At 73.5% G+C, this 57,671-nt stretch carries 40 protein-coding genes and 1 pseudogene (1 of these 41 cut by a window edge); 27 read left to right on the top strand and 14 right to left on the bottom strand.

Going from position 1 to position 57,671, the window contains the following annotated elements:
• Positions 1-245, bottom strand: the 5' end (the start) of a protein-coding gene (locus tag CRP49_RS28835; protein WP_097255977.1) for a GntR family transcriptional regulator. It extends 517 nt beyond the left edge of the window; the window shows 245 of its 762 coding nt (coding positions 1-245); its start codon is at positions 243-245; the stop codon falls past the left edge of the window.
• A 260-nt stretch (positions 246-505) separates the two neighbouring features.
• Positions 506-1,390 (bottom strand): RNA polymerase sigma-70 factor, encoded by an 885-nt coding sequence (locus CRP49_RS28830; protein ID WP_097255976.1) that lies wholly within the window; start codon positions 1,388-1,390, stop codon positions 506-508.
• A 121-nt stretch (positions 1,391-1,511) separates the two neighbouring features.
• On the opposite strand from CRP49_RS28830, the gene CRP49_RS28825 reads away from it, so the two are divergent.
• Both CRP49_RS28825 and CRP49_RS28820 read left to right on the top strand, forming a co-directional pair.
• Positions 1,512-2,165, top strand: coding sequence for an NADPH-dependent F420 reductase (locus CRP49_RS28825; protein ID WP_097255975.1), 654 nt, complete (start codon positions 1,512-1,514; stop codon positions 2,163-2,165).
• A gap of 105 nt (positions 2,166-2,270) precedes the next feature.
• The gene (locus CRP49_RS28820) at positions 2,271-3,101 is read left to right on the top strand and encodes an alpha/beta fold hydrolase (protein WP_097255974.1); all 831 of its coding nucleotides are present in this window, start codon (positions 2,271-2,273) and stop codon (positions 3,099-3,101) included.
• 144 nt (positions 3,102-3,245) lie between these two features.
• Here the strand turns inward: CRP49_RS28820 and CRP49_RS28815 are convergent.
• Positions 3,246-4,031: pseudogene (locus CRP49_RS28815) on the bottom strand (EamA family transporter); the annotation flags it as partial.
• Positions 4,032-4,078: 47 nt separating this feature from the next.
• On the opposite strand from CRP49_RS28815, the gene CRP49_RS28810 reads away from it, so the two are divergent.
• The 6 genes from CRP49_RS28810 (at position 4,079) to CRP49_RS28790 (ending at position 13,031) form a co-directional block, all read left to right on the top strand.
• On the top strand, positions 4,079-5,509 hold the full coding sequence (locus CRP49_RS28810; RefSeq protein WP_097255973.1) for a PLP-dependent aminotransferase family protein: 1,431 nt from the start codon (positions 4,079-4,081) through the stop codon (positions 5,507-5,509).
• Positions 5,510-5,617: 108 nt separating this feature from the next.
• Positions 5,618-7,204: an alkaline phosphatase gene (locus CRP49_RS28805; protein WP_097255972.1), complete on the top strand. Its 1,587-nt coding sequence runs from the start codon at positions 5,618-5,620 to the stop codon at positions 7,202-7,204.
• A 186-nt stretch (positions 7,205-7,390) separates the two neighbouring features.
• Positions 7,391-8,797: an SWIM zinc finger family protein gene (locus tag CRP49_RS28800; protein WP_097255971.1), complete on the top strand. Its 1,407-nt coding sequence runs from the start codon at positions 7,391-7,393 to the stop codon at positions 8,795-8,797.
• Complete coding sequence (locus CRP49_RS48870) at positions 8,794-9,165, top strand: hypothetical protein (protein WP_306459752.1); 372 nt, start codon at positions 8,794-8,796, stop codon at positions 9,163-9,165. The genes CRP49_RS28800 and CRP49_RS48870 overlap by 4 nt, the downstream gene beginning before the upstream one ends.
• On the top strand, positions 9,111-11,465 hold the full coding sequence (locus tag CRP49_RS28795; RefSeq protein WP_306459751.1) for a DUF6493 family protein: 2,355 nt from the start codon (positions 9,111-9,113) through the stop codon (positions 11,463-11,465). The genes CRP49_RS48870 and CRP49_RS28795 overlap by 55 nt, the downstream gene beginning before the upstream one ends.
• Positions 11,466-11,588: 123 nt before the next feature.
• Positions 11,589-13,031, top strand: coding sequence for a GNAT family N-acetyltransferase (locus tag CRP49_RS28790; RefSeq protein ID WP_179851778.1), 1,443 nt, complete (start codon positions 11,589-11,591; stop codon positions 13,029-13,031).
• Positions 13,032-13,093: 62 nt separating this feature from the next.
• On the opposite strand, the gene CRP49_RS28785 is transcribed toward CRP49_RS28790, so the two are convergent.
• Positions 13,094-14,293 (bottom strand): PLP-dependent aspartate aminotransferase family protein, encoded by a 1,200-nt coding sequence (locus CRP49_RS28785; protein WP_094219664.1) that lies wholly within the window; start codon positions 14,291-14,293, stop codon positions 13,094-13,096.
• A gap of 60 nt (positions 14,294-14,353) precedes the next feature.
• On the opposite strand from CRP49_RS28785, the gene CRP49_RS28780 reads away from it, so the two are divergent.
• Both CRP49_RS28780 and CRP49_RS28775 read left to right on the top strand, forming a co-directional pair.
• Complete coding sequence (locus tag CRP49_RS28780) at positions 14,354-14,857, top strand: Lrp/AsnC family transcriptional regulator (protein ID WP_094219622.1); 504 nt, start codon at positions 14,354-14,356, stop codon at positions 14,855-14,857.
• A gap of 33 nt (positions 14,858-14,890) precedes the next feature.
• Complete coding sequence (locus CRP49_RS28775; protein WP_097255970.1) at positions 14,891-16,582, top strand: DUF885 domain-containing protein; 1,692 nt, start codon at positions 14,891-14,893, stop codon at positions 16,580-16,582.
• Between the two features lie 25 nt (positions 16,583-16,607).
• Here the strand turns inward: CRP49_RS28775 and CRP49_RS28770 are convergent, their stop codons facing one another.
• Positions 16,608-17,450: an SDR family oxidoreductase gene (locus CRP49_RS28770; RefSeq protein WP_097255969.1), complete on the bottom strand. Its 843-nt coding sequence runs from the start codon at positions 17,448-17,450 to the stop codon at positions 16,608-16,610.
• 293 nt (positions 17,451-17,743) lie between these two features.
• Between CRP49_RS28770 and CRP49_RS28765 the strand changes: the two genes are divergently transcribed.
• From CRP49_RS28765 to CRP49_RS28750, 4 genes are all read left to right on the top strand, one after another.
• On the top strand, positions 17,744-18,421 hold the full coding sequence (locus CRP49_RS28765; protein ID WP_097255968.1) for a hypothetical protein: 678 nt from the start codon (positions 17,744-17,746) through the stop codon (positions 18,419-18,421).
• Positions 18,422-18,578: 157 nt separating this feature from the next.
• The gene (locus CRP49_RS28760) at positions 18,579-18,821 is read left to right on the top strand and encodes a ferredoxin (protein WP_097255967.1); all 243 of its coding nucleotides are present in this window, start codon (positions 18,579-18,581) and stop codon (positions 18,819-18,821) included.
• The gene (locus CRP49_RS28755; RefSeq protein ID WP_097255966.1) at positions 18,811-20,199 is read left to right on the top strand and encodes an NAD(P)/FAD-dependent oxidoreductase; all 1,389 of its coding nucleotides are present in this window, start codon (positions 18,811-18,813) and stop codon (positions 20,197-20,199) included. Before CRP49_RS28760 ends, CRP49_RS28755 begins: the two co-directional genes overlap by 11 nt.
• A gap of 27 nt (positions 20,200-20,226) precedes the next feature.
• A complete protein-coding gene (locus CRP49_RS28750) occupies positions 20,227-21,456 on the top strand; it encodes a cytochrome P450 (protein ID WP_097255965.1) in 1,230 nt (409 codons plus the stop codon).
• Positions 21,457-21,462: 6 nt separating this feature from the next.
• On the opposite strand, the gene CRP49_RS28745 is transcribed toward CRP49_RS28750, so the two are convergent.
• On the bottom strand, positions 21,463-21,978 hold the full coding sequence (locus CRP49_RS28745; RefSeq protein WP_097255964.1) for an immunity 21 family protein: 516 nt from the start codon (positions 21,976-21,978) through the stop codon (positions 21,463-21,465).
• 23 nt (positions 21,979-22,001) lie between these two features.
• Positions 22,002-22,475, bottom strand: a complete 474-nt coding sequence (locus CRP49_RS28740; protein WP_179851777.1) for a rhodanese-like domain-containing protein — start codon at positions 22,473-22,475, stop codon at positions 22,002-22,004.
• A 94-nt stretch (positions 22,476-22,569) separates the two neighbouring features.
• On the opposite strand from CRP49_RS28740, the gene CRP49_RS28735 reads away from it, so the two are divergent.
• The gene (locus CRP49_RS28735) at positions 22,570-23,016 is read left to right on the top strand and encodes an Lrp/AsnC family transcriptional regulator (RefSeq protein WP_097255963.1); all 447 of its coding nucleotides are present in this window, start codon (positions 22,570-22,572) and stop codon (positions 23,014-23,016) included.
• A gap of 70 nt (positions 23,017-23,086) precedes the next feature.
• On the opposite strand, the gene CRP49_RS28730 is transcribed toward CRP49_RS28735, so the two are convergent.
• From CRP49_RS28730 to CRP49_RS28720, 3 genes are all read right to left on the bottom strand, one after another.
• On the bottom strand, positions 23,087-26,086 hold the full coding sequence (locus tag CRP49_RS28730; RefSeq protein ID WP_097255962.1) for an AAA family ATPase: 3,000 nt from the start codon (positions 26,084-26,086) through the stop codon (positions 23,087-23,089).
• The gene (locus CRP49_RS28725) at positions 26,083-27,246 is read right to left on the bottom strand and encodes an exonuclease SbcCD subunit D (protein WP_097255961.1); all 1,164 of its coding nucleotides are present in this window, start codon (positions 27,244-27,246) and stop codon (positions 26,083-26,085) included. The genes CRP49_RS28730 and CRP49_RS28725 overlap by 4 nt, the downstream gene beginning before the upstream one ends.
• A 183-nt stretch (positions 27,247-27,429) precedes the next feature.
• Positions 27,430-28,221: an IclR family transcriptional regulator gene (locus CRP49_RS28720; RefSeq protein ID WP_097255960.1), complete on the bottom strand. Its 792-nt coding sequence runs from the start codon at positions 28,219-28,221 to the stop codon at positions 27,430-27,432.
• 211 nt (positions 28,222-28,432) lie between these two features.
• Between CRP49_RS28720 and CRP49_RS28715 the strand changes: the two genes are divergently transcribed.
• The 10 genes from CRP49_RS28715 (at position 28,433) to CRP49_RS28665 (ending at position 52,943) form a co-directional block, all read left to right on the top strand.
• Positions 28,433-29,287, top strand: a complete 855-nt coding sequence (locus CRP49_RS28715; protein ID WP_257033511.1) for a helix-turn-helix domain-containing protein — start codon at positions 28,433-28,435, stop codon at positions 29,285-29,287.
• Positions 29,288-29,798: 511 nt separating this feature from the next.
• The gene (locus CRP49_RS28710; RefSeq protein WP_097255958.1) at positions 29,799-30,065 is read left to right on the top strand and encodes an acyl carrier protein; all 267 of its coding nucleotides are present in this window, start codon (positions 29,799-29,801) and stop codon (positions 30,063-30,065) included.
• Positions 30,049-30,906 carry a thioesterase domain-containing protein gene (locus CRP49_RS28705; protein ID WP_097255957.1) on the top strand — a complete coding sequence of 286 codons (858 nt, stop codon included), beginning with the start codon at positions 30,049-30,051 and terminating at the stop codon, positions 30,904-30,906. The genes CRP49_RS28710 and CRP49_RS28705 overlap by 17 nt, the downstream gene beginning before the upstream one ends.
• A gap of 97 nt (positions 30,907-31,003) precedes the next feature.
• Positions 31,004-37,939, top strand: coding sequence for a type I polyketide synthase (locus CRP49_RS28700; protein WP_097255956.1), 6,936 nt, complete (start codon positions 31,004-31,006; stop codon positions 37,937-37,939).
• An 81-nt stretch (positions 37,940-38,020) separates the two neighbouring features.
• Entirely contained in the window at positions 38,021-45,697 is a 7,677-nt protein-coding gene (locus CRP49_RS28695) for a beta-ketoacyl synthase N-terminal-like domain-containing protein (protein ID WP_257033510.1), read from the top strand.
• Between the two features lie 31 nt (positions 45,698-45,728).
• A complete protein-coding gene (locus CRP49_RS28685) occupies positions 45,729-47,345 on the top strand; it encodes a PfaD family polyunsaturated fatty acid/polyketide biosynthesis protein (RefSeq protein ID WP_097255955.1) in 1,617 nt (538 codons plus the stop codon).
• On the top strand, positions 47,345-49,057 hold the full coding sequence (locus CRP49_RS28680; protein WP_257033509.1) for an acyl-CoA dehydrogenase family protein: 1,713 nt from the start codon (positions 47,345-47,347) through the stop codon (positions 49,055-49,057). Before CRP49_RS28685 ends, CRP49_RS28680 begins: the two co-directional genes overlap by 1 nt.
• Positions 49,057-50,862, top strand: coding sequence for an acyl-CoA dehydrogenase family protein (locus tag CRP49_RS28675; protein WP_097255953.1), 1,806 nt, complete (start codon positions 49,057-49,059; stop codon positions 50,860-50,862). The genes CRP49_RS28680 and CRP49_RS28675 overlap by 1 nt, the downstream gene beginning before the upstream one ends.
• The gene (locus tag CRP49_RS28670; protein WP_116130054.1) at positions 50,844-51,635 is read left to right on the top strand and encodes a 4'-phosphopantetheinyl transferase superfamily protein; all 792 of its coding nucleotides are present in this window, start codon (positions 50,844-50,846) and stop codon (positions 51,633-51,635) included. Before CRP49_RS28675 ends, CRP49_RS28670 begins: the two co-directional genes overlap by 19 nt.
• A gap of 9 nt (positions 51,636-51,644) precedes the next feature.
• The gene (locus tag CRP49_RS28665) at positions 51,645-52,943 is read left to right on the top strand and encodes an NAD(P)/FAD-dependent oxidoreductase (protein WP_097255952.1); all 1,299 of its coding nucleotides are present in this window, start codon (positions 51,645-51,647) and stop codon (positions 52,941-52,943) included.
• A gap of 6 nt (positions 52,944-52,949) precedes the next feature.
• Here the strand turns inward: CRP49_RS28665 and CRP49_RS28660 are convergent, their stop codons facing one another.
• Positions 52,950-53,570, bottom strand: a complete 621-nt coding sequence (locus tag CRP49_RS28660; RefSeq protein ID WP_097255951.1) for a MerR family transcriptional regulator — start codon at positions 53,568-53,570, stop codon at positions 52,950-52,952.
• A gap of 115 nt (positions 53,571-53,685) precedes the next feature.
• On the opposite strand from CRP49_RS28660, the gene CRP49_RS28655 reads away from it, so the two are divergent.
• Together CRP49_RS28655 and CRP49_RS28650 are read left to right on the top strand one after the other, a co-directional pair.
• Positions 53,686-54,084: a DUF3291 domain-containing protein gene (locus tag CRP49_RS28655; RefSeq protein ID WP_097255950.1), complete on the top strand. Its 399-nt coding sequence runs from the start codon at positions 53,686-53,688 to the stop codon at positions 54,082-54,084.
• A gap of 33 nt (positions 54,085-54,117) precedes the next feature.
• On the top strand, positions 54,118-55,563 hold the full coding sequence (locus tag CRP49_RS28650; protein ID WP_097255949.1) for an MFS transporter: 1,446 nt from the start codon (positions 54,118-54,120) through the stop codon (positions 55,561-55,563).
• 48 nt (positions 55,564-55,611) lie between these two features.
• Here CRP49_RS28650 and CRP49_RS28645 read toward each other — a convergent pair whose 3' ends face one another.
• Genes CRP49_RS28645 through CRP49_RS28635 form a run of 3 tightly spaced genes read right to left on the bottom strand, consistent with a single transcriptional unit; the run spans position 55,612 to position 57,642 of the window.
• The gene (locus tag CRP49_RS28645) at positions 55,612-56,238 is read right to left on the bottom strand and encodes a YigZ family protein (protein WP_094219596.1); all 627 of its coding nucleotides are present in this window, start codon (positions 56,236-56,238) and stop codon (positions 55,612-55,614) included.
• A 25-nt stretch (positions 56,239-56,263) separates the two neighbouring features.
• A complete protein-coding gene (locus CRP49_RS28640) occupies positions 56,264-56,812 on the bottom strand; it encodes a histidine phosphatase family protein (protein ID WP_097255948.1) in 549 nt (182 codons plus the stop codon).
• Positions 56,809-57,642 (bottom strand): hypothetical protein, encoded by an 834-nt coding sequence (locus CRP49_RS28635; protein ID WP_097257580.1) that lies wholly within the window; start codon positions 57,640-57,642, stop codon positions 56,809-56,811. Before CRP49_RS28635 ends, CRP49_RS28640 begins: the two co-directional genes overlap by 4 nt.
• Positions 57,643-57,671: the final 29 nt, after the last annotated feature.

The following is a 57,671-nucleotide window of genomic DNA, read 5'->3' as shown; positions in this document are numbered from 1 at the left end:
ACGCCCACGCGCGGGGGTGCGACGGTCGTGCCGACACCGCGGCGGCGCTGCAGCCGTCCCTCCAGCTCCAGCTGTTCCAGGGCCTGGCGGAGCGTGGCTCGGGCCACGCCGAAGCGGGCGGCGAGGTCGCGCTCGTTGGGCAGGATCTCGCCGACCGAGAACTCCGAGTCCAGTGCCTCGGTGAGCACGGTCTTGAGATGCCAGTACTTCGGTTCCGGCACCGATTCCAGCTGCGTGGTCCCCACCCTGTCCTCCGCAAGAGCCGTGGTCCGGCGGTTTTTAGCGCCCTTGTTTATTAAAGGTTGTTGCACTTATCTGCGACCATAGGGCGGCCGTCACCCTTGGTCAAGACCAATCCTCGATCCCTGGGGCAATGGACAGGGGCGGCGCCGTGGAGCGTTCACGAGGCGTTCGTACGCGGCCATGAGGCGTTCGTACGCGGCCGCATGGGTGACATCGCGGCAAAGCCCTCGCCGTACGACGAGGGCTTTCGGGGTGGTACGGCTCAGTGGCCGGCCAGGGACCGCAGCTTGTCGGGGTTGCGGATGATGTACACGGTGGTGATGTGGCCGTCGGCGACGTCCACCTGGAAGACGCTGTCGGGCTTGTCCCCCGACAGGGTGAGCACAGCGTGACCGCCGTTGACCTCGACGAGGCGGAAGGACAGGTCGAGCACGCCCTTTCCGGCGATGCCGACGAGGAAGCGGCCCACCTTGTCCGCGGTGTGCAGGATCCGCACCGGCGCCTTCGCCTTGCCACCGCTGTCGGCGACCAGCCGGACGTCGGGGGCGAGCAGGGCCATCAGCCCCTCGAGGTCCCCCTCGGCCGCGGCCGCGAGGAAGCGTTCGGTCAGGTCCCGGCGCTGGGCGGGGTCGACCTCGTACCGCGGCCGCCGCTCCTCGACGTGCCGGCGGGCCCGCCCGGCGAGCTGCCGTACGGCCGGCTCACCGCGGTCGAGCAGGGCGGCGATCTCGGCGTACGGGTAGCCGAAGGCCTCCCTGAGGACGAAGACGGCCCGCTCCAGCGGCGACAGCGACTCCAGCACAACGAGCACGGCAAGGGAGACGGAATCGGCGAGCAGGGCGCGGTCCGCGGTGTCGGGGACGGCGTCGGCGAAGTCGGTGGCATACGGCTCGGGCAGCCACGGGCCGACGTACGCCTCGCCGCGGGCCCGCACCTGGCGCAGCCGGTCGATGGCCAGCCGGGTGGTGATGCGCACGAGGTAGGCGCGGGGTTCGCGGACCTCCTCGCGGTCGGCGCGGGACCAGCGCAGCCAGGCGTCCTGGACCACGTCCTCGGCGTCGGCCACGCGGCCGAGCATGCGGTAGGCGACGCCCATGAGGAAGGGCCGGTGCTCTTCGAAGACGTCGGTCACGGTGTCGGCGCTCACCGTCCCATCCCAGCCGACACGCCCGGCGGTGTCCAGGTGGAATCGGCCCGTTCCGTACTGGTCCGGATCACAATGTCCGCGGACCGCCGGTGGCCGGCGGCCGGGGTCCGGGAGGTGACCGATGCGCTACGCGGTGCTGGGCACGGGCGAGGTGGGCCGCACGCTGGCCGGCCGGCTGGTGGAGCTGGGGTACGACGTGACCCTCGGGTCGCGGACGAAGGACAATCCGGTCGCGGTGGAGTGGGCCACGGCCGCGGGCGGCCGCGCGCACGCGGGTTCGTTCGCGGACGCGGCCGCGGCGGCCGACGTGGTCGTGAACGCGGTGGGCGGCCGGGTGGCGCTCGACGCCCTTCGGGCCGCGGGAGCGGAGCACCTGGACGGCAAGGTCGTGGTGGACATCTGCAATCCCGTGGCGTTCGACGACGGTCAGCTGCGGCTGGACCCGGTGGAGTCGGACAGCGTGGCCGAGCAGATCCAGCGGGCGTTCCCACGCGCGCGCGTGGTGAAGACGCTGAACACGGTCAACTGCCAGGTGATGGTGGCTCCGGGGCGGGTGCCGGGCGAGCACAATTTGTTCGTGAGCGGTGACGACGCCGGCGCCAAGCGGCAGGTGACGGAGCTGCTCGGGGAGTTCGGCTGGCCGGCCGAGCGGGTGCTGGACCTGGGCGGTGTCCGGTCGGCGCGGGCCGTGGAGATGCTGCTGCCGCTGTGGTTCACCCTCTTCCAGAAGTTCGGCCACGCGGACTTCAACTTCGAGGTGCGCCGGGAGCATTGAGGACGACGTGGGCGCGGCGGCCCGGCCCCAAGGGGCTACCCGTCGGTAGCAATTGCTGACAAGCTGTCTACGGCGTCCGTCAGCAGCCCAGACGAGGAGCACCCCATGTCCGCCACCGTCTCCTTCACGGTCCCCACTCCGCACGGCCCGAAGGACGTGACCGTCTCCTACGCGCGCGTGGGACGCGGTGAACCGCTGGTCCTGCTGCACGGCATCGGCCACCACCGGCAGGCCTGGGACCCGGTGGTGGACATCCTCGCGACCGAGCGCGACGTCATCGCCGTGGACCTGCCGGGCTTCGGCGCGTCCCCCGGCCTGCCGGCCGGCCTGGCCTACGACCTGCCCACCACCAACTCCGTGCTCGGCGCCCTGTTCGAGGCGCTGGAGCTGGACCGCCCGCACGTGGCCGGCAACTCGCTGGGCGGCCTGCTGGCCCTGGAGCTGGGCCGCGAGAAGCGCGTACGGTCCGTCACGGCACTCTCCCCGGCCGGGTTCTGGACACAGCCCGAGCGGCGCTACGCCTTCGCGCTGCTTCTCACGATGCGGGGCATCGCGCAGCGGCTCCCGTTGCCCCTGGTGGAGCGGCTGTCGCGCACGGCGGCCGGGCGCACCGCGCTGACGAGCACCATCTACGGCCGCCCCGCCCGTCGTTCACCCGAGGCCGTGGTCGCCGAGACGCTCGCGCTCGCGGGGGCCACCGGTTTCGACGCGACCCTGCGATCGGGCAGCACCGTCCAGTTCACGGACAATCTGCCGGGCCTGCCGGTCACCGTGGGCTGGGGCACCCGGGACCGGCTCCTCGTGCGCCGCCAGGGCGTCCGCGCCAAGACGATCATCCCCCACGCCCGGCTGGTGCGGTTGCCCGGCTGCGGGCACTGCCCGATGAACGACGACCCGGCGCTGGTCGCCCGTGTGATCCTCGACGGCAGCCGCTGAGACGGCAGCCGCGGACCGGCGCCGACGTACGGGGCGTCGCGCGGCGAGCGGGTGTCCGCCGACGGGGCCCAGCGCGCCGGAGCCGAGGGCGACCCCGGCGCCCACCAGGGCGCTGCCCGCGGCCTGCGCGGGCCCGTAGGAGCCAGTGCCGACGAGCGGGGCGGTACAGGCGGCGGCCACCGGGATGAGCCCGGAGAAGAGCGTGGCGCGCTCCGCCCCGAGCCGCTGCATGCCCATGTACCAGCACACGAACCCGATCACGGTGACGACCGCCGCCTGCCACAGCAGCGCGGCGGTCTCCGTGGCGTCGGGACGGCGCAGCCACGCTCCGCCGTCCAGGACCGCGCCGGCGAGCGCGGCCTCGACGGCGGCGACGGCGCACACCGTCGCGGACAGCAGGCGCGGCCCGAGCGGCCGCAGTACCGGCACGGCGAGGACCGCGAACCCCACCTCACCGCCCAGCCCGCACGCCGAGAACGCGATCCCGGCCCCGTCCGTACGCCCCCAGCCCTGCACGGTGAACGCGCCGGCGGCGACGAGCAGCGCGCCGTGCAGCACCGCACGCTGCGGGCGGCGCCCGTCGAGGAGCGGGACGAGGACGGCCACCACGACCGGTGCGCAGCCGACGAAGACACCCGGGACCGCGGGTTCCGCGCCGCGTTCGGCGGCGATGACGGCCAGGTTGAAGCCGACCATGCCGACGGCCGCCAGCAGCGCGAGGCGCAGCCACTGGCGGGCGCCCAGCGCGCGCAGCCGCAGGCCGGCGTCCCGTCCGGCGAGCGGGGCGAGCAGCAGGCAGGCCAGCGCGTAGCGCAGGAACTGGCCGCCGGCGTACGGGTAGTGGCCCAGGACGCTGTTGGCGGTGAAGGACCCGCCGACGAGCACACAGGCGAGTGCGGCGAGGAGAGCGCCGCGGGTGGTGGCTTTCATGACCGAGACGCTAGGAAGCGGCGCGGTCCGGTTTAAGGTCCATTTCCATGACGTCATCGGGGACCAATGCGGCCGGTCTCACGGGCTCCGCCGCGTGGGAGCTGCTGCTGCCCGCGGCCTCGGCACCGGCACGCGCGCGCGGCCGTGCGCTCCAGGCGGCGCTGCGCGAGGCGATCCGCTCGGGCCGGCTCGCGCCGGGCACCCGGCTGCCGTCCAGCCGGGACCTCGCCGCCGACCTCGGCGTGTCCCGGGGCCTGGTCACGGAGGCGTACGAGCAGTTGACGGCCGAGGGGTATCTGCGCAGCGGCCGGGGTGCGGGAACGTGGGTGGGCGACGCGGTACGGGCGGCCCGGCCCCGCGCGCGGGACCTCGCTCCCCGGTCCCCCGGCACCCGGGCCGACTTCGTCCCGGGGTCTCCGGACCTGTCGCTGTTCCCGCGGGCCGCCTGGGCCGCCGTACAGCGCGCCGTGCTGGCGGAGCTGCCGCACCACGACCTCGGCTACCCGGATCCGCGCGGGCTGCCCCGGCTGCGCACGGCGCTCGCCGGACTGCTCGCCCGCCGCCGGGGCGTGGTGGCCGACCCGGAGCGGATCGTGGTCGTCTCCGGTGTCGCCCAGGCGAGCGCCCTGGTCGGATCCGTGCTCCACGCGCGCGGGATGCGCACGATCGGGGTCGAGGACCCGGGCAGTCCGCAGCACGACGGCCTGTACGCGGCGGCCGGCCTGGGCACCGTACCGCTGCCGCTGGACGAGGACGGCCTGGCCCTCGGCCCGCTGCGCGCGTCCGGGGTACGGGCCGTGGTGACGACGCCCGCCCACCAGTACCCCACCGGGATCGCGTACTCGGCGCGGCGGCGTGCCGAACTGCTCGACTGGGTGCGGTCGGTGGACGGCCTCGTACTGGAGGACGACTACGACGGGGACTTCCGCTACGACCGCGCCCCCGTGGGCGCCCTCCAGGGGCTCGATCCGGAACGCGTCGCCTACATGGGCTCGGTCAGCAAGTCCCTCGCTCCCGGGCTGCGGCTGGGCTGGCTGCTGGTACCCACGGCCCTGGCGCAGGAGGTCGTGGAGCGCAAACGGACCATGGACCTCGGCCATCCCTCGCTCGATCAGGCGCTGTTCGCGCACTTCCTGGAGCGCGGCGACTACGACCGGCAGCTGCGCCGCTGCCAGCGTGCCTACCGGGAGCGGCGCGACGCCCTGGTCGGCGCCCTGGCCGAGCACTTCCCCGAGGCGCGGGTGTCCGGGATCGCCGCGGGCCTGCACGTCATCGCCGAACTGCCCGAACGGTACGGTCCGGAGGGCGACTTCCTGGAGCGGGTCACCGACGCCGGCATCGCCGTACGGCCGCTGAGCGCCTGCACGCACGCGCGTACCGGTGACGGCGGTGTGCGGCTGGTGCTCGGGTACGCCCATCTGCCGCCGGCCCGGATCCGGGCCGGCCTGCGCCTGATGGCGGAGGCGCTCGACGGCTGACCCCCGGCCCGGCGTCCGGTTGTTCACTTGCGGTTTGCGTGCGCGCCGCAGCGCCCCAGTAGGTGTGGCTCTGCACACTGGCCGGATCCCGTTCCTGGAGGCGCAGCCATGTCCCACCGTCCCTTCCCCGGCCGCCGCAGCGTGCTGCGCGGCTCCCTCGCCGCGTCGGCGGCCCTGACCCTGCCCGCGGGCCTCGGCGCGGCACCGGCGTTCGCCCTCTCCGGCCGCCCCAAGGCGGGCTGGGGCGTGCAGACGGGTGACGTGACCGCCGACTCGGGCCTGGTGTGGGTGCGTTCGGACCGGCCGGCCCGGATGATCGTGGAGACTTCGGCCACCGAGTCGTTCCGCAGCCCGCGCAGATGGCACGGCCCGCTGCTGGGCGCCGACACGGACTTCACCGGCACCACCCGGCTGCACGGCCTGCCGTCCGGCGAGCAGATCCACTACCGCGTGCTGCTCGCCGACCCGGACGACCAGCGCCGCACCGGTGAGCCCGTGACCGGCACCTTCCGCACCGCCTCCCGGCACCGCCGCGACGGCGTGCGTTTCCTGTGGTCGGGCGACCTGGCCGGCCAGGGCTGGGGCATCAACCCGGACGTCGGCGGCTACCGGATCTACGACGCGATGGCGAAGCTGGACCCGGACTTCTTCCTGTGCAGCGGCGACAACATCTACGCCGACGGCCCGATCAGCGCCACCCAGGCGCTGCCGGACGGCAGCACCTGGCGGAACATCACCACCGAGGAGAAGGCGAAGGTCGCCGAGACGCTCGCCGAGTACCGGGGCAACTTCCGCTACAACCTGCTCGACGAGAACCTGAAGCGGTTCAACGCCCAGGTGCCGTCCGTCATCCAGTGGGACGACCACGAGGTCCGCAACAACTGGTACCCGGGCGAGGTGATCGCCTCCACCGACACCCGGTACACCGAGAAGAGCATCGACGTGCTGGCGGCGCGCGCCCGGCGGGCGTTCAGCGAGTACTTCCCGATCTCGACGCTGCGCCCGGGCGCCGAGGAGGGCCGCGTCTACCGCGTGCTGCACCAGGGCCCGCTGCTGGACGTGTTCGTGCTGGACATGCGCACCTACCGCAACGCCAACTCGCCCGACAACCAGACCGTGGACCCGCAGGGCATCCTCGGCCGGGAGCAGCTGGAGTGGCTCAAGCGGGAGCTGTCCCGGTCGCGTGCGGTGTGGAAGGTGATGGCCGCCGACATGCCGCTCGGCCTCGTGGTGCCCGATCCGATGGAGAGCAAGCCGAACTTCGAGGCGGTGGCGCAGGGCGACCCCGGCGCGCCGCTGGGCCGTGAGCTGCAGATCGCCGAGCTGCTGCGCTTCATCAAGCACCGGCGGATCACCGGCACGCTGTGGCTGACGGCGGACGTGCACCACACCTCGGCCCAGCACTACCAGCCGGCGCGGGCCGCTTTCACGGACTTCGAGCCGTTCTGGGAGTTCGTCTCCGGACCGCTGAACGCCGGTGCGTTCCCGGCCAACGCGCTGGACAACACGTTCGGTCCGGAGCGGGTGTTCGTGAAGGCGCCGACCGCGTCGAACGTCTCGCCCGCCGGCGGCTACCAGTTCTTCGGCGAGGTCGACATCGACGGCGACACCGGCGAACTGACGGTACGGCTGCGCGAGCAGGACGGCACGGTGCTGTTCACGCAGACGCTGCAGCCGGGCCGGGTCGGCCAGTAGCTGCAGCCGGGCCGGGTCGGCCAGTAGGGCATCGCGGGGCCGCCGGGTCCCGTACGCTCGAAGCCGTGCCGCGCACCGGCGTCATCTCCCGATGCGCGGCACGGTCCCTGTCCGCCAACTCCTCGGCCGGGCGGGTGTTTTCACAGGTCAGGCCGATTGTCAGTGGTCGCCTCTACGGTCTTTTCCATGACGCGATCACTGCAGGCCGTGGCCTATCGCCGGCCCTCCGCACTCGAGTCCGCGGCGGACGGGCGCCGCCTCGGGCTGGAAACGTCCCGGGGCGCGACGCCCACGGGTGTGGAGGACCATCCGCGGTTCTTCGCAGGCTTTCTGACCTCGCCTCAGGTGGCCTCGGCGGCGCTGCTGGCGGTGGCCGACGTGGCGGCCGCGCGCTACTACCAGCCGCAGCTGCGCGCCTCGCTCGACCCGGTGGTGACCGGTAACGGCGACCGGCTGCGCTTCGAGTCCTTCTCCGGTTGCGGCGGGGTGTACGCCCGGCTGGACGTCCTCACCCCGGGTCTCGACGGCGGCGAGGTGGGGCACGGGACGACGAACGTCGACGTCAACAACCCGCTGCGCGAGGCCCTGTCCCGGATCGGCACGGACGATCCGCTCCATCTGCGGGTCGGCCCGGACGAGTTGGCGGTCACCACGCTGGACGGCCCGGTGGTGGAGAAGAAGGTCCCGCTGCCCGACCGGTGGCTGCGCGGCTTCGCCGAGGCCCAGGTGATCGCGGCCGGGTTCGATCTGCGGGCCGAGCTGTCGGCGGACGAGGCGGTGCGGTTCCTGCGCGGGCTGCCGAGGGCGGGCGGGGCACGGCGGGCCTCGGGCGGACCGCGCTGGGTGGTGCCGGTGGGCCGCGGGCTGCGGCCGACGACGCGGCCGGTGCCGGGCGCGGTGTGCCTGCCGGGTCCGGAGCGGCTGGCCGCGCTGCAGCGGGTGCTGCGGCATGCGACGGCCCTCAGGATGTACGGCCCCGTGGTCGGCGGTACGGCGAGTACGGCCGCCGCCTGGGAGGTCGCCCTGCCCGGCATGCGGCTCACGCTCACGCTGTCGCCGGACGCCTCGCGCGGCTTCTCCGGCGAGGGCGGTGTCCTGGACGCGCTCGCCACCGAGGAGACAGCCGGGGACGCCGAGCTGATCGCCGTGCTGCTGGCGTGGGAGCCCCGCATCGACGTGGCCGACCTGGCGGCCGCCTCGGGCCTCACGCCCGAGCGGGTGCGTGCCGCCCTGGTCCGTCTCGGCACCTCGGGCCGCGTCGGATACGACACGGCGGAGGCGGCCTACTTCCACCGGGAGCTGCCCTACGACGCCGAGCGCGTCGAGAAGCACAATCCGCGACTGCGCTCGGCCAGAGCCCTGGTGGCGGCGGGCGCGGTGACCCTCGACGGCGCCCTGGCCACGGTGACCGCGGAGGACGGACATGTGCACCGGGTGCGGGACGAGGCGGGGGTGCTCACCTGCAGCTGTCTGTGGTGGGCGAAGTACCGGGGCGGACGCGGGCCGTGCAAGCACGCGCTGGCGGTGCGGATGGTGCGGCGGGGCGCCGCGGTGGGACAGGACATGGCAGCGATCTACGGGGGTGTGCGATGAGTGCGTTGATGGAGGCGGTACGGGCCGGGCGTACGGCGGAGACGCTGCGGCTGGTGGAGGGCATGACGGCGACCGAACGGCGCGCGTCGCTGCCGGGGTTGAAGGAGCTGCGCAAGGAGTTGCGGGCCGTCCCGCCGTGGGAGGACCGGTCGGAGCGGGTCCGCCCGGCGCTGCACCTGGCCGGGGCCGCCTGCCACACGGGAGCGGCGGCGGCCGCCGCCTGGCTCGCGGCGAGCGACCTGCGGTGGCGACAGGCGCCCACGGAGTCACTCCTTCGGGTGCTGGGGACCGGGACACGGGCTGGCTGGCCGATGTGGCGCACCGGCTGGCCCAGCGACCGGTGTCCGCGCGGGTGCCGTACGACCTGATGGCGGGGCTGGTGAGCCGGTCGGGCTGCGAGGTCCCGGTGACCGACGCCTATGTGACCGGCTGGATCCGGCACATCAGCATCGGCGACGGCAGCTGGCCCCGGGACGGCGTCGCCCACCGGCTGCGCGGCGAGCCGAGCCTCGCCGCGCTGCTCGGCGGGCTGTTCACGCTCTCGGTTCTCGCCGAGGTCCGCTGGCTGCTCGGCGAGGGACCGGGCTCCTGGCAGAGCGCCCTCGCGGCACTCGCCCAAGAGGGTTCCCTGGACCGTGAGTTCCTGGTCGACGCCTGTGTCGCCCGGCTGCTGCGCGGCGGTGGCCCCACCGACCACCGGATCTTCCTGCCGATGCTGACGGAACTCGCGCTCACCCGGGAGGAGGAGCGGGCGCGGATCCCCGACTGGACGGCGCTGTCGCGTGACGCGGTCTCCCCCGTCGCCTCGCACGCACAGGCGGTGCTCACCGGCCTGGCGCTGGAGGGCGGCCTGACCTCGCGGCAGCTGGCCGAGGCCTCCGAAGGGCTGCTGTTCCGCAGCGAGAAGAAGCTCGTGCGGGCCCAGCTCGTCCTGCTCGGCAAGGTGCTCTCCCGCGACCCCGGCACGGCGGCGGAGCTGCTGCCGGTCGTGGCCCAGGCGTTCGGGCACGAGGACACCCAGGTGCAGGAGCGGGCGCTCAAGCTCGTCGAACGGCACGTGCGGAAGCTCGACTCGACCGAGGTACGTGACGAACTCGCCTACTCCGCCCAGCAGTTGAGCCCTGCGCTGCGTGTGCGGGCGGCCGCCGCGCTCGGCGTCGCGGCGGCCGAGCCCGAGGTGGTGCACGAAGACGTCCTGCCGCCCGCCCCGGAGCCGGTGCGGCTGGAGCCCGCGCCGCTGACGCCCGAGGAAGTGGCCGAAGAGGTGGGGGCGCTGCTGGCCTCCGAGGGTGACGTGGCAGCGTTCGAGCGGGCGCTGGACGGTCTGGTGCGGCACACGTACCAGGACCCGGACGCGCTGCGCGAGGCGCTCGTCCCGGTGATCGCGAACCGCTGGTGGGCCGGCGACGAGCACCAGCAGTGGCCGCGCACGGACGACATGTTCAGCAACGCCCGCTACGGCCTCTTCAACGCCGAGGAAGGCCTCGAGCTGCTCCTCGCGACCCTGCACGGCAAGGTACGCACGGCCACACTCCTCAACGCGGTACGGCGCGGGCCGAGCGAACACGAGTGCGCACACAGCGGCCTCTCCCGCGTCCTCGACGCCCGGCTCCGCGAGGTGGCCTACCGCCTGCGCACGGAACCGATTCCGCTGCTGCTCGCCACGCCCACCTGGAGCACGGGCCTGCTGGAGCCGATGGAGCTGGTGGATCGCCTCGCCGAGTACCGGCGCCTGGACGCCCGGGTCTGCGCGACCGACTTCGCCCAGGCCCTGCTCCGGGTGCGCAGGGACGACCGTGCGGCGGCCGAGGAGGCGGCGGGGCGGGCCAGAGCGCTCGGCACTCCGGAGGGCGTACGGCTGGCCCGCTGGCTGGGCGGCACCAACGCCACCCTGCCCGAGGCCAGACGGCGCACCAAGGGGGTGCGGATCCTGCTGGAGCTGGCCGAACTCCCCGAGTTGCAGGACGGTTTCCCGCAGGAGTTCCATCGGCTCGGCCGGCCGCTGTCGGTCTTCTCCGACCGCTGGCACTGCCACCACTGGAACCATGGAGCACGCCGGCACTGGCTCGCCGTGCTCCCGGAGCGGCGGGAGCTGGTCGCGGCCCGGATTCTGCACGATCTGGCCGACACGGCCGTCGAGGACGAGCGCGGTGCCGCCGTCCTTCCGCTGCTCGCCGAGTCCGGCGGCGCGGCGGGCGAGGCCGTGCACCTGTGCGTGGCGTACGGGCTCGGCGCCCGGCACCAGGAGGACCGGCTCGCCGCCGTGGACGCCTTGCTGGTGCTCGCCGCGCAGGGGCAGCTCGACGCGGCGCGGCTGGGCACGGATCTGGGTGAGCTGGTGGGGCGTGGTGCGGTGAAGCCGCAGCGGCTGGCCGAGTCGGCGCGGACGGCGGCGGCCACGGGAGCCAATGCGACGATATGGGAGCTGCTCCGGCACGCCCTGCCCGTTCCGCTGGCCGCTCTGACGACCGCCCGCCCGGAGGCGGCGGCCGTGGCGGCCCGGGGTCTCGGGGACCTGCTGGCCGTGGCGGCGGAGTGCGCCGAGCGGTCCGGGGCGCACGGAGAGGTGCCGCACCTGGCGGAGACCGCCGCCCGTGGCGGCTCCTCCCGTCTGGTCGTCCACGCGCGGCGGCTGCGGGACGCGCTCGCCGAGGAGGTGGCCGCCTGAGTCGGACCAGAATGACCGCCCACCGCAACAGTAGAAAGTGCAACAAAAAGGGCGGAAGCATGCTTTACCCATCGGTCACAAACCGTTCGTGATCACGCAACACCGTTCCTTCACAGTGAGTGCATGACTCCAGACATGTCTCAAGTGACCCGCGCGAAGCACGGACGGCCCGTGCACCACTGGCGGCGGGACCTCGTCGAACTCGCCGCCCTGTTCACGGCCGTTGCGGTGGCGGACGGGGTGGCGAACCTCATCGGACACGGGCCCGACGGTCCGGCGCTGCTGGTGATCTCGGCGATCGTGCTGGCCGCGACGGCGGGCTTCCACACCTGGTGGGCACGGCGCCACGGGCACGCACCGCCGGCCGACGATACCGGTGCCCGGCCGACCGCCGAGACGCGGTCGGCCGGGCCCGCGCAGGAGCCGGACGCACAGGACGTGGCCGGGGCCGGCACGCTGTGGCGGATGCGGACGACGGTGAAGGACGAGCCCGGTTCGCTGGCCGCGCTGTGCACGGCGCTGGCCGGGCGGCGGGTCGACATCCTGAGCCTGCAGACGCATCCGCTGGGCGACGGCACGGTCGACGAGTTCCTGCTGCGGGCGCCCGAAGCGCTGACGGGGGCCGAGATCAGCCGGGCGGTCTCGCTGGCCGGCGGCACGTCCACCTGGATCGAGCGGGCCGACGCCCACGACCTGGTGGACGCCCCCACCCGGGTCCTCGGCCTCGCGGCGCGCACCGCGCTGGACGCGGCGGAGCTGCCGCTGGCGCTACGGCAGTTGCTGGGCCGGTGCACGATCCGCTCGCTGCCCGCCACGCCGGTCGGCGGGGGTCGCGGGCCGGAGCCCGTGCCGGTCGAGGGGGTCCTCGAGGACACCGTGATGCGGCTGCGGGCGCCGGAGGGCGGCGTGCTCACCGTGGAGCGGCCGTATCTGCCGTTCACGCCGACCGAGTTCGCGCGGGCCAGGGCCCTCGTGGAGCTGGACAGCCGGCTGGGTCCGCGGATCCCGCGGGGCCAGGACGTGCTGACGCTGCCGGAGGGCGACGACATCGCCGTGCGCCGGGTGGACACCGGTGACCTGGCGGCGGCCAGGGCGATGCACGAGCGGTGCTCGAAGCGCACCCTCGACATGCGGTACCACGGGCCGGTCGGGGACGCCGAGCGCTATCTGAACCACCTGCTCAGCCCCCGCTTCGGGCGGACGCTGGCCGCGCAGACCACCTCGGGCCGGATCGTCGGGCTCGGGCATCTGCTGTGGGACGGCGACGAGACCGAGGTCGCGCTGCTGATCGAGGACGACTGGCAGCGGCGCGGTATCGGAGCCGAGCTGCTCGGCCGCCTGGTGGCGATGGCGGTGGAGGCGGGCTGCGAGAGCGTCTACGCCGTGACGCAGGCCTCCAACACCGGGATGGTCGCGGCGATGCGCGGTCTGGGGCTGCCCCTGGACTACCAGATCGAGGAGGGCACCCTGGTCATCACGGCCCGCCTGGACACCGCCCCGGTGGCGGTCCGGGCGCCGTACGACGGCAGCGGGGAGCGGCTCGGCGGTACGGCGCGGCGCGACTGAGCCGGCTCGGCGGACGGACGGCCCGGCGGTTTCCCGCCGGGCCGTTGTCGTGCGCAACCCCGTCAGCGCACGGCTTCCTGCAGCGCCATCGGCGTCGCGGTCCGCTCCCCCAGGGCGTGATCCAGGTCCGCCCACAGGTCGTCGACGTCCTCCAGGCCCACCGACATCCGCAGCAGCCGGTCGCTCACCCCGGCGCCGCGCCGGTCGTCGGCGTCGACGATGCGGTGGCTGATGGAGGCGGGATGCTGGATGAGGGTGTCCACGCTGCCCAGGCTGACCGCCGGGGTGATCAGCCGGACCCGCGAGATCACCTCGTGCGGGTCGCCGTGGACCTCGAAGGCGACCATCGCACCACCCAGGCGCGGATAGCGGACGCGGGCCACCCGCGGGTCGGCGGCGAGCCGACGGGCCAGTTCGGCGGCGTTCGCGGAAGCGGCCCGGACCCGCACCGGCAGCGTGGACAGGCCCCTGAGCAGCAGATATCCGGCCAGCGGATGCAGGACACCGCCCGTGGCGAAACGTATCTGCCGAAGCTGTCCGGCGAACTCCTCGTCGCAGGCCACCACACCGGCGAGCACGTCACCGTGGCCGCCGAGGTACTTGGTGGCGCTGTGCAGCACCAGCCGTGCGCCGTGTTCGGCGGGCCGCTGCAGGACGGGCGTGGCGAAGGTGTTGTCGGCGAGCAGCGGGACCGAGCCGCAGGCGTGGGCGATGGCCCGCAGATCGAGTTCGGCGAGCGTGGGGTTGGCCGGGGACTCGACCATCACCAGACCGGTGTCGGCGCGCAGGGCGTCGGTGATGCCGGCCGGGTCGGTCCAGGTCACCTCGGTACCGAGGAGCCCGGCGGTCAGCAGATGGTCGCTGCAGCCGTACAGGGGTCGTACCGCCACGACATGGCGCAGGCCCATGGCGGAGCGGGCGAGCAGGACCGCGCTGAGCGCCGCCATGCCGCTGGCGAAGGCGACGGCGGACTCGGTGCCCTCCAGCCTGGCCAGGGCGGTCTCGAAGCGGGCGACGGTGGGATTGCCGAGGCGGCCGTAGATCGGCGGGCCGACCGGGTCGGCGCCGTCGGTGGCGAAGGCGTCGATGCGGGCGGCCTCGCCACGGCTGTCGTAGGACGGGTACGTCGTGGACAGGTCGATGGGCGGGGCGTGCAGGCCCTGCCGGGCGAGGTCGTCGCGGCCGGCGTGCACGGCCTCGGTGGCCAGTGCTCTCGATGCGGTGCGTACGGCGTCGTAGGCACCCGTGCTCGCTGTGTCCATGGGCGGAAGGTTGAACACCGGACGGGTCATCGGAATCGAACACCGTGCTACGTTCGGCCAATGGCTGAATCCGTCGTACTGGATCCGGTGGATCTTCACCTGCTGCGGCTGCTGCAGAACGACGCCCGGACCACCTATCGCGATCTCGCGGCGCAGGTGGGCGTGGCGCCGTCGACCTGTCTGGACCGGGTGACCCGGCTGCGCCGCGCGGGCGTGATCCTCGGCCATCAGCTGCGGCTGGATCCGGCGAAGCTGGGACGCGGCCTGGAAGCCCTGCTGTCGGTGCAGGTCAGACCGCATAGGCGAGAGCTGGTCGGGCCGTTCGTGGAGCGGATCCGGGCGCTGCCGGAGTCGCGGACCGTGTTCCATCTGACCGGGCCCGACGACTATCTGGTGCATGTGGCCGTGGCGGACATGGCCGATCTGCAGCGGCTGGTGCTGGACGAGTTCACGGCGCACCGGGAAGTGGCCCGGGTGGAGACCCGGTTGATCTTCCAGCAGTGGGACTGCGGGCCGCTGCTGCCTCCGGCCACGCCCAGAGCTGAATCACGGATACCTGGGTGACGCAGGCATAGTCCCCGTATGAGGATGGGCGGCATGTCTGAGATCCAGAGCCCGCTGCCCCGCCAGGTCGCCGACACCTATGTGGACGACCTCATCGCCCTCGACCCGGTCACCGGCACCTACCTCGGTGTGAAGGAGAGTTCGAGCAGGCTGCCCGACTACTCGCCCGAGGGTCAGGAGGCCCTCGCGGAGCTGGCGCGGACCACCCTCGCCCGGCTCGACGAGGCCGAGCGGCAGCCCGGTGCGGACAGTGACGTCGAGCGTCGCTGCGGACGGCTGCTGCGGGAACGGCTGACCGCCGAGCTGGCCGTGCACGAGGCCGACGAGCACCTGCGCGCGGTCGGCAACATGAGCACGCCCGGCCACTCGGTGCGGGACGTCTTCACGGTCATGCCGACGCAGACGGAGGAGGACTGGGCGGCGATCGCCGAGCGGCTGCGCGCGGTGCCGGGGGCCCTCGCGGGCTACCGGAAGTCCCTGGCGCTCGGTCTGGAGCGCAAGCTGTACGCGGCGCCGCGGCCGACCGCGACCTTCGTCGAGCAGCTCACCGAGTGGTCGGACACCGACGGCAAGGGCCGCGGCTGGTACGAGGACTTCGCCTCGGCCGGTCCGGACGCACTGCGCGCGGAGCTGGACGAGGCGGCCCGCACGGCGACCGCCGCCTTGGTGGAGCTGCGCGACTGGATGCGGGACGTGTACGCGCCGACCATCGAGGGCGCCCCGAACACGGTGGGCCGCGAGCGGTACGCGCGCTGGGCCCGCTACTTCAACGGCACCGACCTGGACCTGGACGAGGCGTACGCGTACGGCTGGTCGGAGTTCCACCGCATCCTCGGCGAGATGAGGCAGGAGGCGGAGAAGATCGTGCCCGGGGCCGAGACCCCGTGGGTGGCGCTCGGGCACCTGGACGAGCACGGCCGGCACATCGAGGGTGTCGACGAGGTCCGGGAGTGGCTGCAGGGCCTGATGGACAAGGCCATCGAGGATCTGGACGGCACGCACTTCGAACTCGCCGAGCGGGTGCGGAAGGTGGAGTCGCGCATCGCCCCGCCCGGCGGTGCCGCGGCCCCGTACTACACGCCCCCGTCGGAGGACTTCTCGCGGCCCGGCCGGACCTGGCTGCCGACCATGGGGCAGACCCGGTTCCCGGTGTACGACCTGGTGTCGACCTGGTACCACGAGGGCGTGCCCGGGCATCACCTCCAGCTCGCGCAGTGGACGCACGTCGCCAAGGACCTCTCCCGCTACCAGGCCACGGTCGGCGGGGTCAGCGCCAACGCGGAGGGCTGGGCACTGTACGCGGAGCGGCTGATGGACGAGCTGGGCTACCTGACCGACCCGGAGCAGCGGCTCGGCTACCTGGACGCGCAGATGATGCGGGCGGCCCGGGTGATCGTCGACATCGGCATGCACCTGGAGCTGGAGATCCCGGCGGACTCGCCGTTCCACCCCGGTGAGCGCTGGACGCCGGAGCTGGCCGAGGAGTTCTTCGGCGCGCACAGCAGCCGGCCGGCGGACTTCGTGGAGAGCGAGCTGACCCGGTACCTGACGATTCCGGGCCAGGCGATCGGCTACAAGCTCGGCGAGCGGGCCTGGCTGCGGGGCCGTGAGAACGCCCGTGCGCGGCACGGCGACGCCTTCGATCTGAAGGCCTGGCACATGGCGGCCCTGTCGCAGGGTTCCCTGGGCCTGGACGACCTGCTGGACGAGCTGTCCCAGCTCTGACCTGCCCCAGGTCTCCACGGAGGGCTCAACGCCGGAAGCCGCCCTCGGAGTTGACGACCTCGCCGGTGACCCAGCCCGCCTCGTCCGTGGCCAGCCACGCGATGAGCCGGGCCGGGTCGTCGGGCACGCCCCAGCGCCCGGCGGGGAACCGGGCGGCCACGGCCGCATGGGCCTCGCCGGTGGCGTAACCGGTGTCCACGGGACCGGGGTTGACCGTGTTCACGGTGATGCCGTGCTCGATGAGCGTGGTGGACAGGGAACGGGTGATCGAGGCGAGGGCGCCCTTCTGCAGGGCGTAGGCGATCTCGCCGGGCATCCCGCCCGCCATGTCCTGTCCGGAGGTCATCATCACCACGCGCCCGCCGGGGGTGCCCTTCGGCAGCCGGGCGCGCGAGCGGGCGTACGCCTGGACGAGCAGCAGCACCGAGCGGGTGTCCACCGCCCAGTGGGCGTCCAGCATCGCGGCGCCGATCTCGTCCAGGGTGCCGTCGGACCCGCTCAGGGCGTGGTTGGCGACGAGGATGTCGAGCCGCCCGAACTCCGCCACGACGGCGTCGATCAGCCGGGCCGGTACCGCCGGGTCGGACAGGTCGCCGGGTCCCGAGGCGACGCGCGCCCCGGCATCGCCGAGCACCTCGCGCACGGAGTCGGCGACGGCCTCGGGGCTGTCGGCGCCCCAGGGCATCGCGGTGTCGTGCGCCACATGGTGATGCAGATAGACGCTCGCCCCGTACGCGGCCAGCCGCCGGGCCACCGCATGCCCGATACCGGCACGCCTGCTGGCCCCGGTGACGAGCGCGGTGCGGCCGCGCAGGGGCAGGGGGTCGCGGCGCAGTTCCTCGGGGGCGGGGTGCGGGGAAGTGGGCATGGACGAGCACGGTACGGAGTCCGCCGGGCCGAGCGCGAGGGAATAAGAGACACCGTGGCGGGACGGGGATGAGCCGTGCCCCGGCACGCGGGCGCTGCGCGCGGCCCGGTGGTCCGGCCGACCGGGCCGGGCTCCCTGGAAGCCGGGTTCTCGGACCGGGCGCGGAGCGTGTGCCGTTGCACCGCGCCCCGCCGGACCGTCCCCGTTCGGCCGTACGGCCGCCCCCCGGTGGCGGAGCCCGTGGTGAGGCGGCTTGCTGGTGCCGAAGGGCGAATCGGAGGAGGCGGGCCGCCATGCAGGGAAAGGGGCCGGGTCAGGAGGTGATGGAGACCCCGCGGGCCGCCGGGCTGGCCGGAGTGGTCTTCGCGCTGCTGCTGTCGGCGGCGATCGTGCTGATCCGGCTGGGGATTCCCGAAGGGGCCGACGCGGTCACCGCTCAGGGGTTCACGGACTCCGCTCGGCAAGGCGCGGTGAAGACCGCACTCGCACTCGTACCGTTCGCCGGCATCTTCTTCCTGTGGTTCGTCGGCGCCGTCCGGGCCCACGTCGGGGCGGTCGAGGACAAGTTCCTCGCGACCGTCTTCCTCGGCAGCGGGCTGGTCTTCACCGCCACGATGTTCGGCGCCGCGGCGGCGGCCGGTGCCGTACTGGCCGTCGCGCACCCCGCCGGTGCCAGTCCCGGGCCGTCCACCTGGGACTTCGGCCGTAATTTCGCGTACACGCTGATGACGGGGTACGCGATGCGGATGGCGGCCGTGTTCGTGTGCTCGATGTCGGTGATCGGGCACCGCCTCGGCGTGCTCCCGCGCTGGCTCTCGGTGCTGGGCTTCCTCACCGCCCTGACCCTGCTCTTCGTCTCGTCGAACGTCCCCTGGGCGGAGCTGGTCTTCCCCGCCTGGTCGCTGGTGCTCAGCGTCTACATCATCGTGGCGAGCGGTCGCACCAGGTCACGCCTCACGGCGTCCGCGTGACCCCGCGGTGCCCTTCACTCGAACGGCGTGCCTGAGCGCGCGCGGCCCCCGTCGCCGCTCGCATGCTGGCGAGCGGGACATGACCGCCGTCCGGAGATGCCCACGCGAGACGCGGTGGTGTGCACCGGACCTGGCCACCGGAAGGGGCGGAGCGTCGATGCGGCTCGTCGTCGATCTCAACAAGTGTCAGGGGTACGCCCAGTGCGCGTTCCTCGCGCCCGACGTCTTCGCCATGCACGGCGAGGAGTCGCTGGTGTACAACCCGCGGGCGGAGGAGGAGCAGCGGGAGCGGGTGGCGCGTGCCGTCGCCGCCTGCCCGGTGCAGGCGATCACTGCCGACGGTCTGGACGGCGCCGGTGACAGCGCCGCGTCCGGCCGGGAGGCGTCCGATGCCCGCTGACTACCTGGACTGGCTCAGGCGCGAGGGCCGGATCGTGATCGTGGGCGCCTCGCTGGCCGGCCTGCGGGCCGCCGAGACCCTGCGCGCCGAGGGCTTCGCCGGGGAACTCACCCTGATCGGGGACGAGCCGTACGAGCCGTACGACCGGCCGCCGCTGTCCAAGGCGGTCCTGCTGGGCAAAGCGGACCCGCTCCACACCGAGCTGCCCCGGCGCCGCGAGATCGACGCGAAGTGGCGCCTGGGAGTCCCGGCGACCGCCCTCGACATGACCGCCAAGCGGGTGCGGCTGGCCGACGGGGACGAGGTCGAGTACGACCGCCTGCTGATCGCGACCGGTGTGCGCGCCCGGCCCTGGCCGAAGGAGGCGGAGGCGCAGCTGGACGGCGTCTTCGTGCTGCGGACCCGGGGCGACGCGGCCGCCCTGTACCGGCGGCTGAAGGCGGGGCCGCGCCGCGTCCTCATCATCGGCGCCGGGTTCGCCGGGTCGGAGATCGCCTCGGCCTGCCGGGAGATGGGCCTCGCGGTCACCGTGGCCGAACGCGCGGGCGGGCCCCTGGTGGGAGCCCTCGGCGGGGTGATCGGCTCGGTGTCCGCGGAGCTGTACCACGAGAACGGTGTCGACCTGCGCACCGGTGTCATGGTCACCGGCCTGGAGGGCGACTCGGTGGGCCGGGTGAAGGCCGCCCATCTGTCCGACGAGAGCGTCGTCGAGACGGACCTGGTGGTCGTCTCGCTCGGCTCCATGCGCAACACCGAGTGGCTGACCGGGTCGGGGCTCGGTGCGGGCCCCCGGGGCATCGCCTGTGACGCGGGGTGCCGCGCCTTCGACTTCCGGGGCATCGTCACCGACGACGTCTTCGTCGCGGGTGACGTCGCCCGGTCCCCGCACGCGCTGTTCGGCTACCAGTTCCTCTCCCTCGAACACTGGGGCAACGCCGTCGCGCAGGCCGAGATCGCCGCGCACAACATGATCAGCCCCAGCAGCGACCGCCGCCCGCACCTGTGGGTGCCCGCCTTCTGGTCGTCGCAGTTCCGCGTGAACATCAAGTCCGTCGGTGTCCCGCCCATGGGCGAGCAGATCATGATCACACAGGGCTCCCTGGCCGAACGCCGCTTCGTCGGCGTCTACGGGTTCCAGGGCCGGATCATCGCCGCCGTGAGCTTCGACAACACCCGTTGGCTCGAGTTCTACCAGCGGGAGATCGAGCGGGGTGCGCCGTTCCCGGTGGAGTACCCGACGGTGGACCGCCGTCCCGAGGGCCGCCAGCCGGTCCCGGCCGACTTCCCCGACCCGTCCCTGCCGACCCACGGCCCGACCGTGACCCTCAGCGGCTACTCACCGACCGACCGGCAGCTGGTCTTCACCCCGGCCCACTGACGGACCTTCACGCCCCAAGGACCCCGCATGACGCACGCCTCGCTCCTGCGCCAGATCACCGACTACGCGAACCGCGCCAACCCGTATCCGCTGTACGAGGAGCTCCGCAAGACCCCGGTGCTGCACGAGGAGGAGGGCGGTCCGTACGTCATCAGCTCGTACTGGGACATCGAGAACCTGCTCCACGACCCTCGCATCAGCTCCGACGAGAGCAACGTCACCGCCGCGGGCGACGACGAGCTGTCCGGGCCGGAGCCGACGGGTCTGCCGCCGAGCTTCATCCGGCTCGACCCGCCGGAGCACGACCGGCTGCGGCGGATGGCCAACAGCTCCTTCGGGCCGCCGCACCGGCCGCACCGGATCGAGTCGATGCGCCCTGAACTCGAGCGCATCGTCACCGAACTGATCGACGGCTTCGGGGACGCGCGGCAGATCGACGAGGTCGACCAGTTCGCCTACCCCTTCCCGGTCACGGTCATCTGCCGACTGCTGGGCGTGCCGCGCGAGGACGAGCCCCGCTTCCGTTCCTGGGTGGACCCCATCGTCGCCGGCCTGGACCCGGACGCCCGCACGGGCGCCCAGTCCATGAAGACCGCACAGGACGCACGACTGCAGCTCGGCATGTACCTGAACGGGCTGGTGGAGCAGCGCGCCCGGGAACCCCGCGACGACATGCTGTCCGACCTGGTGAACAGCCAGGGTCCGGATGGCTCCATGACCACGATGGAAGTGCTCAGCACCGCGGTGCTGCTGCTCATCGCGGGCCACGAGACGACGGTCAACCTGATCACCAACGGCATGCTCACGCTGTTGCGCCACCCGGAGTACCTCGAGCGGCTGCGCGCCGACCCGGGCCTGTCCGTGAAGATCATCGAGGAGTTGCTGCGCTACGAGCCGCCAGTACAGCTCCTGCCGCAACGCACCTGCATCACCGACATCGACGTGCGCGGTGTCACCATCCCGAAGGGCTCCCGCATCTGGCTGGTGCTCGCCGCCGGCAACCGTGACCCGGAGCGGTTCAAGGACCCCGACCGCTTCGACCCTGACCGCGAGGACATCGAGCACCTCGGCTTCGGCAGCGGCATCCACAGCTGCTTCGGTGCTCCGCTGGCCCGGCTGGAGGCCCAGATCGCGCTGTCCGAGCTGGCCCGGCGGCTCGAGAACCCCCGCCTCGTCGAGGACCCGCCGCCGTACCGGCCGAACGCGGTGCTGCGCGGCCCGCGCCACCTGAACATCACCTTCGACGGACTGCGCTGACCGGGCTCAGTCCGCAAGCCTTCTCAGCTGGACCAGGCCGACCCAGGTCTCCGGGCCGGGCTGGGCATAGGCGGCGCGCACCGCGTACGGCCCCGCTTCCAGCGGGACGCGCAGGTGCTCCGTGCCCTCCGCCGCGCCGCCCGGCCAGGCCGAGTCGAACAGCACCACCGGGCCGGGCACGTTCCACCGGATCTCGTGTTCCCACACGGCCGCGTCGAGCGCGCCGGGGATCTGGGCCAGCAGCTCGCTCTCGGAGTTCGCGGCGGACCAGCGCACGAAGGTGCCGTGGTCGGGCAGATAGGAGGTGGAGGCGGGTTCGTCGCCGAAGACGAGGGCCGCGCTGTCGCCGACCGGGAGCAGGCCGACGTAACCGTCGACCTCGCACGCGCGGTCGTAGTCCGTGGCGAACTCCTCGCTGTCGGCGCCCGCCCAGAAGGGCAGCACCGTCTCCGGTACGGCTATCAGCGGGCCGCCGCCCGACTCCACCCACTCCAGTGCGCCTGGATCCGCGTATCGAGCCATGGGCAGAACCTACACGGGCGGTGTCAGCAGCCGCACTCGCCGTCCACAGGCGCCGTCAGCGGGTCGGCGTCCCGGCGCACCGGCCCCTGCCAGGTCTCGTAGGCGAAGCCCTCCCGCGCCCAGTACTCGAAGCCGCCCAGCATCTCCTTGACCTGGTAGCCGAGTTCGGCCAGGGCGAGGGCGGCGCGGGTGGCGCCGTTGCAGCCGGGGCCCCAGCAGTACGTCACGACCGGCACGGACTTGTCGAGAAGCTGCTCGGCCTGCTCGGGGATGAGCGCGGTGGGCAGGTGGATCGCGCCCGGGACGTGCCCCTGGTCCCAGGACTCGGTGGAGCGGGAGTCGAGCACGACGAAGCCGGGGTCACCGTCGGCCGCGAGCGCGGCGGCCACGTCGGAGACGTCGGCGTGGAAGGCGAGGCTGGCCCGGAAGTAGGCGGCGGCCTCGGCGGGGGCGGCGGGGGCGACCCGCAGGACGGGGTTCACGGTGTTGGTGATCATGGCCAAAAATCTATGACCATCGCCCGGCTCCCTGAAGTGACGATCCCCGGGGTTCCCCTTGATCGGCCGGGGATTCCCCTGCTATTCATCCGGGATGACCGTGTATTCCCCGGACGCCACCGACTGGCGCATCCTCGACGTCCTCCAGCGCGAGGGCCGCGCCAGCTACGCCGAGCTGGCGCGCGCCGTCTCCATGTCACCGAGCGCGGTCACCGAACGGGTGCGCCGGCTGGAGGAGGCCGGTGTCATCCAGGGGTACGCGGCGGTCGTGGACCCCGAGCGCCTCGGCCTCCCGATCCTCGCGTTCGTCCGCCTCCGCTACCCGAACGGCAACTACAAGCCCTTCCACGACCTGGTCGCGGCGACCCCCGAGATCCTCGAGGCCCACCACGTCACCGGCGACGACTGCTTCGTCATCAAGGTCGCCGCGCGCTCGATGCCACACCTGGAGGAGATCTCCGGCAGGATCGGCACGCTGGGTTCGGTGACCACGAGCGTGGTGTACTCCTCACCCCTGCCGCGCCGTCCACTGGGCCGCTGACCTGGCCATCGACCGCGGTCGAGTGGCGGTGAAGGCGTGGTGGAACCGCGAGTCCGCCGGCACGGTGGGCTCACGGGCCGTCCGCGCCCCGCTGCCGCAGCGACGACCCCGACCGGCCCTTCACGACCTCGAGTTGGGCGTGGATCCGGCGGCGCAGGTCGGCCACATGGCTCACGATGCCGACGCTGCGGTCGCGTTCGCGGAGGGAGTCGAGGACGTCGAGGACCTCGTCCAGGGTCTGGTCGTCGAGGCTGCCGAAGCCCTCGTCGATGAAGAGGGTGTCGAGGCGGACGCCTCCGGCCTCGTCGGTGACGACGTCGGCGAGGCCCAGGGCCAGGGCGAGGGAGGCGAAGAAGGTCTCGCCGCCGGACAGGGTGGCGGTGTCCCGCTCACGGCCGGTCCAGGCGTCCACCACGTGCAGCCCGAGCCCGCTGCGGCCCCGTCCGGTGCGGTCGTCGGAGTGGACGAGGGTGTAGCGGCCGGAGGACATGCGCTGCAGCCGTACGGTCGCGGCGGCGGCGACCTGCTCCAGGCGGGCCGCCAGGACGTACGACTCCAGGCGCATCCTGCGTTCGTTGTCGGCGGAGGTGCCCGCCGTGAGCGCGGCCAGGCGGGCCACCCGGTCGTACTCCGCGCGCAGGGGGGCGAGCCCGCGGACGCCCCGGGTGGCGCGGGCGGAGAGGCGATCCAGCTCGGTGCCGCAGCGGGCGGCCGCGTCGCGGGCGGAGGCGGCCTCGCGCAGCCGCCGTTCCGCCTCGGCCGCCTCCCGCTCCGCCGCTGCGAGGTCGGCGGGCGGCTGCTGGGCGGCGGCCGCGGTGTCGGCTTCGGCCAGCACGGCGCGTACGGCGGCCTCCTCCGACTTCCAGGCGTCCAGGCGGTGTTGGAGGTCTCGGTGAGCCGCGTCGTCCAGGAGGGCGGCGGCCGCGGCCTGCGGGGTGTCGAAGCCGGCCCGGTAGGCGGCGTCGGCGAGGCGGGCGTCGGCGTCCTTGAGGCGCTGGGTGGCGTCCTCGGCGGAGCGGGCGGCGTCGGCGGCTTCGGTGAGCAGTGCCGCCTGTCGCTCCAGTTGGGTGGCGCGGGCGGCCACGCTGGCCGCCGATCCGCGCGCCTGTGTCAACTCCTGCTCCAGGGTGACCTGTTCGCGTTCCAGGGTCTCGCGGCGGGTGAGCCGGGAGGCGGTCCGTACGGCGGCCTGCTGGCGGTCGGCCTGGCGCCGCTCGCGCTCGTGCTCGGCCCGCCGCAGCTCCTCCTGGACGGCATGCAGGGCGGAGGCGTCCCGACGGGCGTGTGCGTAGTCCTGTTCCAACTCATCAGCATGAGCTGCGAGTTGGGCCGTAGGAGTGTCGCCCGCCTCGGCCGTGGCCGCGGCCAGGGCCTCGCGTACGACGCCGAGGCGCCGTTCGTCCTCGGTGTGCTGTTCCTCGGCGCGCTGCTGGGCGGCGAGGGCGCGCTCCTCGGTCTCGCGGTCGACGTGTCCGGCGACCTTGCGGGCCGGGGCGGGGTGTTCGGTGGCTCCGCAGACGGCGCAGGGTTCACCGTCGGTGAGGTGCGCCGCCAGTTCCACGGCGATGCCGTTCAGGCGCTGTTCCTTGAGGTCCAGCCAGTGGGCGCGGGCGTCCAGGGCGCGTTGTCCGGAGGCTAGGGCCCGGTGCTGTGCCTCCTCCAGGTCGGCGGCCAGCTCGTCCCGGGTCCGTGCCGCGTTCAGGCGGCGTCGTGCGGGTTCGCGCTGGACGGCGAGCTGTTCGGCGCGGGTGGCCGCCTCCTGGGCGGACTCGATGCGGGACTGCAGGGCCCCGCGCCTGGCGTCCCACTCGGCGAGCCAGGCGTCGGCCTCGCGCAGGACGTCCTCGTCGGCACGCTCCTGCCGGTCCAACCCGGCCCGCTCGTCTACCAGTTCGGCGAGCCGCCGCTCGGCGCGCCGGGCCGCGTCCAGGCCGCCCAGCTCCTCGGCGGCCCGGCGGGCGGCGGAGGCCAGTCCGGCCGCGCCGGCCTCGGCGTAGGAGTCGGGAAGCATCCCGCGTGCGTGCGCCTCGGCCCGGGCGGCCCGGCGGTGCTCGTCCTCGGTGGTCTCGCGCAGCTCCAGCGCGGGTGCGACCGCCTCGGCCTTGCGGCCGCGCTCCATGCGCTCCCGCGCCTCCCGATGGGCGTCGGCCCGCTCCTGGAGGCGCTCGGCCCGCTGCCGGGCCTCGGCGAACCGGCCCTGCAGCCGGGCGAGTTCGCGTGCCTCGTCCAGGGTGCGCTGCGCGGCGGCGTGGCCGGACTCGGCGGCGGACAGGCGGCAGTGGGCGACGGTGAGGCGTTCCCGCGCGGTGCTGCGGGCCACGGCCGCGGCACCGAGGACGGCCTCGGCCAGGCCCGGCTCGCCGGGGCTCAGCTCGGGCAGCTCCATCGCGTCGCCCGCCTCCTGCTGCATGCGGTGCGCGTCGGCGAGGAGCGCGGCGTCGCCCTCCCGTACCCGGGCCTCGGTCGCCTTCCGGCGCTCGGCGAGCCGCTTCTCCACGTCGGCGAAACGCTGGGTGTCGAACAGGCGCCCGAGCAACTGGCCGCGCGCGCCGGCGTCGGCGCGCAGGAAGCGGGCGAAGTCGCCCTGGGGCAGCAGGACGACCTGGCAGAACTGCTCGCGGCTCATGCCGAGCAGCTGGGTGATCTCCTCGCCGATCTCCTGGTGGGAGCGGCTGAGGTCCTTCCAGGCGCGGGCCGTGGCGTCGTACTCGCGCAGCCAGGTCTGGGCCTTGTCGACGGTCGTGCCCGTGCCGCGCAGCTTGCGCCGTTCCCACGGCGGCTGCCGGGTGATCTCCAACCGGCGTCCGGCGACGGTGAGTTCGAGCCGGACCTCGGTGCGGGTGCCCGCCTCGGCGTGGTCGCTGCGCAGGTGCATGCCCTGGCCGCTCTGCCGGGCGCCGGGCACGGAGCCGTAGAGCGCGTAGCAGACGGCGTCCAGGACGGAGGTCTTGCCCGCGCCGGTGGGGCCGTGCAGCAGGAAGAGGCCGGCGGCGGACAGCGCGTCGAAGTCGACGGTCTGCGAGCCGCCGAAGGGCCCGAAGGCGGTGATGTCGAGCCGGTGCAGCCTCACCGGGCCACCTCCCGCACCGCGTCGTCGGCGCGTACCGCGTCGAAGGCCTCCCGGAGCACGGCCGCCTCCTGCTCGTCGGGCCCGGCGCCGCGCACATGGGCCACGAAGTCCTGGGCGATCTGCTGGTCGCTGCGGCCGGCCAGGCGCCGGGCGTACGACTCCTCGGGGGCGTCCGGGGCCCGTTCCGGGTCGAAGACCAGGCTGAGGGTGTGCGGGAAGCGCTCGGTGAGCCGGGCCATGGGGTCGGCCGGGCGGACCTGGTCGGTGAGGGTGGCCTCGACCCAGGCGTCCTCGTGGCGGGCGAGAGCGGGGTCGGCGAGGAGGTCGTCCAGGGTGCCCCGGACGCGGGCCAGCGGGCGCGGCACCGGGCAGTCGAGGCGCTCGGCGGTGACCGAGCCGTCGGCGGCCAGGTCGATCAGCCACATGCTCTTGCGGTGGTCGGCCTCGGAGAAGGAGTACGCGAGCGGGGAGCCCGAGTAGCGCACGCGCTCGGTGATCGTCTGGCAGCCGTGCAGATGTCCGAGCGCCACGTAGTCGACGCCGTCGAAGACCCCGGCGGGTACGGCGGACACGCCGCCGACGGTGATGTCCCGCTCGCTGTCGCTGGCCTGGCCGCCGGTGACGAAGGCGTGGGCGAGGACGACGGACCGGGTGCCCGGCGTGCGGGTGGCGAGGTCGGCGCGGACGCGGTCCATGGCGGCGGCGAGCACGGCCTCGTGACCGGCCTTCTCCACCGCGAACTCGTCCTTCACCAGGGCCGGTTCGAGGTACGGCAGGCCGTAGAAGGCCACGTCGCCGTCGGCGTCCGCGAGCACGACCGGGGTGCCGGCGGCGGACGGCTCGGTGCGCAGATGGATGCCGGCGCGGTCGATGAGTCCGGCGCCGACGCCGAGGCGGCGGGCCGAGTCGTGGTTGCCTGAGATCATCACCGTGGGCACGCCGAGGCCGGCGAGGCGGTGCAGGGCGTCGTCGAACAGCTCGACCGCGGCGAGCGGGGGCACCGCGCGGTCGTACACGTCCCCGGACACGACCACCACGTCCACCGCGTGCTCGCGCACGGTGGTCACGAGGTGACCGATGAAGTCGGCCTGGGCCCCGAGCATGTTCACCCGGTGGAAGGCCCGGCCGAGATGCCAGTCGGATGTGTGCAGCACTCTCACGACACCGCTCCGACCTGCACGCCTACCCCATCCAGCACCTCAAGGACCCGCACGAACCCGGACAGGCTCGCGCACAGCACCCACCACGCTAATGCCTCGGCGCACCTGATCCACCACGGATCTCGATGTGCGCCCGGCCGCCACGCCCGGGGCGCCCGGAATTGTCCCTGATATCCATAAAAATCATGTGCCGACCTCCACATCCCGCCAGCCGCACGACCGGACGCTCCGGGCGATGGCCTCGGCCGCGGCGCGGACGTGCGGCAGCAGTCGGACCGGCTGGACGAGGTCGACGTGGCCCACCGCCCCCACGGCGGCGACGACGGCTCCGCGGCCGTCGCGCACCGGGACGGCGAGCCCGCCCCGCCCCTCGGTGAGCGTGTTGCGGACCAGCGCGTGCCCCTCGCGTCTGATCCGGACGAGGGTGCGCCCCAGTGCGGTGCCGTCCGTGATCGTGGCGGGCGTGTACGCGGGCAGCGGTCCGGCGCAGATCGCGCTGCGCACGGACGCGCCCGCGTGGGCGAGCAGCACCAGGCCCACCGAGGACGCGTGCAGCGGCAGTCGGCCGCCCGGATGGCCGTACAGCTCCGCGAGGTCGGCCTGGTTGCTCATGATGGACAGGCAGACGCTCTCCGCGCCGTCACGGATGGCGATCGTCGCCCCGAGCGAGGTCTGTCTGTGCAGTTCGACCAGGTGCGGCTGGGCGGCCTCGGCCAGTGACGAGCCGCGCGGGGCCAGTACGGCCGTCTCCCACAGTCGCAGGCCGATGCTGTAGAGACCGTCGGAGCACCGTTCCAGGGCTCCCCAGCCGGTGAGCTTGTTGACGATGCGGTGAACAGTGGCGACCGGCAGCCCGGAGCGCCGGCTGATGTCCGTCAGGGTCAGGGTGCGGTTGTCGCGGTCGAAGGCGCCGAGAATGCTCAGCGTCCGGTCGACGACGGAGCGCTCGGGGGCGCCGGAGTGGGAGGTGGTCATCCCGTTCAGTTCCCTTCACCTGCAGGTCAGGGGTGCTTGATTACTCGTGCTGACACCAGGCGTGAACCGGTGACGGGCGGCCACCGCTATCATCAAGTCTTCAAGCAGCTCTAGGAAGGTCGATCTCGGAACGTTCATGGTCGATTTCTCTTCGTTACCGATCCCTGTCGTCCCGTACACCCCGATCTGCCGACCAGGCCTCGGTATCGCGATGTCGACGCTGCGCGACGTGCGCGCACGGGCGCCCCTGAGCCTCCTCACCGCTCCGCATCGGCTCGAATTCCACCAGATCATGCTGGTGACGAAGGGCCACGGGCGATATTCCGTCGACTCCACCTGCATACCGTGCTCCGCGGGCACGCTGCTGTGGACCCGGCCGAACCAGGTGATCCAGTCGTTCCCGGACGACATGGAGGCCGAAATCCTCATGTTCACCGAGTCGTTCCCGCTGCCGATGCACGCCGGCCTCGGACTGCTGGACGATGTGCTGCGCCCCTGGCAGTGGCAGCTCACCGACGCCGAACTGCCGCTGTTCCAGCAGGTACTGACACATCTTCAGAAGGAGTTCGAGCGGCCCGACCGGGGCATGGGCGAGCAGGTGCTCAAGCATCTGCTGGCCGTGGTGCTCTTACGCGTCGACGAGGTGTGCCGCGTGCGCCACGACGACGCCCACGACGGTGCTCCGAGCGGTGAGGCGGGCGAGCTGTTCGTCCGGTTCCGGCAGGAGCTGGAGGTCGCCTACCGCTCAACGCGGCTGGTCGAGGACTACGCCACCAGGCTCAACTGCAGTACGCGCGCGCTGTCCCGGGCCTGCCGCGCCATCGCCGGTACGTCCGCCAAGGACGTGATCGACGCCCGGGTCGCGCTCGAGGCGCGCCGGATGCTGGTCCACACGGACCTGCCCATCGCCGCCATCGCCCGCCATCTCGGCTTCTCCGAGGTCACCAACTTCGGCAAGTTCTTCGGGCGGCGCGTGAATATGGCACCCGGGGCATTCCGGCGGGACGCGCGGACCCTCAGCCAGCCCGAATCCCTCGATTCCGGGGGACATTTCACCTTCCGGTAACGCAGTCGACCACCACGTCAACTCCCGTAACCAGGATTTCTTTCCACTCTCTGGAAGAGCGGTTGTTCGGGAATCCGGAAGCTGGCAAGACTGTGCCTGCGTGCTTCGGGCGGCCACTCGAAGACACCGTGGACCTGCAGGTCTATACCAGAAAGACCGACCTGACCATCGCTCGACCTGACCACCCGCCAGATTACTGACGAGTTGTTTTCTGCCCTCCCCGGCAGTGGAAACCCCCCAAAGAAGAACACCGCTCAAATCTCCCCCGTTTCCCCGGCCGGCCCGACTTCTGGGCCGACGTTCCGGGTTCGAACCCCGCCGACCGGGCGGAAACCCGGTCGGCCGCGGGGTCATACGCACCGCATCGTGAAACGGCCGTCGTGCACCCGTACGGGTCGACGCGCCGCCGTGTGCCCGTATGCCCCGAGCACGACGGGCCGGTGCACGCCCCCCATCAACCGCACGCGCCTCCGGATGCCCCGGAGTCGCGCCTGAGGAAGGACGACCCACCATGGCCGTAGTGACCGCTCCCGAGGCCGAGACCTGGCTGATCGAGAAGATCGCCCACCGCCTCGGCGTGGCGCCGGGCGAGGTCTCGCGCGAGGTGTACTTCGACGAGCTGGACCTCGACTCGACCGAGGCGCTCATTCTCGCGGGCGAGCTGGAGAACTGGCTCGGCTTCGAGCTGAGCACGACGACGCTCTGGTACCACCCGACCATCAAGGACCTGGCGTCCTACCTGGCCGAGGAGAGCGACCGGCGTGCGACCGCCGCGTGACCGACGGCCGCCGGTCGCCCTGGAGTTCAGGGCCGCCGCGGCCGGCCGCCGCACCGTCTACGTCGTCCATCCCGGCGCGCTCGCGGCGCAGGTCCACCGGGGCCTGGCCGACGCGCTGCCCGAGGGCGACGGGCTGACCGTACTGGACCTGGGCGCGCTCGACGAGTACGCGCAGGCGGCACTGAACGGCGGCCGGGCCGACACGACCGTGGCGGCCCTGGCCGGCCGGCTGCTCGCCGCGATGGAGCCGGTCCGGGTGCCGTACACGCTCGCGGGCTGGTCCTTCGGCGGTGTGCTCGCCCTGGCCATGACCCGGGCGATGCCGGCCGAACGGCGCCCCGAGCGCCTGGTGCTCCTCGACAGCATCGCGCCCACCGAGGAGTACAAGCAGCCCGACGAGGCGCTCGAACCCGACCTGCTCCTCGGCTGGTTCGCCATGTACCTGGGGGCCAAGCGGGGCAAGCCGATCGGGCTCGACCAGGCGGCGCTCACAGGCCGCGGGGCGGACGACGGACTGCCCGTCGTGCTCGACGCCGCCGTCGCCGCCGGGGCCCTGCTCCCGGGCACCCCGCTGCCGGGCCTGCGCAAGCTCTACGACACCTACGTGGACGGGCTGTTGCGCAACAACCGGCTGACGGCCCCCTACCGGCCCGACCCCGCACCGCTTCCCGTGGTGCTGGTGCAGGCCGAGCGCAGCCTCGTCCCGGACGACCCCACCCTCGGCTGGACACCGCTCGCCCCGCACGGTCTGACCCGGTACGGCTGTCCGGGCGACCACTACACGATGCTCAGCCGACCCGACTCCCTCGGTGTGATCGCCCCGCTGCTGCACGCAGCCTGAACCTGCCTCGCTCCTCTTCCACGCGCACCCGCAGGTCCCGAACCGATCCGGGCCATACCCCCACGGGCCCCGCCGTTCCGACCAAGAGAGCCTCGCCGTGAACGCTTCGCACCCTTCCGACCTCGATCGCCGGCTCGCCCGGGATCCGATCGCGATCGTCGGCCTGTCCGCCCTGTACCCCAAGTCGCGTGATCTGCGCGAGTTCTGGGCCAACGTCGTCTCCGCGGCCGACTGCATCGAGGACGTGCCCGCGACCCACTGGGACGTGTCGGAGCACTACGACCCCGACCCCGCCGCACCCGACAAGACGTACGCCAAGCGCGGCGGCTTCATCCCCACCGTCCCGTTCAACCCGCTGGAGTTCGGGCTGCCGCCCAACACCCTCGAAGTCACCGACGTGCTGCAGCTGCTGAGCCTCGTCGTCGCCCGTGACGTGCTCAAGGACGCGGGCGCCGACCAGGACTGGTACGACGCCTCGCGCACCGGTGTCGTGCTGGGCGTGACCGGCGCCAACCAGCTCACCCAGCCGCTGACCGCCCGGCTCCAGACGCCGGTCCTGAAGGAGGTCGTCCGCTCCTGCGGGCTGTCCGAGCGGGACGCGGAGGAGATCGCTGAGAAGTTCAAGCTGGCCTTCGCGCCCTGGGAGGAGAACTCCTTCCCCGGCATGCTCGGCAACGTCGTCGCCGGCCGTATCGCCAACCGCCTGGACCTCGGCGGCACCAACATGACGATCGACGCGGCGTGCGCCAGCTCGCTCGGCGCGGTCAAGGCGGCGGTCAGCGACCTGCTGGAGCGGCGCTCGGACACGATGCTGGTGGGCGGCTGCGACGCCGAGAACACCATCTTCATGTACCTGTGCTTCAGCAAGACGCCCGCGTTCTCCAAGAAGGGCCGTATCCGCCCGTTCGACGGGGACGCCGACGGCACGCTCATCGGTGAGGGCATCGGCATGCTGGCGCTGCGCCGGCTCGCCGACGCCGAGCGGGACGGCAACCGGATCTACGCCGTGCTCCGCGGCATCGGCTCCTCCAGCGACGGCCGCTTCAAGTCCATCTACGCCCCCCGCAAGGAGGGGCAGATGACCGCGCTGCGCCGGGCCTACGAGGACGCGGACTGCTCCCCGGCCTCCGTCGAGCTGTTCGAGGCGCACGGCACGGGTACGGCGGTCGGTGAGGCGACCGAGCTGTCGGCGCTGTCGGCGGTCGTGTCGGAGTTCACCAAGGAGCGGCAGTTCGCGGCGGTCGGCAGTGTGAAGTCGCAGATCGGCCACACCAAGGCGGCGGCGGGCGCGGCCGGGATGATCAAGCTGGCGCTGGCGCTGCACCACAAGCTGCTGCCGCCCACCATCAACGTGGACCGGCCGAACCCGGCGCTCGACTGGGCCGAGAGCCCGTTCTACGTCGGCACCCGTACCCGGCCCTGGATCCTCGACCCGGCCCGGCCGCAGCGGAGGGCGGGCGTGTCGTCGTTCGGCTTCGGCGGCACCAACTTCCATGTGGTGATGGAGGAGTTCGGCGACGGCTCCGACCTCCGGGTGATGTTCCCCGTGAACCGGGTGTTCATGTGGCATGCCCCTGACATTGAGCAGCTGGTGCGGGCGGTCGGCGAGGGCGGGGAGCCCCGTACCGAAACCGCTCCGGCGGATCATCCCCGGCTCGCCCTGGTCGCCGGCAGCGACGCCGAACTCGCCGAGCTGCGCGCCCTGGCCGCGGCCGAGCTGCGCGCCAAGCCGTCTGCCGAGTCCTGGTCGCACCCCAAGGGCGTCTACTTCCGCCGGTCCGCCGCCCCCACCGGCAAGGTGGGCGCGCTCTTCGCCGGGCAGGGCAGCCAGTACGTCGAGCCCGGCCGCACGGCGGTGCTCGCGCTGCCACCGCTGCGGGAGGCCTTCGACCGGGCGAACGCGGCCTTCGCCGGGCACGAACTCCCGCTGTCCCGCGTCGCGTTCCCGCCGCCCGCCTTCGACGAGGCGACCCGCACCGCCCAGGAGACGGCCCTGCGGCGCACCGAGTACGCCCAGCCCGCGATCGGCGCGCTGGCGGCCGGCCACTTCCGCTACCTGACCGAACTGGGCTTCGCCGCCGACGGGTTCCTCGGCCACAGCTTCGGCGAGCTGGCCGCGCTGTGGGCCGCCGGGGCCCTCGACGACGACACGTACTTCGCCCTGGCCCGGGCCCGGGGTGCGGCGATGGCACCGCCCGCGGACCCGGACTTCGACGCCGGCGCCATGGCCGCCGTCAGCGCCGCCGAGGAGCAGGTGCGCGAGCTGCTCGCCGCGCACCCGGAGCTGACCGTCTGCAACCGCAACGCCCCCGACCAGGTCGTGGTGGGCGGCGCCACCGAGGCCGTGGAGCGCCTGGTGGAGGCGGCCGGCGCGGCCGGGATACGAGCACTCAGGCTGCCGGTGTCCGCGGCCTTCCACACGCCGTTCGTCGCCCACGCCGTGGAGGAGTTCGGGCGGCGGGTGGCCGACGCCGAGGTGGGCGAGCCACGCCGCCCGGTGTTCGCCGACTCGCCGGGCGCCTCGTACGGCCCGGACGCCGACGCCAACCGGCGCACCCTGGTGGAGCAGCTGGTCAAGCCGGTCGAGTTCGCCGACCGGATCGAGGAGATGTACGCGGCGGGCTTCCGCACGTTCGTCGAGTTCGGCCCGAAGGGCGTGCTGACGCAGCTGGTCCGTCGCATCCTCGGCGAGCGCGAGCACTTCGCCGTGCAGCTCGACCCGGGCGACAAGGGCGACGCCGAGCTGACGCTGAAGCGTGCCGTGGCCCAACTGGCCGTCCTGGGCGTGCCGTTGGCCGTCGCGGACCGCTATGTGGCCGAGCCGCCGCACGAGGAGCCGGTCAAGGGCATGACCGTGCCGCTCAACGGCATCAACCACGTGCCCGAGGCCCGGCGGGCCGCCTACCGGGAGGCCGTGGAGAACGGCTACCGGGTCTCGCTGCCGACGGTGGCCGACGCTCAGGCCCCCGCGACGGCCTTCTCTCCGGCCCCGGCGACGGCCGGCTCCCTGGCGCCGGTCACGACCGCCTCCACGGCCCCGACCGTGTCGGCCTCCCCGGCTCCCCCGGCTGTCGCCACCCCGGCGGTCGTCCCGGCCCCCGCGGCCGCCACGCCTCCCGCGCCGCACCCCGTCGCCCAGCAGGTCACGCCGGTCGAACGGCCCCCCGCCCCGCCGGCCGCGCCCCTGGCGCAGCCCGCCCCACTGGACGTCCTGGAGAACGAGTTCATGGCAGAGGAACACCGGGCCCCCGCGCCCGACGACCGGCTCGCCGGGCTGCTCGCCGACCACCTGGCCCTGCACGACGACTACCTCAGCGGTCAGCTGTCCAGCGCCCAGCGCCTGATGGGGCTGCTGGAGCGGGCCGACGAGCAGGGCCGCGTCGACGAGGTCCTCCCGGGCGTCGCCTCCGTCAAGGAGCACGGCCTCGCGATCGGGCGCACGCATCTGCGGGCCAACGAGATCCTGCGGGACCTGGCGGCCCTGGAGTACGGCGCCGCCGCCCCGGTGGCAGCCCCGGTCGCCGAGACCCCCGCGGTCGTAGCCCCCGCGCCCGCAACAGCGGTGGCGGCGCTGCCCGAGGCTCCCGCCGCTCCGGCGCCCGCGGCCCTGGAGCCCCCGACCGCGCCTGCCCCGGCGGCTCTTCCCCCCGCCCGGCCCACGGCGGAGACCCCCGCAGAGACCCAGGCAGTGCCCCCGGCCGAGAACCCGGCCTCCGGCGCCTCGGCCGACGACGTACGGGCCGCGCTGCTCGACGTGGTGTCCCAGAAGACCGGCTACCCGGCCGACATGCTCGATCTCGACATGGACGTGGAGGCGGACTTGGGCATCGACTCCATCAAGCGGGTCGAGATCATGGGCGTCCTCCAGGAGCGCTTCCCCAGCCCCACCCCCGTCGGCCCCGAACAGCTCGCCGAACTCCGCACGCTCAGCGAGATCGTGGACTTCGTCCTGAGCCTCGGCGGAGTGCTGAGCGACACGCCCAAGGCCACGGCCACCGTGGCCGCCACGGCCCCGCGGGTGGTGGTCGGCACGGCGGACATCGCCGCCGCCCTCCTCGGTGTCGTCTCGGAGAAGACGGGCTACCCGGCGGAGACGCTGGACCTCGACATGGACGTCGAGGCCGACCTCGGCATCGACTCCATCAAGCGCGTCGAGATCATGGGCGTCCTCCAGGAACGCTTCCCCAGCCCCACCCCCGTCGGCCCCGAACAGCTCGCCGAACTCCGCACCCTGAACGAGATCGTCGGCTTCGTCTTCGAGCTGAACGCCCCTGCCGCGCCGGCCGCTTCCTCCGCCGAGCCCTCGGTCCCCGCCGCCTCCTCGGACGACGTACGCGCCGCGCTCCTGGACGTGGTCTCGCAGAAGACCGGCTACCCGGCCGACATGCTCGACCTCGGCATGGACGTCGAGGCCGACCTCGGCATCGACTCCATCAAGCGCGTCGAGATCATGGGCGTCCTCCAGGAACGCTTCCCCAGCCCCACCCCCGTCGGCCCCGAACAGCTCGCCGAACTCCGCACCCTGAGCGACATCGTGGGCTTCGTGACCGGCCTGTCCGGCAGCCCGGAGCCCGCGTCCCGGCCTCGGCATGAGCCGAAGGCCGAGACCGACGCCGCCGACACCCCCGCCCCCGGAGCCCTCGGCCGCGGTCAGGCCGCGCTCGTCGGGTTGCCCGTTCCGGACCAGCTCGTCGGGGCGTACCCGCAGGACGGTGTCGTACTCGTCGTCGACGACGGCAGTGAGGTCGCCGCGGCCACGGCGGCCCGGCTCGGCGAGGCCGGCCGGCAGGTGCGTGTGCTCCGGCTGCCCGGCGTGCCGCAGCGCGTCACGGGGGCGCAGGACACCGCCCTGACCGGCTGGGGCGCCACCGAACTGGCCGCCCGTATCGAGGAGTCGGTGACCGGCTCGCTGCGTCTCGTGCTGGTCTTCGCCGCCGCGGACGACCTGCCCTGGGCGGAGGGTGTACGACGGCTCGCGCACACGCTGCTGATCGCCAAGCACACGGTGACCCCGTTGACCGCCGCCGCGCAGAGCGGTCACCGGGCCGCGTTCGTCACCGTCACCCGGCTCGACGGCTCCTTCGGCCACGGCGGTGTCGCCGAGGACGCGGCGCCCGCCGGCGGCGTCGGCGGGCTGGTGAAGACCCTCGCGGTGGAGGCGCCCACGCTCTTCTGCCGGGCGCTGGACCTGAGCCCGGCCCTGGGCGCGGCCGAGGCCGCGGGCCTGGTGCTGGAGGAGGTGTACGACGCCGCCGCGGGCCCCGTGCAGGTGGGCCGTGACGGCGCGCGCCGGGTCGGTCTGACGCTCGGCGAGGAGCCGGCCGCGCCCGCCGCTCCCGGCGCCGCGCTCGGCTCCGGCGATCTGCTCGTCGTCACCGGCGGCGGGCGTGGCATCACCGCCCGCTGCGCCACCGCCCTGGCCACCGCGTACCGTCCCGGCCTGCTGCTGCTCGGCCGTACCGCCCTCGGCGAGGAGCCGGAGTGGGCACACGGCCTGACCGACGCGGCCGCGCTGAAGGCCGCCGCCGTGGAGCACCTGAGGAGCGCGGGCGAGAAGCCGACCCCGAAGCGGGTCGAGCAGCTCTACCAGTCGGTGATCGGTGAGCGCGAGGTCCGTGACACCCTCGCCGGGATCCGGGCGGCGGGCAGCGAGGTCGCGTACCTGCCGGTGGACATCACCGACGCCGCCGCGACCGCGGCCGCCCTGGCGCCGTACCGGGAGCGGGTCACCGGTCTGGTGCACGGCGCCGGCGTCCTCGCGGACCAGTTGATCAGCGCGAAGAAGGCGGCCGAGATCGACCGGGTCTTCGCCGTCAAACTCGGCGGTCTGCGCTCCGTGGTGGCCGCGGTACCGGCCGAGCGGCTGCGTCACGTGGTGCTCTTCTCGTCGGTCGCCGGGTTCTTCGGCAACCACGGGCAGTCCGACTACGCGATGGCCAACGAGGTGCTGAACGCCTGGGCCGCCACGTTCAAGCGCAGCCACCCCGAGGCCCACGTCACGGCGCTGAACTGGGGCGCCTGGGACAGCGGGATGGTGTCGCCGCAGATCAAGGCGGTGTTCGAGGAGCGCGGCATCACCCTCATCCCGGAGGACACCGGAACCCGGCTGTTCACCGAGCAGTTCGCGCCCGAGCGGTCCGGTGACGTGATCACGGTCCTCGGCCCGACCACTCCCCTGTCGGCGCCGGAGCACACCGCGCCCACGGCCCCGGTCGTCCTGGAGCGGGACCTGTCCGGCCTGGCCGGCGAGCCGCTGGTCGCCGACCACGTGATCGGGGACGCTCCGGTGCTGCCCGCGGCCGCGGCCCTCGGCTGGGCCGCGGGCGCCGTCGAGCGGCTGACCGGCGCCGCGGTCGCGGAGATACGGGACTTCGTGATCCACAAGGGCGTGGTCTTCGACGGCGGCCTCGACGGCAGCCGCTTCCAGCTCTCCGTCGACCCGACGCCGGACGGCGCCGAGGCGGACGTGGCGATCCGGTCGGTCACCGGTGACGGTGCCGTACGCCCGCACTACGCGGCCCGCGTGCTTCTGCGCGCCGCCGCCGGACAGCGGCCCGGGCCCCTGACCGGCCTGCCCGCCCTGGGCGGCGGCAGCGACGCCCAGGTCTGCTACGCCGACGGCACCCTCTTCCACGGCCCGTCCCTGCGCGGCCTGCGCCGGGTGCTGGAGTCCGGCGAGGCCCGGCTGGTCGTCGAGTGCGCCCTGCCCGAACACCGGCCCGCCGGCGGCGCGTTCACGAGCGACCGGTACGCGCCCGGCACCGCCGATCTGCTGCTGCAGGCCGCGCTGGTGTGGATGCGCCGGTACCGCGACACGGCGAGCCTGCCGATGTCGGTGGGGCGGGTCGACCTGTACGAGGCGCTGCCGGACGGCGGACCGTTCGTCGTGGTGGTGGAGCCGGTGTCGGCGAACGGTACGACCGCGAGTCTCACGGTGACGGCGTGCGCCCCGGACGGACGGGTGCTGTCCCGGTTCACCGACGTCTCCCTCGTGTCCACCCCGCAGCTGGCCGCCAAGTTCGCGGGCCGCTGAGCCGACATACGGACCGCCGGTCCCGGCGGGCGGCCTCCCCGACCGCCCGCCGGGACCGGCACCTTGGAGGAAGCAGCTGCTATGCACAAGTTCGCCATCGTCGGGATCTCCTGCCTGTTTCCGGGCGCCCGGACCCCCGAGGAGTTCCGGCAGAACCTCCTCGGCGGCACGGACAGCCGCCGGGACGGAGGTACGGAGGTCTTCGGACCGGAGCCCGACGAGCGTGACCTCGACCCCCGCCACCGCATCACCTCCCGCCGGGGCGGGTTCATCACCGACTTCGCGTTCGACCCGGCCGGCTACCGGCTGGACCCCGGGTATCTGGCCCGGCTCGACCGGATCTTCCACTGGTCGATGTACGCCGCCCGGGAGGCGCTGCGGGACTGCGGCCTGGCCGGCGACCCGGCGACCCTGGCCCGTACCGGCCTGGTCATGGGCAACTACTCGTTCCCGACGCCCACTTCGGCCCAGGTCAGTGTTCCGCTGGCGCAGGAGGCCGTGCTGGCCGGTCTCGGCCGGGTGCTCGACGGGCTGCCCGGCGCGCGTCCGCTGGTCGACCGGGACGCCCTGGTGCCGGAGAACCTGCGGGTGAGCGGCTCGCCCGCGGCCGTCACCGCGGCCGCCCTCGGGCTCGGCGGGCCGCGCTACTGCCTGGACGCAGCCTGCTCGTCGGCGCTGTACGCGCTCAGCCTGGCCTGCGGGCATCTCGCGGCGGGCGAGGCGGACGTGGTGCTGGCGGGCGGCGTCTGCGCGCCCGATCCGACGCTGATCCATCTGTCCTTCTCCGATCTGCACGCCTACCCGGAGAACGGGTTCAGCCAGCCCTTCGACAGCCGCTCCGGCGGGATCGTCACCGGTCAGGGCGCCGGCATGGTCGCAGTCAAGCGGCTGGCGGACGCGCTGCGCGACGGCGACCGCATCCACGCCGTCGTGGACGGCATCGGCCTGTCCAACGACGGCACGGGCCGGCACCCCTTGGTGCCGCGCAAGTCCGGCCAGCTGGACGCCCTGTCGCGGGCCTACGCGAGCGCGGGCGTCGACCCGGCCGACATCGACTACCTGGAGTGCCACGCCACCGGTACGCCGATCGGGGACGCGACCGAGGCCGAGTCCGTCGCCGAGTTCTTCGGCGCGCACGGCGGGGTGCCGCTGCTGGGGTCGGTCAAGGGCAACATCGGGCATCTGCTGACCGTCGGCGGGCTGAGCAGCCTGCTCAAGGTCGTCCTGGCCATGCAGGACGGTACGATCCCGGCGACCATCGGCGTGGAACAGCCGGTCACCTCCGCGGACGGCGGGGTCGGCGCGGGGACCTTGGTGCGTGCCGCCCGGGTCTGGCCCGAGGGACCGGGGCCGCGCCGGGCAGCGGTGTCCGCCTTCGGGTTCGGCGGCACCAACGCGCACGTCGTGCTGTCGGCGGCGCCCGACGCGACCGCCGCGCAGGCTCCGCCGGCCCCCGCCGCGCTCCCCGCCCTGGATGTCGTAGGCCTCGGTGCGCACTTCGGGTCGCTGGAGTCCGTGGACGCCTTCGAGCGTGCGGTGCACAAGGGCGAGCACGATCTGCGGCCGCTGCCCGAGCACCGCTGGCGGGGCCTGGACCGCACCGACGGCGGCACCCTGGAACAGGCGGGCCTCACCGGGGACGCGCTGCGCGGGGCCTTCGTGGACGGGGTCGAGGTCGACCCGGCCGAACTGCGGGTGCCGCCGTCGGACCTGCGCATCTACAACCCCCAGCACGCGGTGCTGACCAAGGTCGCCGACGAGGCGCTGCGCGACGCCGGGTACCGGCTCGGTGCCGGGGCGCGCGACACCCCCGAGCCGCGCCGGGTCGCCGTGGTGGTGGTGACCGAGATCGAGCCGTACACGCACGCCCGGCTGAGCCGGTACGGCCTCGGGGCGTTCCTGCGCCGCGAGTTGGACCGGGCGGGTGTCCGGCTGACCGAGGAGCAGCGGGCCGCGCTCACCGAGGTGGCCCGGGACGCCGTGGTGGACCCGATCGGCGCCAACGAGGTGCTCAGCTACATCGGCAACGTGATGGCCGGACGGGTCTCCTCGCGCTGGAACCTCACCGGACCGTCGTTCACCGTGTCCGGCGACGGCGCCGGCCTGGCCGAGGCGCTGCAGGTCGCGCGGCTGCTGCTGCTCGACCCGGACCTGGAGGCGGTGCTGGTCGGCGCGGTCGACCTGGCGGGCTCGGCGGAACTCCTGCTGACCCGGCCGGAGTTGTCCGGCGAGCCGGGGCTCTCCTTCAACGAGGGCGAGCGGGGACGGCGGGTCGGCGAGGGCGCCGGAGCGCTGGTCGTCACCCGCGCGGACTCGGCTCCCGGCCGGGTGCACGCCCGTATCGACGGTCTTGCCGTGCGGTACGCGCCGGCGTCCGGCTCGATGCCCGACGCGGTCGCCGCGCCGCTCGCCGAGGCCGCGGAGGCGGCCCTGGCCGAAGCCGGCGTGGCAGCCGCCGAAGTGGGCTATCTGGAGGCCCACGCGGGCGGCACCGCCGAGGCCGACCGGACCGAGATCGACGCGTTGGCGCGGGTGTACCGCGCGGACGCCGGCGCCACCGCACTGGGCAGCGTCAAGGCGCAGCTCGGCGACGCCGGCTGTGCGGCCGGTGTGGCCGGGCTGATCCGGACCGTGCTGTGCCTGCGGCAGGCGTATCTGCCCGGCACGCGGGGCTGGCGCCGCCCCGAGGACGACCTGGCGGACGCCTTCGCCGCGTCCGCCTTCTACGTCCCCGACGCCTCTCGCCCCTGGCTGCGGGAGCGGGCGGACAGCCGCCGGCACGCCGCCGTGAGCATCCGGGGCGCCTCGGGCTCGCACGCCCACGTGGTCCTCTCCTCCGTGCCCGGCGCCGAGCGTCCGCGTCCGACGGCCGACTGGTCGCGGGCGGGCGGGCCGGTGCTGCTGGCCGTCGCCGCGGACACGCCGGACGGGCTGGTCGCCGAGGCCGGCCGCTACCGCGCGCTGCTCGCGGACGGCGCCGATCCGCGGGCGCTGGCGCGGGAGGCGGCGGACGGGCTCGACGGGCGGCGGCTGCGGATCGTCCTCGTCGGCCGGGACCGCGAAAGTCTGTTGCGGCAGCTGGAGTTGGCGATCCGGGACGTGCCCGGGGCGCACGCCGAGGGCAGGGAGTGGGCCACCCCGGCCGGCTCCTTCTTCACCCCGCGGCCGCTCGGCCCCGAGGGGCGGGTCGCGCTCGTCTACCCCGGCGCCTTCAACAGCTATCCGGGGCTCGGCGCCGACCTCTTCCGGGCCTTCCCGTCCCTGCTGGACCGCTTCGAGCGACAGGCCGCCGAGCCGGCCCGGATGCTGCGGGCCGCCCAGCTGTACCCGCGGACCCTGGAGGCCCTCGACCGGCGCGCTCTGATGCGGCTGGAGGAGAGCCTCGGCGACGACGTCCCGTTCATGCTCGCCACCGGCACCAGTTTCGCCATCCTCTACACCACGCTGGTGCGCGAGGTACTGGGCATCACCGCGCACGGCGGGTTCGGCTACAGCCTCGGCGAGTCCAGCATGCTGTTCGCGACCGGCGGCTGGGATCCGGCCGGGCGTAGCGACTCGCTGATCAGCGACAGCCCGATCTTCCGGAACCGCCTGTGCGGACCGCGCCGTACCGTACGGGACCTGTGGGGGCTGCCCGAGGAGACCCCCGACGGGGACGTGTGGGCGTCCCACGTCCTGCTGACGTCCGCCGAGCCCGTGCGCGAAGCCCTCGCCCGCTACGACCGGGTCCACCTCACCCATGTGAACACCCCGCGCGAGCTGGTGATCGCCGGTGATCCGGCGCAGTGCCGGGCGCTGATCGAGGAGTTGGGCTGCCCCGCCGCCCGCTCCCCCGTCAACGTGGTCATGCACTGCCCGGTCGTGGACCCCGAACTCGACGGCCTCGCCCGGATGAACGACTATCCCATGGGCTCCTTCGGGGATCTGGAGCTGTTCAGCGCCTACGACTACCAGCCGCTCCCGGCCGAGCTGCTGGCCGAGTCCCCGCGGCGCATCGCGCACACCCTGCGTTCGACGATCGACTTCCCCCGGCTGGTGCACGCGGCGTACGAGCGCGGCTACCGCTACTTCATCGAGGTGGGGCCCGGCGCGACCTGCTCCCGCTGGATCCGGGACACCCTCGGCGACGCCCCGCACGTGGCCGCCTGCGTGGACCGCCGGGGCGTCCCGGCCACCACACCGCTGGCCCACCTGACGGCCCGCCTCGCCGGCCACGGCCTCCCGGTGAACCTCACCGCCCTCCAGGACCCGGCCCCGGCCCCGTCCGACCGCCCCGCCCGGCGTCTCCCTCCGGTCCGACTGGGCCGCGGCGAGCCCATCCCGACCCGCATCACCCGCGAGGCGACCAAGGCCCTGGCCACCGTCGCACCCACCGCTCCGGCCCATGGGGCCCACGCGGCAGCGGCGCCCGGCCCGGCCGGTGAAGCGCCCGGGTCCTTCCCCGCTCCCACCCGCCCGACGGCCGCAGCACTCCGCGCATCCACCGGCCCTGCGAGCACGGGTACCGCGGCCACCCCCGGCCCTGCCCACCCGTCAGATGCAACAACCGCAAGCCTCGCCGGCTCCGCCGGCCCGCCGAGCACAGGCACCACGGCCACCCCCGCACCCACACCCGCACGCACGCCCGTTGACGCGCGCGCAGCCCGCCCCGCCCCTGCCCACTCGGCCGATGACCCGGCCTCGCCCCTCTCCATCCCGCCCCGCCCGGCGAGTTCGGGGACCGCGGCCGCACCCGCAGGCCTGCCCGCCGCCGCTCACCCGACGAGTGCGGGGAGCACGGCCACCCCCGCAGCCCTGCCCGGTGACGTTCCCGCGGCCCGGCACGGCCGACACCCTCAGCCTGCCGGTCGCGACGCCCAGGTCACCGCCGCGGCCCTGCCCGCCGGGGTCCCCGAACCCGCCGTACCCGTCCTTTCCGTATCGCCGGAGGAGCCCGCCGCCATGCCTGCCGACCCGACGCTGGAGATCTCCGAGGTGATCACCTTCGACGGGGATCCGATCACGGCCCTGCCCTGGGGTGCCCCGCAGCCTCCCGCGGCCGTCGGCCCGACCGTGTCCTCCCCGCCTCCGGCCACCCCGCCCGTCCAGCCGTCGTACCCCCAGACACCCTCCGGCCAGGGCCGGCGACCCGCCGCCGGTCTGATCCACGACCTGCGCCAGGAGATGCTCGCCGCGCACGGCGTGGTGATGGAGACCCACCGGGTGCTCCAGGCGGCGACCCTGGAGCGGGCCGAGGCCCTGCTCGATGCGACGGCGCCCGCCGCGGCTCCGCCTCCCGTGGCGCCCCTCCCCGTTGTCGAGCGCACCGCTCCCCCGGCCCTGCCCGCCGCCCAGCCCCAAACCCCGGCCCCGGCCCCGGCTCGCGAGGGCGTCATCTGGGACGAAGCCGACCTGCTCGAGTTCGCGACCGGCTCCGTGGCCAAGGTGTTCGGGCCCCAGTTCGCCCAGATCGACACCTTCGCCGCCCGCGTCCGGCTGCCCGCACCGCCGTACCACTTCGTCACCCGGGTCACCGAGCTGGACGCCGAGCCCGGGGTGCTGAAGCCCTCCCGCATCACCACGGAGTACGACGTGCCGGAGGACGCCTGGTACGCCGTCGACGGCGGGGTGCCGCCGGCGGTGACCGTGGAGTCCGGGCAGTGCGACCTGCTGCTGGTCAGCTATCTCGGGATCGACTTCCGCAACAAGGGCGAGCGGGTCTACCGGCTGCTCGACAGCTCGCTGATCTTCAAGGGCGGGCTGCCCACGACCGGCCAGACGCTGCGCTACGAGATCTCCATCGACCGGTTCGTCCACCAGGGCGACACCACGATCTTCTTCTTCAGCTACGACTGCTTCGCGGACGGCGAGCTGATCCTCCAGCTCCGCGACGCCTGCGCCGGGTTCTTCAGCAAGCAGGAGCTGGCGACCCCGCTCGGTGTCGTCCTCTCCGACAAGGACCGGGCCCGCCGCGCCGCGCTGCCCAAGGGCACGTTCAAGCCGCTGGCCTACGCCCGCAAGCACCGACTGGACGCCCACGACCTGGAGTTGCTCGCCCAGGGCCGCCCCGGGGACGTGTTCGGACCCGAACACGCGCAGGACCCCGGCCTCAACCCGGCGCTGCGCCTGCCGGACGAGCGGCTGCGGATGGTCGACGAGGTCACCGTCGACCGCAAGGGCGGCCCCTGCGAGCTGGGCCTGATCACCGCCGTCAAGCGGCTTCAGCCGGACGCCTGGTACTTCACCTGCCACTTCCCGGACGACCCGGTGCTCGCCGGTTCCCTGATCGCCGAGGGAGCCGTGCAGCTGCTGCAGATCTACCTGATGCACCAGGGCCTGCACCTCACGCTCCCGGACGCCCGCTTCCAGACCGTCACCGACCGCCGGATCGATGTCCAGGTGCGCGGCCAGGTCACCCCGAAGGACGCCGAGATCCGCTACGAGGTGGAGGTCACCGAGCTGACCCTGCTGCCCCGGCCCACGGTGATCGCGGACGTCCTGGTGTACCTCGGGGACAAGCCGGTGGTCCGGATGCAGAACCTCGGCCTGCAGATCGTGGAGAAGCCCGGGACGCCGTACCGGCCGGAGACCGGCGGTGTGCCCGAGTTCCTCGGCCGGCGCAACCGCGGCGGCGAGCCGGCGATGATCAACGAACTGCACCTGGCCCACTCCGCCAAGGGTCTGCTGGACATGGCGATGGGCCCGGAGTTCGAGATCTACCGCACGAGCCGCGCGCCCTACATCCCCAACGGCGACTTCCAGTTCGTCGACCGGGTCATGTCGCTCACCGGCACCCGCGGCGACCTGAGCCCCGGCTCCGAGATGGTCACCGAGTACGACTCGCCGGACGACGCCTGGTACTACGCGCAGAACTCCTCGCCGTACATGCCGAACTGCGTGTACATGGAGTCCTCGCTGCAGGCCGCCATCTTCCTCGGCTACTACCTCGGCGCCACCCTCCGGCAGCCCGAGGAGGAGTACGCCATCCGCAACCTCGACGGCCGCGCGACCCTGGTGAAGGACATCGACCTGCGCGGCAAGACCGTTCGGCACCACTCGAAGCTGCTCATGACGAGTGTCGTCTCCGGTGCGGTGCTGCAGAACTTCTCGTACGAACTCAGCGCGGACGGCGAGGTGTTCTACACCGGCGAGTCGCTGTTCGGGTACTTCAACGCGGCCGCGCTGTCCAACCAGGTCGGTCTCGACAGCGGCACCTACGTCAAGCCGTGGATCGAGGCGGAGACCCCGGCCGCCGGGCGGGTCAGGCGCATCGAGCTGGCGGGCGGTGCGGCGCCCGCCTTCCGCGACGCCTCCGGAGGCGAACTGCACCTGCCCGGCGGCCGGTTCGACCTGGTGGACCGGGTCGACCTGGTCGCGGACGGCGGCCGGTTCGGCGCCGGTTACGTGCACGGCTTCCGCAGCATCCGGCCCGACGAGTGGTACTTCGACTGCCACTTCCACCGCGACCCGGTGATGCCCGGCTCCCTCGGTGTCGAGGCTGTGCTGCAGGCCATGCGCCTGTTCGTGCTGGAGCAGAACCTCGCCGAGGGCATGACCCGGCCCCGGTTCGCGATGGCCACCGGGGTGGAGATGTCCTGGAAGTACCGGGGCCAGATCCTGCGCGACGACCGCGAGTTGTTCTTCGACGTGCACATCAAGGAGGTCCGCCGGGAAGCGGACCGTCTGCTGCTGATCGCCGACGCGGACCTGTGGAAGCCGGGCCTGCGCATCTACGAACTCACCGACGTGGCCATCGAGGTCCGCCCCGACGCCGGCTGACGTCCGGCACAGCCGAGGAGCACTGTTGTCCATGAGCACCCCCCAGGCCCCCCTCCGCTGGTACGGGGACGGGTATCCGAGCGTGGACCCGGCCGGGATCAACCAGGTCCTGAGCCGGGTGGAAGAACCCTGCTTCATCGTGTCCACGGCCCAGGGCGTCGGCGCCGTCGCCGGCGGCACGGCCGCCCCGGGCGGGGACGGTCCCGGCGTCCTGGCCGCCGCCCCGGCGCTGCCCCCGCAGCGGCTCGGCTCGGCCGGCTTCCGTGCCGCGCACGGTGTGCGGCAGTCGTACATGGCCGGTGCGATGGCGGGCGGCATCGCCTCCGCCGACCTGGTGATCGCGCTGGCCCGGCAGGGCTTCCTCGCCTCGTTCGGCGCGGCCGGCCTGCTGCCGGAGACCATCGGGAAGGCGCTGGCCCGGTTCGCGGCCGAGATCCCCGGTCTGCCGTACGCCGTCAACCTGATCCACAGCCCGAGCGAGGACCGGCTGGAGCGCGAGGCGGTCGAGCTGTTCCTGCGCGGCGGCGTGCGCTGCGTGGAGGCGTCGGCGTTCATGGGGCTGACCCCGCATCTGGTCCGCTACCGGCTGGCCGGACTCCGGCAGGACCCCTCGGGGCGGGTGGTGGCCGAGAACCGGGTCATCGCCAAGGTGTCCCGGGCCGAGACCGCCGAGCGGTTCATGCGCCCCGCCCCGGCCGCCCTGGTCGACACGCTGCTGCGGGACGGTCTGGTCACCGCCGAGCAGGCGCGGCTCGCGCATCTGCTGCCGCTCGCCGACGACATCACCGTGGAGGCGGACTCCGGCGGGCACACCGACCGCCGACCGCTGCCCGCGCTGTTCCCGGTCATCCTGCGGGTGCGCGACCAGATCCAGCGCGAGCACCGCTACGCCACCCCGATCCGGGTCGGCGCGGCCGGCGGCCTCGGCACCCCGACGGCGGTGGCCGCCGCGTTCGCCATGGGCGCCGCCTATGTGGTGACGGGTTCCGTCAACCAGTCCTGTCTGGAGTCCGGCACCTCCCCGGCCGCCCGCGAGCTGCTCGCGCAGGCGGACGTCACGGACTGTGCGATGGCTCCGGCGGCCGACATGTTCGAGATGGGCGTGGAGCTGCAGGTGCTGCGCCGGGGCTCGATGTTCGCGATGCGGGCCCAGCAGCTGTACCGGCTCTACCAGGCGTACGACGGCATCGAGGCGCTGCCCGCCGAGGAGCGGGCGCGGCTGGAGGCGCAGATCTTCCGGCGTCCGCTGGAGGACGTCTGGCAGGAGTGCGTCCGGTACTTCACCCGGCGTGACCCCGAGCAGCTGGCCCGGGCGGCGGACAGCCCCAAGCGCCGGATGGCGCTGGTGTTCCGCTGGTACCTGGGCATGGCCTCGCGCTGGGCGGTGACCGGCGAGGCCGACCGGTCGGCCGACTACCAGATCTGGTGCGGCCCGGCGATGGGCAGCTTCAACGCCTGGGTGTCCGGCAGCTATCTGAAGACCCCGGAGAACCGGACGGTGGCCGATGTCGCCCACCACCTGATGCGCGGGGCGGCCTTCCACACCCGGATCGCCCAGCTGGCCACGGCGGGCGTGACCCTGCCGTCGGCGGCGGCCGACTACCGCCCGGTCCCGCTGGAGCTGCCCGCCCTGACGGAGGCCGTGTGATGGGGGCGCTGACACCCGAGTCGGTGGAGGAACTCCTCGGCGATCCGGAGGACCCGGGCAATCCGTACGGGTTCGCCGCGGCGGTCGCCCGGGACGAGGCCGACGCCCACCCGGACGAGCTGTGCGACCGGCTGGTCGCGGCGGGCTTCCATCTCAACTACCTGCCGAAGGAGTGGGGCGGCTCGTTCGAGTCGTTCGACCGCAGCCTGACCCTGGTGCGCGCGGCGGCCCGGCGGGACGTGAACGTGATGCCGGGCACCATGTTCGGCATCATCGCGGCCACCTGTCTGCAGCTGCACGGGGACGAGGACCAGCGGAGCCTGACGGCGGACATCCTCACCCGGGGCGGCACGGTGGCGTTCGCGCTGACCGAGGCCGAGCACGGCAGCGACCTGCTGTCGGGCGAGGTGCGGCTGGACGACGACGGGCTGCTGCACGGCGAGAAGTGGATGGTCGGCAACGGCCTGAGCTGCGAGGCCGTCTACGTGATGGCCCGAACCGGCGCCCGCGGGCCGGGCGCGTTCTCCGCCTATCTGCTGGACGCGGACTGGGCCGAGCGCCACGGTCTGGTCCGGGAGCCGGCCGCCCGTACCGGCGGCATGCGGGGCGTGGACACCGCGCGGCTGCGCTTCGCCGGCCTCCCGGTCCCCGGGCACGCCCTGGTGGGCAAGGTCGGGGAGGGTCTGGAGGTGGCCGTCCTCGCCCAGCAGGCGGTGCGGCTGATGAGCATGGCGGGCAGCCTCGGCTGCGCGGACACCGCGCTGCGCCTGGCCCTCGGCTTCGCCGCCGAGCGCCGGGTCGCGGGTGCGCCGCTGCTCGACGTGGCCCATCCGCGCCGGGACCTGGCCGTCGCCTCGGCGGCGCTGCTCGCGGCCGACGCGGTGGCGCTGGCCGCCGCGCGGGGCGTGCATGTCGTACCGGAGGTGTTCAGCGTCTGGGCGCTCGCGGCCAAGCACGTGGTCGCGGAGGCCACGGACGATCTGGTCCGGCGCTGCGCGGCCGTGCTCGCCACCCGCGCGGTGCTGCGCGAACAGGCGCCCGGCGCGGGCATGTTCCAGAAGATCCAGCGGGATGTGGCGGTGGTCCGGGTGATCGACGCGAGCCCGCTGGCGAACCTGCGCGCCTACGCGGCCCAGATCCCGACGCTGGTCACCCGTGAGGAGGCGCCCGCCGCGGACACCGTGCACCGCGTCTTTGCGCTGGACGCGGAGCTGCCGTCGTACGACCCCACGCGCCTCGACCTCGTCGCCCGCGGCGCGGACCCCGTCCTCGGCGCCCTGCCGGGGGTCGCCGCCGACGCCCTGGAGCAGCTGGGCGACGACCCGGCCGCGGCCCTGGTGCGCCGGCTCGGCGGTGCCGTGACCGGGCTCGGCCCGCGGGCGGCCGCCGTACGGCAGCGGGACGCCGATCCCAACGCGCTGGTGGACCTGGCCGAGCGGTACGCGTGGGTGCACGCGGCCGCCGCCTGTCTGCACCTGTGGTGGCACAACCGCGACCGGTCGCTGTACGGCGCCGAACCGGGTGCCACCGGCTGGCTGCGGGCGACGCTCGCCTATCTGCTGGCCCGCGCCGAGGGCGTGGACCCGCGCCGCCACGGCCCCGACCTGCTGCCCGCCCTCGACACCACGCCGGCGCTCGTCCGGTCCGGGCGGCTGATGACCGCCGTGCCGGTGCGTCTCGCTTCCGCCTCTCACCCGATGGAGGACTCCTGATGTCCCAGGCCGAGTTGACCGAACTGGCCGAGCGGCTCGAGCAGTACCTCGGCGATCCGCACGACCCGGAGAGCCGGATGTCGTTCGCCGAGGTGCTCGACCACGACGAGCGCGACGCCTTCCCGTACGGGTTCGTCAGTCTGCTGCGCCGCTGGGGGTTCCTGGACTACGGGCTGCCCGCCGAGCAGGGCGGCAAGGCCGGCAACCCGGAGACCGGGTTCGCGCTGATGCGGCTGGTGGCGCGGCGCGACGGGGCGACCGCCATCGCGCTCGGGCTGACCAACGCCGCGTTCACCCCGCTGTGGATCGCGGGCACCGACGAGCAGAAGCGGCGCCAGATCGACGCCGTCCACCAGGGGGTCGGGCTCGCCTGGGGGCTGTCCGAGGCCGCGCACGGCAGCGATCTGCTGAGCAACGAGGTCGTGGCGGAGCGGGTGGAGGGTGGCTACCGGCTCACCGGCGAGAAGTGGCCGATCGGCAACGCCACCTTCGCCGACCGGATGGTCGTCTTCGCGCGCACCGGGCCGCGCCAGGGCGCCGGGGACTACTCGATCCTCGTGGTCGACAAGTGGCGGGCCGAGGCCGAGACGGTCCGCGAGACGCCCCTGCTGAAGCTGCACGGCGTACGGGCCCTGGACCTGAGCGGGCTGCGGTTCGACGGCGTCTTCGTCCCGGAGTCGGACCTGGTCGGGGCCGAGGGGCAGGGCCTGGAGATCGCCCTGAAGACCAGCCAGACCGCACGCCTGGTCATCCTCAGCCTGGCCCTGTCGGGCGTGGACACCTCGCTGCGCACGGCGCTGGAGTTCGCCCAGGACCGGGTGCTGTTCAACCGTCCGGTCGTCGAAGTGCCGTACACCGGGCGTCAGTTGGCGGAGTCCTTCGCCGATCTGATGGTGGCGGACGCGGTGTGTCTCGGCGCCGTCCGCAGTGTCCAGGCCTCGACCGGGCAGGTGAGCGTCTTCTCCTCGGCCGCCAAGTACCTGGTGCCGACCCTGCTGGAGGAGACCCTGGGCCGGCTGAACGTGGTGCTCGGGGCCCGTGTGTTCCTGCGCACCCACCCCCGCTTCGGCATGCACCAGAAGATGCTGCGCGACATCCTGGTGACCAACATGGCCGACGGGAACACCGTCGTGAACCTGCGCAACATCGGCCACCAGCTGGGCGCGCTGCTGGAGAAGGGCCGCAGTGCCGACGCCGAGGTGCGCGCCGAGGCGGCCGAGCGGGTGGCCGTGCTGTACAGCATGGACGCCGAACTCCCGGTGTACCGGCCCGCGTTGCAGGAGCTGTCCAACCGGGGCCTGGACGACGCGGTGCTGGCCGCGCCCGACTCGCTGATCCGGCTGCGGGTGCTCGCCGACCGGGCCGCCGACAAGGACCGGGACAGGCTGCTGCTGGCCGCCGACCTGGCGACCGAACTGCTCGGCCGGCTGCTGCCGTTGGAGGAGCGGGCGGACCGGCTGCGCGCCGAGCTGGGCCGCGGCTTCGCGCACTCGGCCGAGCTGTTCGACCTGGCCAAGGAGTACTGCCTGGTGCACGCCGCCGCCGCGTGTGTGCACACATATGTCCACTCGCACGGCCTGATGGCCGAACCGCTGCCGAGCCCCTCGCTGCTCCTCCTCCAACTGGAGCGGATCAACAGGCAGTTCCACCCGTACGAGGCCTACCGTGACCCGGCCGCCGTGGACGAGGTCCTCGCCGTGCTGACCCGGCTGCACGACGACAACCGGCTGCTGTCGCACTGGCCGATCACGCTGGCCGAGCGGACCGCGCCCACGGAGGGAGCCCGGTGCGCGGAAGCCCGCTGACGCGCGCCGACGCGGGGCCGGACGCGGGAGCGGCCGATCTGTGGACGCTGCCCGAGCACCGGGTGCCGGAGCTGGCCGCGCGGCTGGGCGGTCCGGAGCTGCTGGCCCCGGACGAGCGCACCCGTCACGACCGGCTGCTGCGGACCGGCTCCCGGCGCCGCTTCCTGGGCGGGCGGCTGCTCGCCCGGCTGGCCCTGAGCACCCGCACGGGGCTGCCGCCGGACACCTGGCGGTTCGTCCGCGGTGCGAACGGACGCCCGGAGCCGGTCCCGAACAGCGCCGGGCTGCGCTTCAACCTGTCGCACACGGACGGTCTGATCGTCTGTGTGCTCACCCGGGGGCGCGGCTGCGGTGCGGACGTGGAGCGCGTCCCCTTCGACGCGGAGAAGACGCGTCTGCTGAACGCCTTCCTGGGCCCGGCCGACCCCGACCTGACCACGAGCGAGCGGTGGGTGCTGGCCGAGGCCTATCTCAAGGGGGTGGGCGTCGGTCTCGCGGGGGGTCTGAAGGACCTCCGCTTCCGGCACCAGGGCGGCGGGCGGTTCGGCGTCGCCGACGGGCGCCGGCCGGACCTGGCGCGCCGCTGGCGGCTCGACCTGCTGCGCCCCTCCGCGCACCACCTCGTGGCCGTGGCGACCGAGGGCGGCGGCACCCTGCGCCGGCGCGAGCCCGGCACCGCTGTCTCCCGCACTCCGCTCCCCTCCCTCACCTCCCCCACCGCCCTCACCTCCCTCACCTCCCTCACCTCCCTTCCCGACCTTCTGCGACCGTAAGGACCTGCCATGTCCCAGCACACGCCGACCGTCGCCGTGATCGGCGCCGGCCCCGCCGGTCTGTCCGCCGCCTACCATCTGCGCGACCGGGCCCGGATCACCGTCTTCGAGCGCGAGGACCGTCCCGGCGGCCACGCCAACACCGTGGAGGTCGAGGAGAGCGGGCACGTGCTCGGCCTGGACACGGCGTTCATCGTCTGCAACCGGCGCTTCTACCCGCAGCTGACCGCGTTCTTCGACCAGCTCGGCGTCGACACCGTCCCGCATCCGGGCGGCTTCACCTTCTTCGACCTGGACAGCGGGCTGGAGTACGGCACCGAGGAGCTGGAACTCGACGAGGGCGCGATCGAGGCGCGCTACGCGGCCGAGTACCCCGGGTTCCCGGACGTCTGGCGGGAGGTGCGCCGCTTCCACGAGGAGAGCCGGCGGGACTTCGTCCGCGGCCGCGCCGACATGTCGATGGGCGACTACCTCGACCAGGGCGGATACAGCGAGGAGTTCCGCCACTCGTATCTGATCCTGCTCTGCTCCGCCGTCTGGTCGGTGCCGGCCGAGCTGGTCTGGGAGATGCCGGCGGCCACGGTCATCGCGTTCTTCGTGGGCCACGACGAGGGCGGCCTCGGCGGCCGGCGGGTGGACTGGCGCACGGTGGGCGGCGGTTCGATCTCCTACGTGCGCAAGGCGCTCGCGGCGATCGGCCCCGACCTCAGGGTGTCCTCGCCGGTCACCGCCGTACGCCAGGAGGCGGACGGGGTCACCGTGACCACCGCCGCCGGCTCCGAGCGGTTCGACCACGCGGTGCTGGCCACGCACGCGGACGAGGCGTTCGCCCTGCTGCAGAACCCCACGAGCGCCCAGCGGGCCGCCCTGGAGGGCGTCCGCTACAGCAGGTCGCGCGTGACGCTGCACACCGACCCGACGCTGATGCCCGGCGACGCCGGGAGCTGGCGGGCCTGGAACTACGGCAAGGTCCAGGTGGACGGCGCGACCCGCTGCTTCGTCACCTACTACCTGAACCGGCTGCAGGACTTCGAGGCCGAGCGGGACTACTTCGTCACCCTCGACCCGCCCCGCCCCCTCGACCCGGAGACGGTCATCCGCGAGTTCGACTACACCCATCCGGTCATCGACATGGCGCTGCGCGAGCGGCAGTCCGTGATCTACGGCGCCAACGAGGGCACCCGGGTCAAGCTGGCCGGGTCGTACTTCCACTCCAAGCAGCTGGGCGCGGACCTGATCGGCTCCCACGAGGCCGCGTTCTCGGCCGGGGCGGAGGCCGCGGCCGAGATCCTGCGCGAGCTGTCCTGACCCGTCTCAGTGCTCGGTGTGCCGGCGCGCCGACTCGTTCTCCTGGGCCATGCGCCTGAGCGCCAGCAGCGCGGGCTCCAGGAGGACGGTCAGCAGCAGTGCGTGCTCGGCCAGCTCCAACGGGTCCTCGATGCCGTCCAGTTGGTCGAGATCGAGGACCGCGGTGCGCTCCGCGAGACGGGCGTACGGCAGCAAGGTGCGCCAGTCCCGCGGGACGCCCAGCGAGCGCAGCGAGGCCAGGGTCTCGGCGAGTGCGGCGCGGGCGGGCGCCGACTCGTGCACGTCCCAGCCCAACTCCTTGACCAGGGCGTCGACTTCGGACGCCTCCGGGGCCTGCTCGGCGGGCTCCTCGGCCAGCCGGATCGCGCCGAGGGCGAGGCCCAGGGTGAGGTGGGTGTCGCCGGTGTGCTGGTCCAGGACGTCGAGGAGGTCCCTGGTGGTGCTGACGGACAGCCCGCGCACACCGGTCAGCGCGCGGATCAGGCGCAGGCGGCGCAGGTGCTGCTCGTCGTACTCGGCCTGGGTGGCGGCGGTCTGCCGGCCGGCCGGAAGCAGGCCCTCACGGAGGTAGTACTTGATCGTCGTGACGGAGACGCCGCTGCGGCGGCTCAGTTCGGAGATACGCATCGGATCGGCTCCGCTCTTGAAAACTGGATACCTCTACTGTCTAACATAGATAGTAGAGGTATCCAATTTGGGTCCCTCCTCCTCGTCCTGCCTCTGAACCGAGAAGGCCGCAGCCATGCCGACCCTGCCCTGGACCACCGTCAACAAGCCCGCGCCGGATGCCGAGGCGTTCGTCATGGCGTCCCGTCTGGAGGTCCGCTCCCTCAAGGACGTACCGCGCTTCTTCCTGAAGTCCCTGGCCGCCTGGAGGCAGGTCTCCGGCGCGCCCGGAGCCTACGGCGCCTCGCTCATCGCCGAACCCTTCAAGCGCACCTTCTGGACGCTGTCCGCCTGGCAGGACAAGGACGCGCTCTACACGTACGCGCGGACCGAGCCGCACAAGTCGATCATGACCGGTCTGCGGCCCACGATGAAGCAGTCGGTCTTCACGTTCTGGCAGGTCCCGGCGGCGGACCTGCCCATCGACTGGTCGGACGCCAAGCGCCGGCTGGCCGAGCAGGACACCCACGCCTGACCCCCCGCTCACCCTCATCAGGAGACCCCCGTCATGACGCTGTCCGAAGAAAACCCGGTCCTCGACGATCCGGTCGTCGACGACCCGGGGCGCACGGGTCGGCGCGTTCCGCTCTGGCTCGCGATCGTCGCCTGCAGCGTGCCCATGTTCATGGTCGCGCTCGACAACCTGGTCGTCTCCACGGCCCTGCACACGCTGGCCGTCGACCTGCAGGCCGACACCCAGGAACTCCAGTGGTTCGTCAACGCCTACGTCCTCAGCTTCGCCTGCCTGCTGATGACGGGTGCCGCGCTCGGTGACCGGTTCGGCCGCCGGCGGGTGTTCGTGCTCGGCATCGTCGTGTTCACGCTGGCCTCCGCGGGCTGCGGACTGGCCGACACCAGCGCCCAGCTGATCACCTACCGCGCGATCCAGGGCTTCGGCGCGGCGGCCGTGATGCCGCTGTCGCTGACCCTGCTCTCCCAGGCCGTGCCGGACCGGATGCGCGGGCTGGCGCTGGGCCTGTGGTCGGGGATCAGCGGCCTGGCCGTCGCGATGGGCCCGGTGGTCGGCGGTGCGGTGGTCGACGGGCTGGACTGGCGATGGATCTTCTGGATCAACGTGCCGGTGGGCGTCGTCGCCGTCCCGCTCATCCTGCTGACGCTGCGCGAGAGCTCGCTGCCGGGGATCCGCCTCGACCTGGTCGGCATGCTGCTGGCCGCGGCCGGACTGTGCGCGGTGGTGTGGGGCATCGTGCACGGCGACACGGACGGCTGGAGTTCGGCGAAGGTGCTGGGTGCGTTCGCGGGGGGTGCCGTGCTGCTGGCCGTGTTCGTGCTGTGGGAGGCGAGGGCCGCGCAGCCGATGCTGCCCCTGTCGTTCTACCGGATACGGGCCTTCACCCTCACCAACCTCGTCTCCGCCGCGATGTACTTCGGCGTCTTCGGCTCGCTCTTCCTGCTCGCCCAGTACCTCCAGATCGTGCCCCCGCGGACCCCGCTGGAGGCCGGTGTGCGCACCCTGGCCTGGACGCTGATGCCGATGTTCGTCGCCCCCGTCGCCGGTGTGCTCACGAACAAGGTCGGCGGCGGCCGCCTGATGGCGCTCGGTCTGTTCCTGCAGGGGGTGGGCCTCGGCTGGATCAACCTGGTCGCGGACACCGACACCGCTTACTCGTCGCTGGTCGGCCCGATGATCGTCGCGGGCATCGGCATGGGCTTCGTGTTCGCTCCCACGGCCGCGGTGGTGCTCGCCTCGGTCGCCAAGGAGCACGCGGGCAAGGCCTCCGGCGCGAACACCACGGTCCGCGAGATCGGCGGGGCGCTCGGCATCGCCGTCCTCAGCACGGTGTTCGTGGCGCACGGCAGCACCCGCGGCCCGCAGGAGTTCGTCGACGGCCTGCACCCCGCGGTGTGGGTCGGCGTCGCCGTGGTCCTCGTCGGCGCCCTGTGCGCCCTGGGCATTCCGCGCCCGCGGAACACGGCGTCCGAGGAGGCGTGAACGCCTGAGACGCGTGCGGTCCGGCCGACCCGCTACGGGGGCCGGACCTCACGCGTCTCCGTAGGCCTCGCCGCCCAGCTCGAACCCGGCCGAGCCCGCCGTCACATCGGCCAGCCACCCGCGGAACGCGTCCACGTCGGCGTCCGGCAGACCGATCTCGATGGTGACGGCCTCGTCGTAGCGGACGTCCCGGACCTCGCGGCCGGTGGCGCGCAGATCGTTCTGGATCTTGCCGGCGCGCTGGTGGTCGACGGTCACCGTGGCCAGCCGGAAGCGGCGCCGGGTGAGCGTGCCGACCTCGTCCAGGGCCTCGCCGACCGCTCCGCCGTAGGCCCGGATGAGCCCGCCCGCGCCGAGCTTCACGCCGCCGTAGTACCGGGTGACAACGGCGACGACGTACCGCATGTCGCGGCGCAGCAGCATCTGCAGCATCGGGACTCCGGCGGTGCCGCCCGGTTCGCCGTCGTCGCTGGCCTTCTGCACGGACGCGTCGGCGCCGATGACGTACGCCCAGCAGTTGTGCGTGGCGTCGGCGTGCTCCTTGCGGACGGCCGCGATGAACTCCTGGGCCTCCTGCTCGGTGGCCGCGGGCGCGAGGGCGCACAGGAAACGGGAGCGGTTGATCTCGGTCTCGTGCACGCCCGCGCGGGCTACGGTGCGGTACTCGTCCTGCATCCCGTCAGCCTATGCGAGCGCCGGGCTACCCCTTCTCCTTCCGTCCGCGCGGGACGATGAACGACGTCAGCAGGGCGGTGCCCGGGGCCAGGGCCGGCCAGCCGGTGGCGCGCCAGGTCAGTACGGCGATCGCGGAGGTCGGGAACTTCGCGCGGACCTGCTCGACCGTGTCCTCCAGACCGTCCCCGGCCAGCTCCAGGACCAGCTCCTCCAACCCCGGGTTGTGCCCGACCAGCAGCAGCGTCTCCACCTCGCGCGGCGCCTCGCGCACGACCTCCAGCAGATCCGGTACGTCCGCCCCGTACAGCCTGCGGTCGTAGCGCACCGGCGGCGGCGTGCCCCACTGGGCGGAGGCCAGCTCCCAGGTGCGGCGGGCGCGTACGGCGGTGGAGCACAGGGCGAGGTCCGGCAGGCAGTCGGCCTCGGCGAGGGCGCGCCCGGCGGCCGGGGCGTCCCGCAGGCCGCGCGCCGCGAGCGGACGCCGGTGGTCCTCGACGCCCTCGGGCCAGGCGGACTTGGCGTGCCGCAGGACGACCAGCCGGCGCAGCGGGCCCATGCCCGCCCGCTCGATCATGCGAGGCTCCCGAGGTCACGGGCGAGGTCGAGGGCGAGCAGGCGGTCCGCGTACACATACGTCTCGAACCGCGCGCCGTCGGCCACGCCCGGCGCGCTCTCGAGATCCCGCAGCACAGCCAGCACCCCAGGCAGATCGAGATCGTCCTCCCACGCGGCCCGCAACCGCACCCGCACCGCATCGGGCACCGGCCGCGAGGGCTGCCGCGCCCACCCGGCAACGGCCCGCCGCCAGCGGGCGAGACGCTGCGCCGCCTCCCCGAGCCGGTCGTCATCCAGCCGCGCCGCGGTGTTCCGGGGGACGGAGAGAAGGGCGAGGCGGAGGGCGGTGGGATCGGCGAGGAGAGCGGGGAGGGCGGAGAGATCGAGAGGGGGCTGGTCGCCTGGCGAGCGGGGTGCGGGGGCCTCCCCGGCCGTGGGGGTGTCGGCCGTGCGCAGAGGCTCCGCACTGCCGAGCGGCGCCGTCCATACCGCCGGGGCGACCGTCAGCAGGGGGCCCTCGCTCGGCATGGGCGCGGTGTTCTCGGCCACCACGTGGATCACCTGGGCCTCGCCCAGCCCGGACGCGAGGTCGCGGCCGTCCTCGAAGGGGCGGATGGCGAGGGTGGTCGCGGCCGTGCGGAGTTCGGCGTGCCGACGGGGTGCGGTGAGGATCGTCCAGACGGGGGTGCCGCCGAGTTCCAGGGCGCGGACCAGGACGTCGGCGGTGAGCAGGACCCGCAGGGCCGTCAGGTCCAGGCCGGAGGCATAGGCCTCGATGCGGGTCAGGCCACGCCGGGCGGGCGCGGCGGCGACGGGCTCACCGGTTCGGGCGTCGAGGATGCGCAGCACGGCCCGAGCGTAGGCGTGCGGAGGGCCGT

This window comes from Streptomyces sp. Ag109_G2-15, from assembly GCF_900215565.1.
Classification (GTDB): domain Bacteria; phylum Actinomycetota; class Actinomycetes; order Streptomycetales; family Streptomycetaceae; genus Streptomyces; species Streptomyces diastatochromogenes.
Note: the sequence above shows the minus strand (reverse complement) of the source record. Positions and strands in the feature narration are given on the sequence as shown.

Coding starts and splice junctions, on each gene's coding strand:
- CRP49_RS28720 (WP_097255960.1), bottom strand. CDS start 28,221: ATGACCACCTCCCACTCCGGCGCCCCCGAGCGCTCCGTCGTCGACCGG.
- CRP49_RS28695 (WP_257033510.1), top strand. CDS start 38,021: ATGCACAAGTTCGCCATCGTCGGGATCTCCTGCCTGTTTCCGGGCGCC.
- CRP49_RS28755 (WP_097255966.1), top strand. CDS start 18,811: ATGCCCGCTGACTACCTGGACTGGCTCAGGCGCGAGGGCCGGATCGTG.
- CRP49_RS28665 (WP_097255952.1), top strand. CDS start 51,645: ATGTCCCAGCACACGCCGACCGTCGCCGTGATCGGCGCCGGCCCCGCC.
- CRP49_RS28805 (WP_097255972.1), top strand. CDS start 5,618: ATGTCCCACCGTCCCTTCCCCGGCCGCCGCAGCGTGCTGCGCGGCTCC.
- CRP49_RS28680 (WP_257033509.1), top strand. CDS start 47,345: ATGGGGGCGCTGACACCCGAGTCGGTGGAGGAACTCCTCGGCGATCCG.
- CRP49_RS28825 (WP_097255975.1), top strand. CDS start 1,512: ATGCGCTACGCGGTGCTGGGCACGGGCGAGGTGGGCCGCACGCTGGCC.
- CRP49_RS28740 (WP_179851777.1), bottom strand. CDS start 22,475: ATGATCACCAACACCGTGAACCCCGTCCTGCGGGTCGCCCCCGCCGCC.
- CRP49_RS28820 (WP_097255974.1), top strand. CDS start 2,271: ATGTCCGCCACCGTCTCCTTCACGGTCCCCACTCCGCACGGCCCGAAG.
- CRP49_RS28760 (WP_097255967.1), top strand. CDS start 18,579: ATGCGGCTCGTCGTCGATCTCAACAAGTGTCAGGGGTACGCCCAGTGC.
- CRP49_RS28750 (WP_097255965.1), top strand. CDS start 20,227: ATGACGCACGCCTCGCTCCTGCGCCAGATCACCGACTACGCGAACCGC.
- CRP49_RS28790 (WP_179851778.1), top strand. CDS start 11,589: ATGACTCCAGACATGTCTCAAGTGACCCGCGCGAAGCACGGACGGCCC.
- CRP49_RS28785 (WP_094219664.1), bottom strand. CDS start 14,293: ATGGACACAGCGAGCACGGGTGCCTACGACGCCGTACGCACCGCATCG.
- CRP49_RS28675 (WP_097255953.1), top strand. CDS start 49,057: ATGTCCCAGGCCGAGTTGACCGAACTGGCCGAGCGGCTCGAGCAGTAC.
- CRP49_RS28800 (WP_097255971.1), top strand. CDS start 7,391: ATGACGCGATCACTGCAGGCCGTGGCCTATCGCCGGCCCTCCGCACTC.
- CRP49_RS28645 (WP_094219596.1), bottom strand. CDS start 56,238: ATGCAGGACGAGTACCGCACCGTAGCCCGCGCGGGCGTGCACGAGACC.
- CRP49_RS28715 (WP_257033511.1), top strand. CDS start 28,433: ATGTCGACGCTGCGCGACGTGCGCGCACGGGCGCCCCTGAGCCTCCTC.
- CRP49_RS28810 (WP_097255973.1), top strand. CDS start 4,079: ATGACGTCATCGGGGACCAATGCGGCCGGTCTCACGGGCTCCGCCGCG.
- CRP49_RS28685 (WP_097255955.1), top strand. CDS start 45,729: ATGAGCACCCCCCAGGCCCCCCTCCGCTGGTACGGGGACGGGTATCCG.
- CRP49_RS48870 (WP_306459752.1), top strand. CDS start 8,794: ATGAGTGCGTTGATGGAGGCGGTACGGGCCGGGCGTACGGCGGAGACG.
- CRP49_RS28780 (WP_094219622.1), top strand. CDS start 14,354: ATGGCTGAATCCGTCGTACTGGATCCGGTGGATCTTCACCTGCTGCGG.
- CRP49_RS28640 (WP_097255948.1), bottom strand. CDS start 56,812: ATGATCGAGCGGGCGGGCATGGGCCCGCTGCGCCGGCTGGTCGTCCTG.
- CRP49_RS28660 (WP_097255951.1), bottom strand. CDS start 53,570: ATGCGTATCTCCGAACTGAGCCGCCGCAGCGGCGTCTCCGTCACGACG.
- CRP49_RS28745 (WP_097255964.1), bottom strand. CDS start 21,978: ATGGCTCGATACGCGGATCCAGGCGCACTGGAGTGGGTGGAGTCGGGC.
- CRP49_RS28710 (WP_097255958.1), top strand. CDS start 29,799: ATGGCCGTAGTGACCGCTCCCGAGGCCGAGACCTGGCTGATCGAGAAG.
- CRP49_RS28735 (WP_097255963.1), top strand. CDS start 22,570: ATGACCGTGTATTCCCCGGACGCCACCGACTGGCGCATCCTCGACGTC.
- CRP49_RS28655 (WP_097255950.1), top strand. CDS start 53,686: ATGCCGACCCTGCCCTGGACCACCGTCAACAAGCCCGCGCCGGATGCC.
- CRP49_RS28765 (WP_097255968.1), top strand. CDS start 17,744: ATGCAGGGAAAGGGGCCGGGTCAGGAGGTGATGGAGACCCCGCGGGCC.
- CRP49_RS28770 (WP_097255969.1), bottom strand. CDS start 17,450: ATGCCCACTTCCCCGCACCCCGCCCCCGAGGAACTGCGCCGCGACCCC.
- CRP49_RS28775 (WP_097255970.1), top strand. CDS start 14,891: ATGTCTGAGATCCAGAGCCCGCTGCCCCGCCAGGTCGCCGACACCTAT.
- CRP49_RS28650 (WP_097255949.1), top strand. CDS start 54,118: ATGACGCTGTCCGAAGAAAACCCGGTCCTCGACGATCCGGTCGTCGAC.